The 57,671-nt window shown below is 72.8% G+C and carries 51 protein-coding genes and 1 riboswitch (2 of these 52 cut by a window edge); of the genes, 25 read left to right on the top strand and 26 right to left on the bottom strand.

Features of this window, described 5'->3' with window-relative positions:
• Positions 1-715 carry the 5' portion of a FecCD family ABC transporter permease gene (locus tag DP939_RS20540; protein WP_318656297.1) on the bottom strand. It extends 365 nt beyond the left edge of the window, so only the first 715 of its 1,080 coding nucleotides appear in the window; the start codon lies at positions 713-715; its stop codon lies beyond the left edge, outside the window.
• Positions 712-1,707: an ABC transporter substrate-binding protein gene (locus DP939_RS20535; RefSeq protein WP_113982347.1), complete on the bottom strand. Its 996-nt coding sequence runs from the start codon at positions 1,705-1,707 to the stop codon at positions 712-714. Before DP939_RS20535 ends, DP939_RS20540 begins: the two co-directional genes overlap by 4 nt.
• A 186-nt stretch (positions 1,708-1,893) precedes the next feature.
• A riboswitch (cobalamin riboswitch) is annotated at positions 1,894-2,095 on the bottom strand.
• Between the two features lie 60 nt (positions 2,096-2,155).
• Between DP939_RS20535 and DP939_RS20530 the strand changes: the two genes are divergently transcribed.
• Complete coding sequence (locus tag DP939_RS20530; RefSeq protein ID WP_113982346.1) at positions 2,156-3,952, top strand: alpha/beta fold hydrolase; 1,797 nt, start codon at positions 2,156-2,158, stop codon at positions 3,950-3,952.
• Positions 3,953-3,956: 4 nt separating this feature from the next.
• On the opposite strand, the gene DP939_RS20525 is transcribed toward DP939_RS20530, so the two are convergent.
• A complete protein-coding gene (locus DP939_RS20525; RefSeq protein WP_113982345.1) occupies positions 3,957-4,778 on the bottom strand; it encodes a class I SAM-dependent methyltransferase in 822 nt (273 codons plus the stop codon).
• Positions 4,779-4,837: 59 nt separating this feature from the next.
• On the bottom strand, positions 4,838-4,969 hold the full coding sequence (locus tag DP939_RS48750) for a hypothetical protein (RefSeq protein ID WP_263972334.1): 132 nt from the start codon (positions 4,967-4,969) through the stop codon (positions 4,838-4,840).
• A 42-nt stretch (positions 4,970-5,011) separates the two neighbouring features.
• Between DP939_RS48750 and DP939_RS20520 the strand changes: the two genes are divergently transcribed.
• The gene (locus DP939_RS20520) at positions 5,012-6,304 is read left to right on the top strand and encodes a DUF2252 domain-containing protein (protein WP_113982344.1); all 1,293 of its coding nucleotides are present in this window, start codon (positions 5,012-5,014) and stop codon (positions 6,302-6,304) included.
• A gap of 39 nt (positions 6,305-6,343) precedes the next feature.
• Here the strand turns inward: DP939_RS20520 and DP939_RS20515 are convergent, their stop codons facing one another.
• A complete protein-coding gene (locus DP939_RS20515) occupies positions 6,344-6,691 on the bottom strand; it encodes a DUF3040 domain-containing protein (RefSeq protein ID WP_158578629.1) in 348 nt (115 codons plus the stop codon).
• Between the two features lie 573 nt (positions 6,692-7,264).
• On the bottom strand, positions 7,265-7,732 hold the full coding sequence (locus DP939_RS20510; protein WP_225878393.1) for a MarR family winged helix-turn-helix transcriptional regulator: 468 nt from the start codon (positions 7,730-7,732) through the stop codon (positions 7,265-7,267).
• Positions 7,733-7,856: 124 nt separating this feature from the next.
• Here DP939_RS20510 and DP939_RS20505 point away from each other — a divergent pair, with 124 nt between their 5' ends.
• A complete protein-coding gene (locus DP939_RS20505; RefSeq protein ID WP_113982341.1) occupies positions 7,857-9,296 on the top strand; it encodes an MFS transporter in 1,440 nt (479 codons plus the stop codon).
• A complete protein-coding gene (locus DP939_RS20500; RefSeq protein ID WP_113982340.1) occupies positions 9,293-10,432 on the top strand; it encodes a cytochrome P450 family protein in 1,140 nt (379 codons plus the stop codon). The genes DP939_RS20505 and DP939_RS20500 overlap by 4 nt, the downstream gene beginning before the upstream one ends.
• A gap of 6 nt (positions 10,433-10,438) precedes the next feature.
• Here DP939_RS20500 and DP939_RS20495 read toward each other — a convergent pair whose 3' ends face one another.
• From DP939_RS20495 to DP939_RS20465, 7 genes are all read right to left on the bottom strand, one after another.
• The gene (locus DP939_RS20495; protein ID WP_199565292.1) at positions 10,439-11,419 is read right to left on the bottom strand and encodes an NAD(P)H-dependent flavin oxidoreductase; all 981 of its coding nucleotides are present in this window, start codon (positions 11,417-11,419) and stop codon (positions 10,439-10,441) included.
• Positions 11,416-13,071 carry an AMP-binding protein gene (locus DP939_RS20490; protein ID WP_113982339.1) on the bottom strand — a complete coding sequence of 552 codons (1,656 nt, stop codon included), beginning with the start codon at positions 13,069-13,071 and terminating at the stop codon, positions 11,416-11,418. Before DP939_RS20490 ends, DP939_RS20495 begins: the two co-directional genes overlap by 4 nt.
• A 2-nt stretch (positions 13,072-13,073) precedes the next feature.
• Complete coding sequence (locus tag DP939_RS20485; protein ID WP_225878392.1) at positions 13,074-13,931, bottom strand: enoyl-CoA hydratase/isomerase family protein; 858 nt, start codon at positions 13,929-13,931, stop codon at positions 13,074-13,076.
• Positions 13,931-15,118, bottom strand: coding sequence for a CaiB/BaiF CoA transferase family protein (locus DP939_RS20480; protein WP_113982338.1), 1,188 nt, complete (start codon positions 15,116-15,118; stop codon positions 13,931-13,933). The genes DP939_RS20485 and DP939_RS20480 overlap by 1 nt, the downstream gene beginning before the upstream one ends.
• Entirely contained in the window at positions 15,115-15,861 is a 747-nt protein-coding gene (locus DP939_RS20475) for an enoyl-CoA hydratase/isomerase family protein (RefSeq protein WP_113982337.1), read from the bottom strand. Before DP939_RS20475 ends, DP939_RS20480 begins: the two co-directional genes overlap by 4 nt.
• The gene (locus DP939_RS20470; RefSeq protein WP_113982336.1) at positions 15,854-16,801 is read right to left on the bottom strand and encodes a hydroxymethylglutaryl-CoA lyase; all 948 of its coding nucleotides are present in this window, start codon (positions 16,799-16,801) and stop codon (positions 15,854-15,856) included. The genes DP939_RS20475 and DP939_RS20470 overlap by 8 nt, the downstream gene beginning before the upstream one ends.
• Positions 16,802-16,913: 112 nt before the next feature.
• The gene (locus DP939_RS20465; protein ID WP_199565291.1) at positions 16,914-17,414 is read right to left on the bottom strand and encodes a MarR family winged helix-turn-helix transcriptional regulator; all 501 of its coding nucleotides are present in this window, start codon (positions 17,412-17,414) and stop codon (positions 16,914-16,916) included.
• 127 nt (positions 17,415-17,541) lie between these two features.
• On the opposite strand from DP939_RS20465, the gene DP939_RS20460 reads away from it, so the two are divergent.
• The 8 genes from DP939_RS20460 (at position 17,542) to DP939_RS20425 (ending at position 28,974) form a co-directional block, all read left to right on the top strand.
• The gene (locus DP939_RS20460) at positions 17,542-18,996 is read left to right on the top strand and encodes an NAD-dependent succinate-semialdehyde dehydrogenase (RefSeq protein ID WP_113982335.1); all 1,455 of its coding nucleotides are present in this window, start codon (positions 17,542-17,544) and stop codon (positions 18,994-18,996) included.
• Entirely contained in the window at positions 18,993-20,297 is a 1,305-nt protein-coding gene (locus tag DP939_RS20455; protein ID WP_225878391.1) for an aminotransferase family protein, read from the top strand. Before DP939_RS20460 ends, DP939_RS20455 begins: the two co-directional genes overlap by 4 nt.
• 74 nt (positions 20,298-20,371) lie before the next feature.
• A complete protein-coding gene (locus DP939_RS20450; protein ID WP_199565290.1) occupies positions 20,372-21,430 on the top strand; it encodes an ABC transporter substrate-binding protein in 1,059 nt (352 codons plus the stop codon).
• A gap of 10 nt (positions 21,431-21,440) precedes the next feature.
• The gene (locus DP939_RS20445) at positions 21,441-22,334 is read left to right on the top strand and encodes an ABC transporter permease (protein WP_113982333.1); all 894 of its coding nucleotides are present in this window, start codon (positions 21,441-21,443) and stop codon (positions 22,332-22,334) included.
• On the top strand, positions 22,327-23,142 hold the full coding sequence (locus DP939_RS20440) for an ABC transporter permease (protein WP_113982332.1): 816 nt from the start codon (positions 22,327-22,329) through the stop codon (positions 23,140-23,142). The genes DP939_RS20445 and DP939_RS20440 overlap by 8 nt, the downstream gene beginning before the upstream one ends.
• Positions 23,139-24,284: an ABC transporter ATP-binding protein gene (locus tag DP939_RS20435; protein WP_113982331.1), complete on the top strand. Its 1,146-nt coding sequence runs from the start codon at positions 23,139-23,141 to the stop codon at positions 24,282-24,284. The genes DP939_RS20440 and DP939_RS20435 overlap by 4 nt, the downstream gene beginning before the upstream one ends.
• A 26-nt stretch (positions 24,285-24,310) precedes the next feature.
• Positions 24,311-27,301 (top strand): aminotransferase class III-fold pyridoxal phosphate-dependent enzyme, encoded by a 2,991-nt coding sequence (locus DP939_RS20430; RefSeq protein ID WP_158578628.1) that lies wholly within the window; start codon positions 24,311-24,313, stop codon positions 27,299-27,301.
• 2 nt (positions 27,302-27,303) lie between these two features.
• Positions 27,304-28,974, top strand: coding sequence for an amidohydrolase (locus DP939_RS20425; protein WP_199565289.1), 1,671 nt, complete (start codon positions 27,304-27,306; stop codon positions 28,972-28,974).
• 51 nt (positions 28,975-29,025) lie between these two features.
• Here the strand turns inward: DP939_RS20425 and DP939_RS20420 are convergent, their stop codons facing one another.
• From DP939_RS20420 to DP939_RS20375, 10 genes are all read right to left on the bottom strand, one after another.
• Positions 29,026-30,579 (bottom strand): alpha/beta hydrolase, encoded by a 1,554-nt coding sequence (locus tag DP939_RS20420; RefSeq protein ID WP_199565288.1) that lies wholly within the window; start codon positions 30,577-30,579, stop codon positions 29,026-29,028.
• A gap of 67 nt (positions 30,580-30,646) precedes the next feature.
• Positions 30,647-32,053 carry a D-glycero-beta-D-manno-heptose 1-phosphate adenylyltransferase gene (gene rfaE2, locus DP939_RS20415; RefSeq protein WP_113982329.1) on the bottom strand — a complete coding sequence of 469 codons (1,407 nt, stop codon included), beginning with the start codon at positions 32,051-32,053 and terminating at the stop codon, positions 30,647-30,649.
• Positions 32,043-33,170: a glycosyltransferase family 9 protein gene (locus DP939_RS20410; RefSeq protein WP_113982328.1), complete on the bottom strand. Its 1,128-nt coding sequence runs from the start codon at positions 33,168-33,170 to the stop codon at positions 32,043-32,045. Before DP939_RS20410 ends, rfaE2 begins: the two co-directional genes overlap by 11 nt.
• 31 nt (positions 33,171-33,201) lie before the next feature.
• Positions 33,202-33,948 carry an ABC transporter ATP-binding protein gene (locus tag DP939_RS20405; protein WP_113982327.1) on the bottom strand — a complete coding sequence of 249 codons (747 nt, stop codon included), beginning with the start codon at positions 33,946-33,948 and terminating at the stop codon, positions 33,202-33,204.
• Positions 33,945-35,033, bottom strand: a complete 1,089-nt coding sequence (locus DP939_RS20400) for a FecCD family ABC transporter permease (RefSeq protein ID WP_199565287.1) — start codon at positions 35,031-35,033, stop codon at positions 33,945-33,947. Before DP939_RS20400 ends, DP939_RS20405 begins: the two co-directional genes overlap by 4 nt.
• Positions 35,030-35,989, bottom strand: coding sequence for an ABC transporter substrate-binding protein (locus DP939_RS20395; RefSeq protein WP_113982326.1), 960 nt, complete (start codon positions 35,987-35,989; stop codon positions 35,030-35,032). Before DP939_RS20395 ends, DP939_RS20400 begins: the two co-directional genes overlap by 4 nt.
• 19 nt (positions 35,990-36,008) lie before the next feature.
• Positions 36,009-37,220, bottom strand: coding sequence for a YcaO-like family protein (locus DP939_RS20390; RefSeq protein WP_113982325.1), 1,212 nt, complete (start codon positions 37,218-37,220; stop codon positions 36,009-36,011).
• Entirely contained in the window at positions 37,217-38,563 is a 1,347-nt protein-coding gene (locus DP939_RS20385) for a YcaO-like family protein (RefSeq protein WP_113982324.1), read from the bottom strand. The genes DP939_RS20390 and DP939_RS20385 overlap by 4 nt, the downstream gene beginning before the upstream one ends.
• Entirely contained in the window at positions 38,560-39,906 is a 1,347-nt protein-coding gene (locus DP939_RS20380; RefSeq protein WP_113982323.1) for a CocE/NonD family hydrolase, read from the bottom strand. The genes DP939_RS20385 and DP939_RS20380 overlap by 4 nt, the downstream gene beginning before the upstream one ends.
• Complete coding sequence (locus tag DP939_RS20375) at positions 39,903-40,796, bottom strand: hypothetical protein (RefSeq protein ID WP_113982322.1); 894 nt, start codon at positions 40,794-40,796, stop codon at positions 39,903-39,905. The genes DP939_RS20380 and DP939_RS20375 overlap by 4 nt, the downstream gene beginning before the upstream one ends.
• A gap of 338 nt (positions 40,797-41,134) precedes the next feature.
• Here DP939_RS20375 and DP939_RS20370 point away from each other — a divergent pair, with 338 nt between their 5' ends.
• On the top strand, positions 41,135-42,388 hold the full coding sequence (locus DP939_RS20370; protein WP_158578627.1) for an MFS transporter: 1,254 nt from the start codon (positions 41,135-41,137) through the stop codon (positions 42,386-42,388).
• A 113-nt stretch (positions 42,389-42,501) separates the two neighbouring features.
• Here the strand turns inward: DP939_RS20370 and DP939_RS20365 are convergent, their stop codons facing one another.
• On the bottom strand, positions 42,502-44,166 hold the full coding sequence (locus DP939_RS20365) for a fibronectin type III domain-containing protein (RefSeq protein WP_113982320.1): 1,665 nt from the start codon (positions 44,164-44,166) through the stop codon (positions 42,502-42,504).
• Positions 44,167-44,390: 224 nt separating this feature from the next.
• Between DP939_RS20365 and DP939_RS20360 the strand changes: the two genes are divergently transcribed.
• The 6 genes from DP939_RS20360 to DP939_RS20335 all read left to right on the top strand — a co-directional run bounded on the left by DP939_RS20360 (position 44,391) and on the right by DP939_RS20335 (position 48,362).
• Positions 44,391-45,542 carry a sensor histidine kinase gene (locus tag DP939_RS20360; protein WP_113982319.1) on the top strand — a complete coding sequence of 384 codons (1,152 nt, stop codon included), beginning with the start codon at positions 44,391-44,393 and terminating at the stop codon, positions 45,540-45,542.
• Positions 45,539-46,198: a response regulator gene (locus DP939_RS20355; protein ID WP_113982318.1), complete on the top strand. Its 660-nt coding sequence runs from the start codon at positions 45,539-45,541 to the stop codon at positions 46,196-46,198. Before DP939_RS20360 ends, DP939_RS20355 begins: the two co-directional genes overlap by 4 nt.
• A gap of 90 nt (positions 46,199-46,288) precedes the next feature.
• A complete protein-coding gene (locus tag DP939_RS20350) occupies positions 46,289-46,693 on the top strand; it encodes a hypothetical protein (RefSeq protein WP_147268055.1) in 405 nt (134 codons plus the stop codon).
• A gap of 3 nt (positions 46,694-46,696) precedes the next feature.
• The gene (locus DP939_RS20345; protein WP_113982316.1) at positions 46,697-46,933 is read left to right on the top strand and encodes a helix-turn-helix transcriptional regulator; all 237 of its coding nucleotides are present in this window, start codon (positions 46,697-46,699) and stop codon (positions 46,931-46,933) included.
• 20 nt (positions 46,934-46,953) lie between these two features.
• Positions 46,954-47,928 (top strand): NAD(P)-dependent alcohol dehydrogenase, encoded by a 975-nt coding sequence (locus DP939_RS20340; RefSeq protein ID WP_113982485.1) that lies wholly within the window; start codon positions 46,954-46,956, stop codon positions 47,926-47,928.
• Between the two features lie 41 nt (positions 47,929-47,969).
• Positions 47,970-48,362, top strand: coding sequence for an STAS domain-containing protein (locus DP939_RS20335; protein ID WP_113982315.1), 393 nt, complete (start codon positions 47,970-47,972; stop codon positions 48,360-48,362).
• A 4-nt stretch (positions 48,363-48,366) separates the two neighbouring features.
• Here DP939_RS20335 and DP939_RS20330 read toward each other — a convergent pair whose 3' ends face one another.
• Positions 48,367-49,473, bottom strand: a complete 1,107-nt coding sequence (locus DP939_RS20330; protein WP_225878390.1) for an FUSC family protein — start codon at positions 49,471-49,473, stop codon at positions 48,367-48,369.
• A 134-nt stretch (positions 49,474-49,607) separates the two neighbouring features.
• Between DP939_RS20330 and DP939_RS20325 the strand changes: the two genes are divergently transcribed.
• Together DP939_RS20325 and DP939_RS20320 are read left to right on the top strand one after the other, a co-directional pair.
• Complete coding sequence (locus DP939_RS20325; RefSeq protein ID WP_199565286.1) at positions 49,608-50,153, top strand: DUF1707 SHOCT-like domain-containing protein; 546 nt, start codon at positions 49,608-49,610, stop codon at positions 50,151-50,153.
• Between the two features lie 104 nt (positions 50,154-50,257).
• Positions 50,258-51,475, top strand: coding sequence for an acyltransferase family protein (locus DP939_RS20320; RefSeq protein WP_113982314.1), 1,218 nt, complete (start codon positions 50,258-50,260; stop codon positions 51,473-51,475).
• Here DP939_RS20320 and DP939_RS20315 read toward each other — a convergent pair.
• The gene (locus tag DP939_RS20315) at positions 51,469-51,918 is read right to left on the bottom strand and encodes a hypothetical protein (RefSeq protein ID WP_113982313.1); all 450 of its coding nucleotides are present in this window, start codon (positions 51,916-51,918) and stop codon (positions 51,469-51,471) included. The two genes, DP939_RS20320 and DP939_RS20315, sit on opposite strands and share 7 nt — an antisense overlap.
• A gap of 238 nt (positions 51,919-52,156) precedes the next feature.
• On the opposite strand from DP939_RS20315, the gene DP939_RS20310 reads away from it, so the two are divergent.
• From DP939_RS20310 to DP939_RS20295, 4 genes are all read left to right on the top strand, one after another.
• Positions 52,157-53,842: a purple acid phosphatase family protein gene (locus DP939_RS20310; protein WP_199565285.1), complete on the top strand. Its 1,686-nt coding sequence runs from the start codon at positions 52,157-52,159 to the stop codon at positions 53,840-53,842.
• 90 nt (positions 53,843-53,932) lie between these two features.
• Complete coding sequence (locus DP939_RS20305; protein ID WP_113982311.1) at positions 53,933-54,550, top strand: hypothetical protein; 618 nt, start codon at positions 53,933-53,935, stop codon at positions 54,548-54,550.
• Positions 54,547-55,317, top strand: a complete 771-nt coding sequence (locus DP939_RS20300; protein WP_113982310.1) for a HoxN/HupN/NixA family nickel/cobalt transporter — start codon at positions 54,547-54,549, stop codon at positions 55,315-55,317. The genes DP939_RS20305 and DP939_RS20300 overlap by 4 nt, the downstream gene beginning before the upstream one ends.
• Before the next feature lie 333 nt (positions 55,318-55,650).
• Positions 55,651-57,671: the 5' portion of a S8 family peptidase gene (locus DP939_RS20295; RefSeq protein WP_113982309.1), read on the top strand. 1,231 nt of this gene lie beyond the right edge of the window; 2,021 of the gene's 3,252 nt are visible here — the first part of the coding sequence; its start codon is at positions 55,651-55,653; its stop codon lies off the right edge, out of view.

Raw genomic sequence — 57,671 nt, 5'->3', positions numbered from 1 at the left:
CGAGCAGTACGGCGGTGCCCAGGACGACGGCCCCGGCCGGGACCCACACCACCGGCCAGGTCGTGCCCGCCAGCCCGCCCAGCATCCAGCGCAGCGCCGACTGCGTCTTGTGCGGGTCGCCGGAGGTCACCACCAGGAACCCGGCCACCGCCGACAGCACCTCGGCCGTGGCCACCCCCGCCAGCACCAGCCGTACCGTGGTCATCCGGCCGCCCGACCTGGCCAGCAGGTAGACCGCGACCAGCGCGGCCAGCGCCCCGGCGAACGCGGCCACCGGCAGCGAGAACGCCCCGAACACGGTCACGCCGAACACCACCACGCACACCGCCCCGACGGTCGCCCCCGAGGACACGCCGAGCAGCATCGGATCGGCCAGCGGGTTGCGGACCAGCGCCTGCAACGCCATCCCGCACACCGAAAGGCCCGCCCCGACCACCGCGCAGAGCAGCACCCGTGGCAGCCGTACGTCCATCACGATGGTCTCCCGGACGACCGGCCACGTCGGCTCGGCCAGCACGGGATGGATCCGGTGCGCCAGGATGCCCCACACCTGCCCGGGGGGCAGCGCGATCGACCCGGCCGCGATCCCGGCCGTCACCGCCGCGCACAGCAGCGCCGCCAGCAGCCCGATCACCAGCGGATACGGCAGCCCGGGGCGGCGTCCGAGCAGCGGTTTCGCCGCCGTCCGGCCGAGCAGCGCCACGCGGGGGCTCACCGGAACCGTTCGGGGTGGATCTGGCGGGCCAGCGACTCGACGGCGGCCGGCGCGCGCACCCCCAGCACCACCGACGACAGCGGCAGCACCGCGAACCGCCGCTCCTTGATCGCCGGGACGTCCGCAAGGGCCGGGTTCGACAGCAGGAACCGCTTCTTGTCGGCCACCGGCTGCGCGCCGTAGTCGTAGATCACGATCCAGTCCGGCGCGCGCTCGGCCACCTGCTCGAACGACACGTCGCCCCACGCCTTGGCGACGTCCGAGAACACGTTCTGGGCCCCGGCCAGCTTGACGATCTCGTTGCCGACCCCGCGCCCGCCCGCCGTGAACGCCGTCTTGTCGCCGCTGTCGTAGACGAACAGCCTGACCGGGGCGACCCCGGCCAGCCGGTCCCTCACCCCGCCGAGGGTCGCGTGCAGCCGGGTGAGCAGCGGCTCCGCGCGGCCGGGCACGCCGAAGATCCGGGCGACGTTGCGGATCTCCTGGTCCATCATGGCCATCGTCACCGGGCCGGTGGCGCACTCCTCGATGTTGAGATAGGTGTCGATCCCGGCCTTGCCCAGGGCGTCCCTGCTCCGGCCCTCCTTCGCGTCGAAGGTGCTGGCGAAGCCGCCGTACACGAAGTCGGGCTCCTCGGTCAGCAGCGCCTCGAAGGACGGGTACTTCTCCGACAGCACCTTCACGCCGTCGTACGCGGCCTGGTACTCGGGCAGCACCCGGTCGTCCAGGTAGCCGGTGCCGATCATGGACTGCGCGAGCCCGAGGGCCAGCAGCACCTCCGTGGCGTGCTGGTTCAGCGACACCGCCCGCCGGGGCGGGCGCTCGTAGGTCGTCCGCACGCCGCAGTTGTCGACGGTGATCGGGAATCCGGCCGGTACCGGGGCCCGCGCGGCCGCCCCGACGTCGGCGGGCGCGCCCCCACAGCCCGCCAGCAGCACGGCACAGGCGGCGAACAGGACGAACGGCAGGGACTTGGGGCGTCTGCCCGGCATGGAGGGTTCCTCTCCCGGAATCTGCACAGCGGGACGGAACCACCGGGATCAGAGAGACGACACGACGGACCACGCCGCTCGCCGCCGGGCGGACGCGGGCTCGCTAAGGACACGTCACCGCCACGCGGCGCGCCCACCGGCCCATCGGCCATCCGGCCACTCCTCTCCGGGGAGATCCGCCCCAGTTCATCGAGGAGGCGACCGCGTGAGTCTCCTGGCTCTCGGGTCGAGGCTCGTTCCCGCCTTCCCACCCCGGGCGGGGGCAGTGGCGTCATGGGAACTCGCTCGCCGATCACAGTGGCGGGACCGCGCCGGATTCGCACCGGCTTCCTCGTCCGCGCTCGCCTTTCCGGCATCATCCCACGAAACCGGTCATTCCACCACGCATCAGGCACCAGCGCGGCCTGAGCGTCGCCGTGCCGGGGGCTGATCGCTAGCCTGTGGCGTTGTGATCCCCCCACGGGCCCTGATCGCCGCCCTGCTCATGGCCGTCATGTTCCTCACCGCCGCGCCCGCGTCCGCCACAGCTCCTTCGCGAGCGATCGAGGACCGGGCGTGCCCGGTCCAGGTGCCCGCCGGTACGCGATGCGGCTTCCTGATCGTCCCCGAACGGCGGGACGTGCCCGGCAGCCGGACGATCAAGGTCGGTTTCGCGGTACACCGCTCGGCCGCCACCGACCGCAAGCCCGACCCTGTCGTCTACACCAGCGGCGGGCCCGGCTCTGGATCGATCCAGCTCACGGGCTACCTGTCGGAGATGATCCTCGGCCGCGACCGCGACGTGGTGACGATCGAGCAGCGCGGCAGCCGGTGGTCCGAGCCCGCGCTGGAGTGCCCGGAGATCGCAAGGGGCGTGCTCGACGGGCTGGCCCGCCCCGGACCGATGCGGAACGACACGGCCGGGATCGCCAGGGGCGCGACCGCCTGCCGGGACCGGCTGGCCCGCCAGGGCGTGGACCTGCGCGGCTACACCACGGCGGAGATCGCCGCCGACGTGGCCGACCTGCGCCGCGCGCTCGGCTACGCCAGGTGGAACCTGTTCGGGGTCAGCTACTCCACCCGTTCCATGCTGGCAGCGGCGGCGGCCGACCCCGGGGGCGTGCGCTCGGTGGTGCTGGACTCGTTCCTGCCCGCCGAGGTCGACTGGTACGGCGACGCCGAGGCCAACCTGGACGCCACCCTGCGCGGCCTCGGGTGGGCCGATCTGCCGGGGAGGTTCGCCGCGATGGTCGCCCGGTACGACGCGCGCCCCGCGAGCGTGACCACCACCGACCCGCTCACCGGCGGCCCGCTCACGGTACGGCTGACCGGCCAGGACCTCATGACCATCCTCGCCGAGGCGCTGCACGAGGTGGACTTCGTCCCGGTCGCGCCCACGATCATCGACGCCCTGGCGGGCGGCCGGGACGAACTGCTCGGCGCGCTGGCCGACGCCGCCGGACCGGCCCTCACCTCCCGGGCCCTCGGGCTCTACCACGCGGTGCAGTGCCAGGACGAGGTGGACCCGGCGGCCCGCGAACGGCCCGCGCGGCTGTTCACCACGGTCGTGGACCGGGCGGTGTGCGACGCGTGGCGGCTGCCGTACTCGGCGGGCAAGGCGGCGAGCACCGGCGCGCCCGTGCTGGTGGCCGGCGGGGCGCTGGACCCGACGACCCCGGGCCGTACGGCCCGCCCCGCGGCGGAGCGGCTGCCGCACGCCCGGTTCACCGAGTTCGCCGGGGTGGGGCACGCGGTGTTCCTGTCCAGCTTCTGCGGGCGGACGACGATCTCGGCGTTCGTGGCGGACCCGGCCTCGGCCGCCGTCCCGTGCGATCCGGGCGAGCCGCCGTACCGGATCGCCGCGCCGGGTGAGCTGCTGCCGACGGCGATGCCGTACCGGATGCTGGCCGGGGGCGAGTGGTGGTGGCTCGCGCTCCTGGCCGCCCTCGCGGTCGTGTCGCTGGTCCAGGTCGTGGCGGCGGTCCGGCGCTGGTCGGGGTGGCGCTCGGTCCGGCTGCTGCTCGCCGGGGTCGCCGGGCTCTCCTTCCTGGGCCTGCTGGGGTACGGCCTGTACGACGTGGTGGCGGCGAACGAGACCGTGCTCGCGGCGGGCGTGCCCGCGGGCATGGCCGGTTACGTCGTGCCGCTGTGCGCGGCGCTGCCGCTGAGCGCCCGGTGGTCGCGCGGGCAGCGCCTGTGGCCGAGCCTGGTGGCGGTCGCGGTGGTCGGCGCGACCCTGCTGTGGTGGTTCGTGGGAATCGCCTGAGCGGTCAGCCCGCCGGGCGGGCGAAGGTGAGCAGGGTGATGGACGGCCGGCGTTCGCGCAGCGGCGGCAGGTCCGCGAGGGCCTTCACGAAGCCGTACCGCCACAGCCCGCGCCCGGTGGGCAGCGGGACGTCGCGGGCCGCGGCCACGCCCGGGACCTCCCGCGGCAGCCGGAGCGCCTGGGAGACCGTCAGCGCGAACGGCATCGGCGGGGCCGTGTAGCGGGCGGTGAGGTGGAATCCGCGCAGCGTGCGGTCCCGGAACCACGGCGGGATCGAGTCGAAGAAGAAGGCGCCGCCGGGGAAGCGGGCGGCGCAGTCGGCGATCAGCGCCAGCGCCTCGACGGGTTCCAGGTACATCAGCAGGCCCTCGGCCGAGATGAACGGCTCGGCCCCGGCGGGCACCGCGTCCATCCAGCTCCGGTCCAGCACCGACGCCGGGACGCCGGTGATGTGCGGCCCGGCGGGCAGCAGCCGCTCGCGCAGCGCGATGACCGGCGGCAGATCGACCGACAGCCAGCCGGTCCGCGGTTCGCCGAGCCGCCAGTACGTGGTCTGCAGGCCCTCGCCCAGCGCGACCACCGGCGCGCCCGGATGGCGGTCCAGGTGGGAGCGGATCGCGAGGTCCAGCGCCATGGCCCGGAGCGGGTGCGACCGGCTGGGCCGCCCGAACTTCGCGTAGTCGTAGTCGATGGCCTGGTAGACCTCGACGGCCAGCGGATCGGAGAAGGGCGACTTCGGGCGTGCCGCCTCCAGGGCGCGGTTGCGCAACGTCCACAGTGCGGTCGCCGCCACGCTCTCCAGGGCCGAGCCGTCGACCTTCGTCATGACGCCCTCCGGAAACCTCGCTTTAAGTAAGGCGAGCCTAACCTAACTATGGCGTGACGTCACGGCCCTTCAGGGAAGTGGCAGGCCACCTCGTAGCCAGGGGCGGCGGAGGTCAGGGCGGTGGCCTCGGCCGCGCAGACGTCCTGCGCCTTCCATCTGCCGCATTGGCCGCTCAGATCACGACTGCGCAACCGGCGATCACCGCGGTCTCCCGCTGGGATAGCGTTCGTGCCATGGAGCGTTCCCGGCACATCCGCGATGTGCTCGCCACCGAGTTCGGGCCGTCCATTCAGCGCGACCCGGCCGCCTTCCGGCGCAAGTTCCGCAAGATGGCGGCCTCGCCGTTCGCCTTCTACCGGGGCAGCGCCTGCCTGTTCTACGCCGACATGACCGGGGCCTTCGCCGACGACGCCTACCTGGACGGCAAGACCTCGCGGGTGTGGATCCACGGCGACCTGCACGCCGAGAACTTCGGCACCTACATGAACTCCTCGGGCCTGCTGGTCTTCAATGTCAACGACTTCGACGAGGCGTACGTCGGGCCGTTCACCTGGGACCTCAAGCGGCTGGCGGCCAGCCTCGCGCTGATCGGGTACGCCAAGGCGCTGTCGGACGAGGCGATCACCGACCTGGTGGCCGGCTTCGCTGGGTCCTACCTCGCCGAGCTGACCGCCATCTGCGGGTCCGGTGACACCGCGCTCGGCTCGCTCACCCTGGACACCACGTCCGGCGCGCTGCACCGGGTGCTGCAGCGCGCCCGGCTCAACACCCGGGTGGCCCTGCTCGATGTGGAGACCACGATCGAGAACTACGACCGCCGCTTCGCCGTCATGGAGGGCCGCCGGGCGGTCGGGGAGGAGACCCGGCGCGCGGTGGAGGAGGCGTTCGCCGCGTACCTGACCACGATCCCGGAATCGACCGGCGTGGAGCACACCATCAAGGACGTCGCGGTGCGCACCGGCGTGGGCATCGGCTCGGCGGGCCTGCCCTCGTACAACCTGCTGCTGGAAGGGCACACCCAGGCCCTTGAGAACGACGTCATCCTCTACATGAAGCAGGCGCAGACCCCGGCCGTCGCCCGGCACATCGACGACGAGCGCGTCACCTCCTACTTCCGCCACCAGGGACACCGCACCGCCGAGTCCCAGCGGGCCCTCCAGGCGTACGCCGACCCCTGGCTCGGCTACACCGAGCTGAACGGCGTCGGCCAGATGGTCGCCGAGATCTCCCCCTACTCCGCCGACCTCGACTGGGACGAGGTCAACGAGCCCGAGGAGTTCGGCTCGGTCGTGCGCGACCTGGGCGTCGCGGTGGCCCGCATGCACGCCGTGGCCGACGACCACTCCGGCCACGACCTGGTCGCGTTCTCCACCGAGGAGGCCATCGTGGCGGCCATCGGCGACGACCGCGCCGAGTTCACCGCGCTGCTGGTGGACTTCGCCCACGCCTACGGAGTCCGCGCCCGCGAGGACCACCAGCTCTTCGTGGACCTGTTCCGCAACGGCAGGCTGCTGCCGCAGGGGTGAGGTGTTGACTTTCGTCAATGCCGCCCGTCGCGAAGGGGGTCAGCGGTGGCAGAGGCCGCCCATGGCGTAGCGGGGGGCGGGGGACTCGGCGGGCCGGGCCAGGGTGGCGCCCGAGGCGCCCGGCCCGCTGCGCGGCGGGATGCAGGAGGGGCGCGAGGCGTACACCGTGACGCCCGTCAGCAGCAGGACGAACGCCAGCATGGCCAGCGCCACCATCGTCAGCTCCCGGCCGGTCACGTCGTCACCGGCCTGGTCGCGGGCGATCTCGCCGGGCGGGCCCGCGCCGGACGGCAGGTCGGACATGGCGATGGCGAGGTCGGGGTCGGTGCGGTGGAACCAGCGCTCGATCTCCCGTAGCGCCCGCTGCTCGTATCTGGACAATCCCATGCCGATCACCTGCCAGTGCCGGCCGGTCCGGTTGCGGCCATCCGTCGTCCGCATGACCGCCGGACGCGCCCGGCGACGGCGCCGGCCATTCATCACGATTTCGCTTGTGTTCGCTCGTGCGGGACTCAATCACTTCGCTACCCGCGCGCGGTGACGGCGAATCGCACCCGGGCCGCCGCCGGGCCGGAGCCGGGAACCGGCAGCCCTGGCGCAGACCGATTTACCGCAGATCCTCCGCCATCTCCGGTCAATTCCCGGGAAAAGCGGCCAATTCCTGTAAATCTGGACGACAGGAATGCCCAATGAACCTTTTTCAACCGGTCGCCTGGACCAGGTCAGGGGTGCCTCCGCCGGGATCGGACCGGGGCTGGTGTCCTGGCAGGATGCCTGGTCACGCGGATACGGCATCTCGCTTACCGCCTCTGACCAGGGAATCTGAGGTTGAAAAAGGTTCAATGAGAGCGTCCAGAACGGAAAAGCCGCAGGCGCGGGCCGAGCCTGGCGCGACTGGACGCCAGGTCATGCGGATAGGGCGGCTCGCCTGCCGCCTCTGGAACCTGAGGTCGAAAAGGTTCACTTGAAGAGCTGGGCCTCGGCGGCGGTGTCGCGCTCGGCCGCCGCCATGAACCGCACGAGCGTGCGCAGCTCCTCGTCGGTGTACCCGGCCAGTTCCTCGCGGGTGCGGGCGACCAGCCCGGCGTAGGCGGTCGTGGCCCGGTCCCGGCCCTCCTGGGTGGGCTCGATGAGCACCCGCCTGCGGTCGGCGGGGTCGGGCACCCGGCGGACGCACCCGGCGGCCACCAGCCGGTCGATCATGCGCGAGGCCGATCCGGTGGTGAGGTTGACCCGCTTGGCCAGGACGCCGGGGGTGGCCGGGCCGTACCGGTCGAGCACGTGCAGGCACAGCACGTCGGTGTCGGTGACCCCCAGCCGGCTCGCGACGGCGCTGTTGAGCTGCACGACCGCGATCGCCCAGCCCGGTATGGAACGCGTGACCAGCTCGCCGAGCAGGGCCGCCCGGTCCTCGTTCGTCGCCGCCACGGTGCCGTCCCTCCAACCGATCGCTGCGTCGCGCAGCGAAATATCCGGTATAGTCGCTGCGTGACGCAGTAACTGTGTCGCGCAGCTAATTTTACCGCACCGATGCGAGGAGCGCACTCCAAGCATGACCACCACCACTGATACGAGCTCTCCGCCCCAGTTGACCGGGCGCGCGGCGGGCCTCGTGCTCGCCGCGGTCCTCCTCGCGTCCTTCATGGAACTCCTGGACGCCACCATCGTCAGCGTCGCGGCCCCCGCCATCGCCGCCGACCTGCGCGCCGGAGAGGCCGCGCTGCAATGGACGATCGCCGGATACCCGCTCGCCATCGGCGCGGGCCTGATCACCGGCGGCCGGATCGGCGACCAGTTCGGCCGGCGCCGGGTCTTCCTGCTCGGGCTGGCCGCGTTCGCGCTGGCCTCGGCGGGGTGCGGGCTGGCCACGTCGCCCGACCTGCTGATCGGCATGCGGATCGCCCAGGGGCTGGCCGGTGGGCTGATGATCCCGCAGGTGTTCGGCGTCATCCGGGCCTCTTTCGCGCCCGCCGCGCGGGCGCGGGCGCTCGGGGCCTACGGAGCCGTGCTGGGCCTGGCGTCGGTGGCCGGGCCGCTGCTCGGCGGCGTCCTGGTCGAGGCCGACCCGTTCGGACTGGGCTGGCGGGCGATCTTCTGGGTCAACCTGCCGATCGCGGTCCTCGCGCTGGCCGTCGGCGGCCGGTTCATGCCCGAGTCACGCGCGCCGGGCGGATCGCGGCTGGACCTGCCCGGCGCGGCGCTCGCCGCGCTCGCCGCCGTACTGCTGCTCCTGCCCCTGGTCCAGGGCCGCGACTGGGGCTGGCCATGGTGGGGGTTCGCCCTCCTGGCCTGCGCCGTCCCGGTCGGCGCGCTCTTCCTCGCCGTGGAACGGCGGCGCGCCGCGCGCGGCGGGCAGCCGATCTTCGACCCGGCGCTGCTGCGCGTCCGCGCCTTCAGTGCCGGGCTGGCGGTCTGCCTGCTGTTCTTCGGCGCGCTCGGGTCCTTCTTCCTGCTGCTGTCCCTCTACCTCCAGGCCGGTACGGGGCGCGGCGCGCTGGAGACCGGCCTGGTGATCCTGCCGTACGCGATCGGGTCCATCCTCACCTCGGGGGTGGGCGCGGCCCTCGCCGGTCGCGCGGGCCGCGCGCTGCCGGCCTCCGGGGCGCTGGTCCTGGCGGGGTCCCAGGTCGTCCTGCTGGTACTGGTACGCGGCGGCGAGCCGTCCTCGTGGGCCCTGGCCGTACCGCTGTTCCTGGGCGGCGCGGGCCTCGGGCTCACCGCGCCCTCCCTGATCAACGTCGTACTCGCCGGGGTGCCGGGAAAGGACGCCGGAGCCGCGGGCGGCGTGCTCAACACCGTCACCCAACTCGGCGGCGCACTCGGCGTCGCCGTACTCGGCGCGCTGTTCTTCGCCCGCCTGGACACCGCACCCCCCGGCCCGGCCGCCTACACCGACGCCCTCGCCACGATCCTGCCCTGGCAGATCGCCTGCTATTGCACCGCCGCCGCCCTGATGTCCCTGCTGCCCCGCCCAGAAAAGGAGACCCCATGACCACCGACCCGTTCGCCCCCGCCGTACGCGGCATTGACGAACCCCACCCCGCCCGCGCCGCGCTGCGCGCCGCCGGGCCGATCGTGCGGTTCGAGGCTCCCGCCGGGGGACCGGTGTGGATCATCACCGATGACGTCCTCGCCCGACAGGTGCTCGTCCACCCGCAGGTGGTCAAGGACCCCGCCCAGGCGCCGCCCGGCTGGGACCGGTGGACGGCGGGCCTGGAACCGGCCGCCGCCGATCAGGTCTCGCTCACCACGCTGGATGGCCCGGCCCACACCCGGCTGCGCCAGGCGCACGCGCCGCTGTTCACCGCCCGGCGGATGGGCGGCCACGCCGAGCGGTTCCGGCAGATCGCCCACGACCTGCTCACCGCGTGCGCCGACGCGGGCGAGATGACCGACCTGGTGGCCGACTTCACCATCCGGTACCCGCTGACGGTGGTGTGCGACGTGCTCGGCGTACCGCTGGACCGCGTCGATCAGGCCATCGCCGCGTGCCGGGGGATGTACGCCGACGATCCGGAGGAGATCGGGCGGGCGATGGCCGCGTTCGGCGAACTGGCCGCCGCCGCGCTGGAGGAGGGCGCGGAGGGCGTGGCCGCCGAACTGCGCGACCGGGTGCCCGGTGAGATCACCGAATCGGACCTGCACTACCTGATCTTCACGTTGATCTACGCGGGTCAGCTCACCACCGACCCGTCGCTCGGCTTCCTGATCGCCCGCCTGCTCGGCCGCGACGACGCGAGGCCGGACACGGCCGGACTGGACGCCCTCGTACGCGAAACCCTGCGCGAGCACTCCCCGGCGCCCTTCAGCCTGTGGCGGTTCACCAGCGCCGAGATCGAACTGGCCGGTGTACGCCTGCCCGCGCGGACACCCCTGCTCATCGACATCCAGGGCATCAACACCGCCCCGGACCGGACGATCGGCCCCGGCCTCGCGTTCGGCGCGGGCCCGCACTACTGCACCGGCGCCCACCTGGCCCTGGTGGAACTGCGAGCCGTCGCCGAAGTGCTACTGACCGACTTCCCTCACGCCCGCCTCGCCGTCCCGCACACCGACCTACGCCAATCCGGACTCGGCGGCATCCAGGGAACCCGCCTCACCACCCTCCCAGTCCACCTGCGCGGATGAGCCGAATCACGGGTGTTGCACGGGGGGCAGTCCGGCCACGGTGGCGGCGTACTCGGTGACCAGGCGGTGGACGATCTCGGCGGCGGGGAGGATGGAGTCGATCAGGCCCGCTGACTGGCCCGCCTCTACCTTGCCTGCGGCCACGTCGCCCTCCAGGGCGGCGGCGCGGAGGGTGGTGGAGGTGAAGTGGGCGCGGCGTTTGTCCATGTCGGCACCGCCGTGTTCGAGTTCGGCCATGCGGGCGGCGAAGTCGTTGGCGAGGACCCGGATCACGCCGAGGTCGCGGCCCACGGTGAGGGTGTCGCCGACGCCCGCGGCCACCACCGCGGTCTTGTAGGCCGGGTGCAGGCAGGACTCCGCGCTGGCCAGGAAGCGGGTGCCGAACTGCGCGGCGCCCGCCCCGAGGGCCAGGGCGGCGGCGAGGCCCGCGCCGTCGGCGAGGCCGCCGGAGGCGATGAGGGGGGTGCCGGGCGCGAACTTGGCCACGGCCCTGACCATGACGAGCGTGGACACCAGGGCGGCCGGGGGGTGGCCACCGGCCTCGCCGCCGACGACGACGAGTCCGTCCACCCCCGCGTCCAGTGCCTTGCGCGCGTGCTCCTCGCCCGCGACGACGTGCAGGCACAGCGTGCCGCGGTCCTTGAACCTGCTCAGGTACCGGCGCGGCCCGCCCTGGGAGGCGATCAGCACCGGGATGTCCATCCCGGCGAGGAGGTCCATGACCTCCTCGGCGCCCCGCCGGTACAGCGGGAGGTTCACCGCGAACGGCCGGTCGGTGCCCTCCCGGATCTGCTCGATCGCGCGGGTCAGGTCCGGCAGGCGCATCGGCCCGGCGGCGATCACGCCGAGGCCGCCCGCGTTGGACACCGCGATCGGGAGTTCGGCGCACGAGGAGGCCCACGACATGCCCGCCTGCACGATGGGCAGGTCGATGCCGAGCAGCCGGGTGACGGGGGTCTCGATCCGCGGCCCGCCGGACGGGCTCACCGGTCCTCACCGGCGAGCAGCCGCTCCGCGTACGCGGCGAGATGCCGCTTCTGCACCTTGGAGCTGGCGGTCATGCCGATCTGCTCGAAGCCGGAGATCACCCGCAGGTGCCGGGGGACCTTGAACCCGGCCAGCCGTTCGCGCAGCCAGTCCAGGATCTCCTCGGGCTCGGCCCGGCAGTCCTCCTTCAGCACCACGAACGCGAACGGCACCTCCATCAGCCGCGGGTCCGGCACGCCGACGACCGCCGCCAGCCGGATCTGCGGGTGGTGGTGCAGCACGTCCTCGACCTCGGCCGGGGCCACGTTCTCGCCGCCCACCCTGATCAGGTCCTTGGCCCGGCCGACGAACTCCAGCCGGCCGTCCGGGCCGAGCGTGCCGAGGTCGCCGGTGGACAGCCAGCCGTCCGCGGACAGCGCCGCCCGGGTCTCCTCGGGCATCTCGTAGTAGCCCCGCATCACGTTCCAGCCGCGCACCAGAATCTCGCCGGGGCGGCCGGGCGGGCAGTCCTCGCCGCTCTCCAGGTCCCTGATCCGTACCTCGACGCCCGGCTCCGGCAGCATCCGGCCGGAGACCCGCACCTCTTCGGGCTCCCACCAGGCCGACTGCGCGACGTTGGGCGACGCCTCGGACAGGCCGTAGCCGACGACGCACTCCGTCGCCCCGAGCTCGGCCACGATCCGGCGTACCACGGTGGGCGAGGCGGCGGCCCAGGCCCCGCGCAGCACCAGCCTGCGGCGCGGCCGGTCGGGGTGGTTGAGCAGCATCAGCGCGATGGTGTCGTTGCCGGCGAAGTGCGTGCAGCGCTCCGCCTCCATGATCCGCAGCGCCTCGCCGGGCTCGAACCGGTCCATGGTGACCAGCGTGGTCACGTGCTGGACGCTGGCCAGCACCGACAGCGTGCTGCCCGCCGCGTGGAAGAACGGCCGGGCGCTGTGGAAGCGGTCCCCGGCCCGCAGGCCGAGCCGCCCGCCGGAGAAGTACGCGTCCGCGCACATGTTGCGGTGGGTGAGCAGGACGCCCTTGGGATAGGACGTGGTGCCCGAGGTGTACTGGATGAGCAGTACGTCGTCCGGCTCGGAGGCGGGCGGCACCGGCCCGGTCGCACCGGCCAGGAAGTCGGCCCAGCGGGTCGCCGCGGCCGGTACGTCGTCGCCGATCACGACGACCGAGCTCAGGCCGGGCAGCGCGGGATCGGGCAGCGCGGAGTCCACGCCGGGACAGATCTCGCGCAGCATCCCGATGAAGTCGATCTTGAGGAACCGGTCGGCGACGAACAGCGTGCGGGCCCGCGACTGCCGCAGCACGTACGCCATCTCGTCGGCGCGCAGCCGGGTGTTGACCGGGACGGTGACCGCGCCCAGCGAGCCGATCGCGATGAACAGGGCCACCCAGCGCGGCCCGTTGCCGAGGCAGACGGCGACGTGGTCGCCCCGGCCGATCCCGGTGGCGGCGAGCGCGGCCCGGATGGCGGCCACCTCTTCGGCCAGTTCGCCGTAGGTGATCCGCTCCCGCGGCGTCACGACGGCCTCCACCTCGCCGCCGGTCACCGCGGCCCGGTGCAGCGCGGCGTCGGCGGTCAGCGGGCAGGCCGCGGCGAGGTCGGCGGGGGAGAGCACGCCGGTCACCGGCCCGGCGGCGGACTGCGTCATGGTCACTGGTCTCCTCCTCGGGCGCCGTCCAGGGAAGGCGTAGAAGGTCCCCTTTGTCCGGAATATAGTTGGTCGTTCGACGACTTCGCCGGGAGGCCCTGACCGGTGCGGACATCGGGCGGGCGGCGGTCCAGGGACGTACCGCCGTCGGCCAGGCAGCGCTCGATGGCGGCCATCTCGATCCGGATGCCGTTGCCGAGGTCGGTCTCCGAGCCCAGGTCCACCGCCTGCTTGGTCAGCCGGATCGACAGCGGGGGCGCGCTCGCGATCGTCTCGGCCGTCCGCGCGCCCTCGGCGAGCAGGTCATCGGCCGGTACGACCCGCGCCACCAGGCCGGTCGCCGCGGCCTCGCGCACGTCCATGACACGCGCGGTGAACAGCAGCTCCTTGGCCCGGCTGCGGCCGATCACCCGCTGCAACCGCTGCGTGGCCCCCACCGTGCCGCGGTGCGGCTCAGGGAACCGGAACGTGGTGTCGTCCCCGGCGATGATGAAGTCGCAGCTCATCGCGATCTCCCCGCCCGAGCCCACGACCGGCCCCCGGACCAGGGCGACCACCGGCTTGGCGCACCGCTCGATGGTCTCGTAGGCGGCGAAGGAGGCCAGCCGCCTGCGGCGCACCCACGCGGCGTCGTGGCCGTGGCGCTCCTTGAGGTCGGCCCCGGCGCAGAAGGCCGGGCCGTTCGCGCTCAGCAGCACCACGCGCACGTCCGGGTCGGAGTCCAGGTCCTCGAACACCTCGCGGAGCCGGTGGCACATCGCCAGGTTCAGCGCGTTGCGCGCGGCCGGGCGGTTCAGCACGACATGCGCCACGCTCCCGTCGTGGCGCACGAGCACCGGTCCGTCCACGATGTCGGCCACTAGATCGTTCCTTCCTCGCGCAGCCGGGCTATCTCCGCCGGATCCAGTCCGAGCGTCTCGCTGAGCACCGCGTCGGTGTCCGCGCCCAGCAGCGGCGGGGCGGCGAGCGGCGGCCGGTCCAGGCCGTCGATGCGTATCGGGGTGCGCAGCGCCGGGAACGTGCCCTCCACGGGATGCTCGATGTGGCCGACCATCTCGCGTGCGCCGATGTGCGGGTCCGACAGCACCTCGCGTACCGAGTTGACCTCACCGACCGGTACGTCGGCGGCGCGCAGCGCGTCGGCCAGCTCATCGCGACCGCGACCGGCGATGGCGCCCGAGAGCGCCTCCATCACCCTGGCCCGCTGGGCCACCCGGCCCGCGTTGGCGGCCAGGCCGGGATCGGCGGCGAGCTCGGGCAGGCCGAGCACGTCGCACAGCGGCTTCCAGTGCTGGTCGCTGCCGCTGATGTGCAGCCACCTGCCGTCCGCGCACTCGAACGCGGCCGACGGCACCCGCCCCGGATGCTCGGTGCCGGTACGCACCGGGTCCTCGTCCAGCGCGAACAGCCGGGCGGCGGCCAGTGCGAGCAGGCTGACCTGCACGTCCATCATAGCGAGGTCCACATGCGCGCCCCGGCCGGTGCGGCCCCGGCCGACCAGGCCGGTCAGCGCGGCGACCGCGATCCACAGCGCGGAGGTCATGTCCGAGATGGGGACCCCGGCCTTGGCGGGCGGGGTGCCGGGGTGCCCGGTGAGCGCCATGATCCCGGACAGCGCCTGGAAGATGGTGTCGTACCCCTTGCGGTGGGCGTACGGGCCGTCCTGGCCGAAGCCGGTGTTGGAGATGTACACCAGGCCGGGGTTGGCGGCCGAGAGGTCGCCGTACCCGAGCCCGAGCCGGTCCATCACGCCGGGCAGGAAGTTCTCCACCACGATGTCGGCGTTCTTGGCCAGCCCGCGGGCGATCTCCTGGCCGCGCGGGCTCTTCAGGTTGAGCGTCACCGAGCGCTTGCCGCGGTTGAAGGCGAAGAAGTACGCGCTCTCGCCGCCGGGCAGCCGCGGCTCGAAGCGCCGCGACTCGTCCCCGCCGCCGGCCCGCTCGATCTTGATCACCTCGGCGCCCAGCTCGGCGAGGATCTGCGTGGCCATCGGCCCGGCCAGCACCCGCGAGAAGTCCAGCACGGTGATCCCGGCGAGCGGGCTCATCCGCCCGCCCCCGCGAATCCGCGCATGATCGCGTTGATGTCGCCGCCGGTCCGCATCGCCTGGTCGAACGGCAGGTCGGCGACCCGGTAGAAGAGGTCCTTGGTGGCCGACATGGCGAGCGGGTTCACCTCGGCCCAGCGGGTGGCGATCTCCATGGCCGTGCCGAACGCCCGATCCACCGGCGTCACCCGGTTGGCCAGGCCGTTCTCGGCGAGTTCGGCGGCGGTGAGCCGGCGTCCGGTGCTGATCAGCTCGAAGGCGAGCTTGCGGCCGAGCTGGCGTTGCAGCCCGGTCATCACGATCGCGGGCACCAGCGAGTGCCGCAACTCCGGATAGCCGAAGGACGCGTTCTCGGCGGCGACCAGCATGTCGCAGCCGATGGCCAGGCCCGCGCCGCCGCCCAGGGCGTGGCCCTGCACGACCGACACGATGGGCTTGCGCATCCGTTGCAGCATGGCCTGGGTCTTCGTGGTCAGCTCCGCGCGCCGGATCACCGCCTGGTTGTCGGCGGGGGTGAGCCCGGCGAACTCGGCGGTGTCGGCTCCGGCGCAGAACGACCGGCCCTCCCCGGCGAGCACCACCGCGCGCACGTCGTCGTCCTCGTCGGCCCGCCGCAGTTCGTCGTGCAGGGCCTGCGTGAGCGCGGTGTTCAGCGCGTTCAGCTTGGCCGGCCGGTTCATTCGCAGCACCTGTACGGCGCCGTGCCGCTCACTGATCAGCACTTCGGCGTCGTCGTTAGGCATCCTGGCGTACCTCTCCGTGGGTCAGGCCGTAACCGGCGCGGGCCACCATGCTGTGCAATGTCCGGCCGAGCGCCTGTTCACACCGGCGCGAGGCGGCCATCAGCAGGTCGAGGTCGAGCCCGGTGGACACCCCCTCCGACTCCAGCAGGTTCACCAGGTCCTCGGTGCAGACGTTTCCGGTAATGCCGCCGCCGTACTGGATCTGGGCCGGATGCCCGCCGACGCCGCCGATCGCGGTGTCGAAGTCGCGGCAGCCCGCCTCCAGCGCGGCGACGCAGTTGGCGATCCCGGTGCCCCGGGTGTTGTGGAAGTGGGCCAGTATCGGCAGCCCCGGATGCGCCGCGATGGCGCGCCGGAAGGCCGCCGACACCGTCTTGGGCGTGGCCAGGCCGGTCGTGTCGCCGAGTGTCACCAGATCGACGCCCAGTTCGGCGAACCGGGCGACGTCCTCGGCGACGACCGCGGGATCCACCGCGCCCTCGAAGGGGCAGCCGAAGGCCACGGAGATCACGCCGACCAGCCGGAACCGGCCGATGGCCAGCCGTGCCATCTCGGCGACCTTGTCCCACTGCCGCTCCCGGGTGGTGCCGAGGTTGCGTTCGGTGTGCGACTCGGTGGCCGAGACCAGCAGGCTCAGCTCGGTCGCGCCGTGCCCGGCGTCCAGGTCGGCCAGGGCGCGCTGCACGGCGCGGGGGTTGGGACAGGTCGCCTTGTAGGCCACGCCGTCCGCGCGGGTCAGCCCGGCGAGTACCGCGCTCGCGTCGCGGAAGGCGGGAACCCGTTCTGGATGGCTGTAACTGGTCGCCTCGATCCTGGTGAAGCCGGCCTCGCGGAACGCGTCGATCAGCTCGATCTTGACGTCGGTGGGGACGAACGCCTCCTCGTGCTGGAGTCCGTCTCGGGCGAAGCACTCACAGATCGTGACGCGGTCGCCATGCACGTCCGCCTCCTCGGGGTTGGCACCGCATGGGTCGTAGCAGCAGATATATAGCTTGGTGTTGTCATCGTCAACACCGAGACCCGTGGCGGAGGAGGCGGCCGGTGGGCGGCGATCAGTGTTCGGAGCGTTCGAGAACCTTTGCCAACGTGGCCAATTTGGCCAGTGCCGAGTCGAGAACTTCCTGCTCAAGGGGGGTCAGGCAGACGAGGAAGGCGTCGTTGCGCTCGTTCGCCGCCCGGATCAGGCCGCGGTAGAGCACCCGCCCGCTTCGGGTCAGGGAGAGCTGCGTCGTACGGCCCGGCCCCGGCTCCCGCTCGATCAGGCCCCGCTCGGTGAGCTTGCCGGTCACCCGGCTCATCTGGGCCTTGTCCAGACCGGCCAGCCGGGCCAGCCGGTTGACGGTCAGCGGCTCGTCGGCGCCGAGCAGCGCGATGGTGCGCCACTCGTGCAGCGTCACGTCGAATTCCCGCCGGTAGCGCAGGGCGGCGCTGCGTGAGAGGGCATTGGCCACGCGGTGCAGCCGGTAGGAGAGCAGCTCTCTTATCGGCAGCATCGGGCGCTCTTCGGCGGCCTCGGCCGCGGTCGTGGATGAGCGCGTGGGGTGGGCGTTCATGCCCTCCACTGTAAGCCGGACGACGCCGCCAGGCCGCCGATTGGGTGTTGACAAAAACAACAGGGGGTGCCAACACTGCTGCATGCACCGACGGACACCGGCGAATCCCGAGCAAGGAGGCGGCGCCATGGCCGTTGACCCAGCCGACACTTCGGCCACCCTGCTGATCGACGGCGAATGGCGCTCCGGTGCCTCCGCCTTCGACGTGGTGGACCCCGCGACGCTGGAAGTCATCGCGAAAGTGGCCGACGGAGGCCCCGACGACGCGCTCGCGGCGCTCTCCGCGGCCGACGCGGCGTTCCGGATCTGGCGCGACGTGCCCAGCGAGGAGCGCGCGGCCACGCTGCGCAGGGCCGCCGACCGGATCAGGGCCGAGGCCGACCGGCTCGCCGCCGTACTCACGGCGGAGAACGGCAAGCCGATCGGCGAATCCCGCGGCGAGGTTCTGGGCAGCGCCCGGATGCTGGAGTGGGCCGCTGAGGAGGGCCGCAGGGCGTACGGCAGGGTGACCCCGTCGAACGCCGCGGGCCCCGGACTGGTGATGCGCGAGCCGGTGGGCCCCGCGCTGGCGATCAGCCCATGGAACTTCCCGGCCAGCATGCTGGTCCGCAAGCTCTCCCTGGCGCTCGCCGCGGGCTGCACAGTGATCGCCAAGCCGGCCGAGCAGACCCCGCTGATCGCCACCGAGCTGATCCGCATCATCGCCGACGCGGGCCTGCCCCCGGGCGCGCTCCAGTCGATCACCACGAGCCGTCCCGCCGAGGTGGCCGGGGCGCTGCTCGCCAACCCCCGGCTGCGCAAGGTGAGCTTCACCGGATCGACCGAGGTCGGGCTAAGCCTGATCCGATCGACCGAGAAGCACCTGCGCCGCACCTCGCTGGAACTGGGCGGGCACTCGCCCGCCATCGTGTTCGACGACGCCGACCTGGCCTCGGCCGCCGCCGGAGTCGTCGCCACCAAGTTCGCCAACGCGGGACAGAGCTGCATCTCGATCAACCGGCTGTTCGTGCAGCGGAACGTGCTCGAGGAGTTCCTGCCCCTCGTCCTGGAACGGGTGGCCGAGCTGCGCGTGGGCCACGGCACCACCACCGGCACCACGATCGGCCCGCTCATCGACTTCGCCGGCCTGGACAAGGTCGAGCGGCACGTCGCCGACGCGGTCAAGCGCGGCGCGACGGCGCTCACCGGCGGACGCCGCTGGGAGCCGGGCGACGCCAAGCTGACCGGCGCGTTCTACGAGCCGACCGTGCTGACCGGCGTGGACGACAGCATGCTGATCAGCAGCGAGGAGACGTTCGGCCCGGTACTGCCCATCTACGCCTTCGACGACGAGGACGAGGTGGTCGACCGCGCCAACGCCACCGACTACGGCCTGGCCGCCTACGTCTACTCCAACCGGCTGGACCGCGTCATGCGCATCGCCGACCGGCTGAGCTTCGGCCTGATCGGCGTCAACGACCCCTTCCCGGTGCGTCCGGAGCTGCCCTTCGGCGGCATCAGGAACAGCGGGCAGGAGCGCGAGGGCGGCAGCGAGGGCATCGACGCCTACCTGGAGACCAAGTCCGTGTCGGTGAAGCTGTGAACGAGATCGATCAGTCGGCGAAGGAGGAGGACGTGCCGACCCTCGCGGAGCTGGACACCTTCAGCATCATCCACCCGCACACCGTGATCGGCGCTCCCGCCGAGCCGATGATCCTGGACCGCGGCCAAGGCGCGCTGGTGTGGGACATCGAAGGCCGCGAGTACATCGACGGCACCTGCGGCCTGTGGCAGTGCCCGGTCGGGCACGGCCGGACCGAGCTGGCCGAGGCCGCCGCCGCCCAGATCGGCCGCCTGGAGTTCTACTCCTCCTTCGGCGACTACTCCAACGAGCCGTCGATCCGGCTGGCCGACCGGCTGCTGAGCCTGGCCCCGGCCGGCATCGAGAGGGTCTTCTTCACCAACGGCGGCTCGGAGGGCAACGAGACCGCCATCAAGCTGGCCCGGCTGGCCCACCGCAACAACGGCGAGCCGGAGCGCACCATCATCCTGGCCCGCGCGGGCGGCTATCACGGCATGGGCAGCGGTTCGCTGGCCGCGACCGGGATCGACCGGCTGCGGGAGGGCTACGGGCCGCTGATGCCCGGCATCGAGTTCCTGGGCAAGCCGCACGGCGTGGTCCACGGGCCCGAGGCCACCGACCTGCTGGTCGCCGAGCTGGAGGAGCGGATCGCGCAGATCGGCCCCGAGCGGATCGCCGCGTTCATCGGCGAGCCGGTGCTCGGCGTCGGCGGCATGGTGCCGCCGCCCGAGGGCTACTGGCCGCGGGTGCAGGAGGTACTGCGCAGGCACGGCATCCTGCTCATCCTCGACGAGATCGTCACGGCGTTCGGCCGGACCGGGCACTGGTTCGCCGCCGAACACTTCGGCGTCGAACCGGACATGATCGTCGTCGCCAAGGGGCTGTCCAGCGGATACATTCCAATGGGGGCGGTCCTCATCGGACGCAGGGTGCTCGACCTGGCCGACGGCGCCACCTTCCTGCACGGATTCACCTACAACGGGCATCCGGTGGGAGCGGCCGTCTCGCTGGCCAACATCGACATCCTCGAACGCGAGGGCCTCCTGGATCGCGCCAAGAAGCTGGGAGACCGGCTGCTCACCGCGCTGAAGCCGCTGGAGGAGCTGGATCACGTCCTTGAGGTGCGCGGCGTCGGGCTGATGCTCGGAGTGGAGTTCGCGTCCGGCGACGCCGCCGCGGTACAGAGCGGGGCGCGGATGGAAGGTGTCATCGTCCGCGCCTCGGGAGCCAACATCGTCCTGTCTCCTCCGCTGGTGATCAGCGAGGAGCAGGTGGACAAACTCGCCCAGGTTCTGATCCGCCAGGTCAGGGCAGCGGGCTAGATCCGGCCGGGAGCCGCCGGGGGCAGCGCCGAGCCGCATTCGACAAGCAGTTCCAGCAACACCGGAGGAAAGTCGTGCGTCGGAACATAGGCACCAAGGCCAAGGCCTTGGTCGGCGTGGGTCTCGCCGTGGCCCTGGCCGCGGGATGCAGTATCGGCGGCTCGCCCGGCGGCGAGGGCGAGAAGGCGCTCACGTTCGTGTCCACGGGCAACCCGTTCCAGGGTTACCAGAAGACCGCGTGGCAGGACCCGTTCACCAAGGAGACCGGGATCAAGGTCCGCAACGACGGTCCGGTGGACGAGGCCAAGCTGCGCAGCATGGTGGACGCGGGCAAGGTCACCTGGGACCTCGTGGACACCAGCGCCGCCGCCGCTGCCCAATACTGTGGCACCTACCTGGAGAAACTTGACTTCTCCGTGGTGGACAAGTCGATGTTCCCGCCGGACACGGTAGGAGAGTGCGGGGTTCCCGCCTTCTTCTACAACCTCATGTTCATGTACGACACCAAGAAGTACGCCTCCGATCCGCCGACCGCCCTGGCCGACTTCTTCGACGTGAAGAAGTACCCGGGCCGCCGGATCGTGCCCCCGGAGGTGGCCGTCGGCATCCTGGAGGCCGCGCTGCTCGCCGACGGCGTGGCCCCCGACAAGCTGTACCCGCTGGACATCGAGCGGGCACTGAAGAAAATGGAGCCGATCAAGCCGGTCACCACGTTCGCCAAGACCTACGGCCAGATGCAGCAGATGCTGGTGGACCGGCAGGTGGACATGGGGCTGGTGCTGACCGCCCGCGCCTACCAGGCGCTCAAGGCGGGCGCGCCGTTCAAGACCGTGTGGGACAAGACCATCGTCAACTGGGACGACCTGGTGATCCCCAAGGGCGCGCCGAACAAGGACGCGGCGATGAAGCTGATCGCCTTCGCGGCCAAGGACGGCCCGTCCGGGCACTTCTCGGAGCTGGCGTCCGTGCAACCGGTGAACGACAAGATCAAACCGAAGTTCGACGATATCCAGCAGCAGCTCAACGCCTTCACCGAGGAGCGCAAGGGCAGCGTGGTGCGGATGAGCGACGACTGGTGGGGCAAGAACTTCGACAAGGCCACTGAGCGCTACACCGCGTGGCTGGCCGGCTGAGGATCCTCCGATGACCACCGCCACGATCAAGTCCCGGCCCGGGGTCGGCCCCGCCCCTAGCGGCGCGCGGCCCCGGCGGCGGGCGGCCGGCTGGCTGATCCTGCCCGCGTCCGCGCTGCTGCTGGTGTTCTTCGTCTACCCGATCGCCACGATCGTCTGGCAGAGCTTCACCGACCCGGTCCCGGGCCTCGGCAATTACGTCGCCCTGCTGCACGACGGCATCTCGGTGACGGTGATCGTGCGGACGCTCGTCACCGCGCTCATCGTGGCCGGCTCCACGCTCATCGTCGCCTACCCCTACGCCTACGCGATGACCAAGGTCGGGCCGCGGGCGCGCGGGGTGATGACCGTGCTGGTGCTGCTGCCGTTCTGGACGTCGCTGATGGCCAGGAACTTCGCCTGGTACATGCTGGAACGGCGGGGCGGGCTGATCGACCGGATGCTCGGCCTGATCGCCGTGGACGGCGTCGTCCTGCTCGGCACGGTCGCCGGGGTGACGGTGGCCATGGTGCAGGTGATGCTGCCGTTCATGGTGCTGCCGCTGTACAGCGCCATGAAGCAGATCGATCCCCGGCTGCTGGACGCGGCCACCAGCCTGGGCGCCCCGCGCAGCCGCGCGTTCGCCAAGGTCTACCTGCCGCTCTCGGTGCCGGGGATGCTGTCCGGCTTCTCGCTGGTCTTCATCATGACGCTGGGCTTCTACATCACCCCCGCGCTGCTGGGTTCGCCACAGCAGTCACTGGTGCCCCAGGTGATCGGGCAGAAGGTCAGCGCGCTGCTGGACTTCGGCGGGGCGGGCGCGCTCGGCGCGGTGCTGCTGCTGATCACGTTGCTGGTGCTCTTCGTGGTGTCCCGGTTCACCCGGCCGTTCACCGCGCTCAGTGGGACGGTGGGCAATGAGTGACACGGTCAAGCCGGCGGTCGGCCGTGACCACGCCCTGGGCTGGGGCCTGAAGGCGGCGGTCGCCCTGGTCGGGCTGCTGCTGGCGGCCCCGACCGTGGTCGTGGTGCCGATGAGCTTCTCCGGCGCGGACACCTTCGAGTTCCCCCCGAAGAACTGGTCGGTGCGGTGGTACGAGGAGTTCTTCAACTCCGAGCGGTGGATGTTCTCGCTGCTCACCTCGGTGCAGATCGCGTTCCTGGTGGCGGTGACGGCCACCGTGCTCGGCGTCGGCGTGGCCTTCGGCCTGGACCGGGGCCGGTTCAGGGGCCGCAACGCGATCAGGTCGCTGATGATGGCACCGATGATCATGCCGGGAATCGTGGTGGCGGTGGCCATCTACGGCGTGTTCCTGCGCTGGCAGCTCAACGGCACCGCGACCGGCTTCGTGGCCGCGCACACCGTGCTGGCGCTGCCGTTCGTGGTGACCGTGGTGTCCACCAGCCTGGCCGGGTACGACCGGACGATGGACGTGGCCGCCGCCACGCTCGGCGCGACCGCCCTGACCACGTTCTTCCGCGTCACGGTGCCGCTGCTGGCGCCCGGCGTGCTGTCCGGCTTCGTGTTCGCCTTCGTCACCTCGCTGGACGAGGTGGTCATCGCGCTGTTCCTGCAGACGCCGGACATCCAGACCCTTCCGGTGCAGATGTACAACTCGATCACCCTGGAAATCGACCCCACGATCGCCGCGGCGTCCAGCCTGATGGTGGCGGCCACCACCATCGTCCTGCTGGTTCCGCTGCTCGTACGCCGCAAGCGGAGCACATCATGAGCCCAACTCCAAGCGACGGCAGCCACGGCATCCGGATCTCGCGGGTGTCCAAGGTCTACCCCGGGACCGCGCGGCCCGCCGTGGACGACGTCTCGCTCGACATCGCCCCCGGCGAGTTCATGACCCTGCTCGGGCCCTCCGGCTCGGGCAAGACCACCATGCTGTCGATGCTGGCCGGCTTCGTCGGCGTGTCGGCCGGGTCCATCGAGATCGACGGCCGGGACGTCTCCCGGCTCAAGCCGCACCGGCGCAACCTCGGCGTGGTCTTCCAGCAGTACGCGCTGTTCCCCCACATGAGCGTGGCCAAGAACGTGGCCTTCCCGCTCCAGCAGCGCCGGATGCCCAAGGCCACGATCGAGGCCAAGGTCGCCGAGGCGCTGAAGCTGGTCCACCTGGAGCCGTACGCCGACCGGCTGCCCACCCAGCTCTCCGGCGGCCAGCAGCAGCGGGTGGCCCTGGCCCGCGCGGTGGTCTACCAGCCGCGCGCGCTGCTGATGGACGAACCGCTCGGCGCGCTGGACCGGCGGCTGCGCGACCAGTTGCAGCGCGAGATCGCCCGCATGCACCGCGAACTCGGCATGACGTTCATCTTCGTCACGCACGACCAGCACGAGGCGCTGACCCTGTCCGACCGGATCGCGGTCTTCAACGAGGGCCGGATCGAGCAGGTCGGCACCCCCGCCGACCTGTACGAACGCCCCGAGACGCTGTTCGTCGCCCAGTTTCTCGGCGAGTCCACCTGCTTCCGGGGGACCGTGGACCGCCCGGCCGGGGTGCTGCGCTGCGAACGGTTCACGGTGCGGGTCCCCGAGGCCCCCGACACCGGCAGCGGCGTGGTCATCGTACGTCCCGAGCGCCTTGAACTGTGCGCGGAGGAGACCGAGGTCCCCGCGGGCCACAACCGCGTCGCGGCCACGGTGACCGACGTCGTGTACGTCGGCACCCACCACCAGGTGGGCCTGCGCTTCGCCGACGGCACCACCGGCATGGCGATGCGCCTGGTCGGGCCGCCGCTGCCGGCCGCGCCCGGCGACGACGTGACCGTTGCGTGGGACCCGGCGCACCAGGCCGTCGTGGCCGATCCCGCCGGGGCCGCCGTGTCAGTGCCGGAAGCCCGGTCCGCCACACCAGTACTGCCGTGAACCAGCCCGGGGAGGGGAGCCACCGCGTGGCCGCCAAGACCGACCACATCGACGAGCGCTTCGAGCGGATCACCGCGGGCGTGCCGGACCTGCCGGAGCCGCGCATCCGCGAGATCCTGCGCGACCGCTTCGGCGTGCGCGCCGCCGCCGCGCTGCGGCCGCTCGCCGGGGAGACCGACCGCAACCTGTACGTGCGCGACGAGGACGGCGCGGAGTTCGTCTTCAAGCTGACCGGCCGCGCCGACCTGCCCGCCGTCGAGTTCCAGTCGGCGCTGCTGCGCCACCTCGCCGACCGTGACCCGTCGCTGGCCGTGCCGAGGGTCGTGCCCGGCGTGGACGGCGAGACGGTCGCCATCGTCGAGGACGGCGGGCGCGAACTGGTCGCCCGGGTGCTGACCTGGGTTTCCGGCCGGCCGCTGGCCGAGGCGGGCCGCCGTTCGGCCGAGCTGATGGCCGACGTCGGCGCGGTCACCGGCCGGCTGACCGCCGCCACCGCCACCTTCGAGCACCCCGACCCGCCCGCGCCGCACTACTGGGAGTTCGGCCACATGGGGGCCGCCCTCGCGGGCGCGCTGCCGTACGTGACGGACGGGGAGCTGCGCGCGGCGCTGGAACGGGTGCGCGAGGCGTACGGGCCGGTGCTGGCCGAGCGGTTCGCCGAGCTGCCGGTCGCGGTCGTCCACCACGACCTGAACGCCTTCAACGTGCTGGTCACCCGCACCGGGCAGCGGACCCGGGTGTCCGGCCTGATCGACTTCGGCGACGCGCTGCCCACCGCGCGGATCGCCGACCTGGCCGTGCTCGCCGCGAGCGTGATGCGCGGGCAGCCCGACCCGCTCGGCGTCGCCCGCGCGCTCACCGCCTCCTACCACACCGCCTGCCCGCTCACCGAGGCCGAGGCCGACGCCCTGTTCCCGCTGATCGCGCTGCGCGCGGCCACGGTCGCCGGGACCGCCGCCCGGCTGAACGCCGAAGAGCGGCACGGCGACCCGCGGCATCGTTCGGCCGCCGCCGCGGACCTGGTCCGCACGCTGGCCGCGACCTCCCCCGAACTGGGCGTGGCCACCCTGCGCCAGGCGTGCGGCATGGCCGCGCACCCGGCCGCCGGCGCGGTGACGGCCTGGCTGGCCGGACACGCCGCGCCGCCCGCCAAACTGCTGGACGGGGCGCTGACGGCGGTCGATCTCAGCGTGACCGGCGACGCCTACGACGGCGCCGACCCGCGTGAGCCCGCCGAACTGCGCGCCGCCGCCCGCGCCGCCATCGAGGCCGTGCCGCACGGCGTACCGGTCGGCCGGTACGGCGAGCCGCGCTTCCTGGAGCCCGCGGACCCCGGCGAAGCGCTCGGCGTGGAACTGTTCGCCCCGCCCGGCACCCCCGTGTCCGCCCCGCTGGCCGGGCGGTTCGAGCACGTCGCGGGCGAGCCCGCGCTGTGCCACGAGCCCGCCCCCGGCGTGCGCTTCTGGACCCTGTACGGCGGGCTGGCCCCCGCCCTCGCCGACGGCGAGGACGTCCCGGCCGGTGGCCGGATCGGCGAGATCGCCCCTGGTGCCGATGACGACGGCCTGCCCGCGCGGCTGCGGCTGCGGGTCGCCGCCGTCCCGCTCACCGCCCCCGCCCCGCACCGGACCGGCCCCGCCGAGGCCGGGGCGTGGCGCGCGCTGCTGCCCGACCCCACGCCGCTGCTGGCCGGTTGCGTGGCCGGGCGCGCGGTCACGGCCTGGACCCCGGTCATCGACACCGCGCTGCGCGGACGCAAGGCCCACCTGCCGGAGACCCACCCCACGTACTTCCAGCAGCCGATCAACATGGTCCGCGCCAGGGACTGCCGGTTCTACGACGAGCACGGCCGGGGCTACCTGGACGCGCTGAACAACGTGACGCTCGTCGGTCACTGCCACCCCCGGCTGGTGGCCGCGGCCTCCCGCCAGCTCGGCCGGCTCAACACCAACAGCAGGTTCGTCTACGACCTGCTCAGCGAGTACGCCGAACGGCTGACCGCCACCCTTCCCGACGGGCTGGACGTCGTCTACTTCGTCAACTCCGGCAGCGAGGCCAACGACCTCGCGCTGCGGATCTCCCGCTACCTCACCAAGCGGGACGACGTGGTGATCATCGACGACGCCTACCACGGCTACACCACGGTGGTCGCCGACGTGAGCCCGTCGCGCTACCGGCACTACGGCAAGCCCGACACGACGCACCCGACGCCGGTGCCCGACCGCTACCGGGGCGCGTACGGCTACGACGACCCGCAGGCCGGGGCGAAGTACGCCGCGCACGTCATCGAGACCTTCGACAAGCTGGCCGCCGAGGGCCGCGCGCCCGCCGCGTACCTGTTCGAGGCGCTGCTCGCGGGCGGCGGCCAGGTCGTGCTCCCGCCCGGCTACCTGGCGCCCATCTTCGCCGCCGCGGCCGAGCGTGGCATCGTGACCATCGCCGACGAGGTACAGGTGGGGTTCGGCCGGCTGGGCGAGGCGTTCTGGGGCTTCCAGACGCAGGGTCCCGAGGTGGTGCCGGACATGGTGACCATGGGCAAGTCGATGGGCAACGGGTTCCCGGTGGCCGCGCTGGTCACCACCCGCGAGATCTCCCGGGCCTTCGACCCGACCGGACGGTTCTTCTCGACCTACGGCGGCAACCCGGTGGCCTGCGCGGTGGGGCTGGAGCTGCTCGACATCATGGAGGAGGAGGATCTTCAGCGCAACGCGCTGATCACCGGCGGGTACCTGCTGGAGCGGCTCGGCGGCCTGGCGGCCAAGCACGAGCTGATCGGCGACGTGCGCGGGCAGGGCTTCTACAGCGGCGTGGAGTTCGTCCGCGACCGCGAGACCAAGGAGCCCGCGTCCGAGGAGACCCTGATCATCTGCGAACGGCTCAAGGACGAGGGGGTGCTGGTGTACCCCACCGGCCCGCACTGGAACATCCTCAAACTCAAGCCGCCGCTGTCCTTCACCCCGGCGATGGCCGACGAGTTCGCCGCCGCGCTGGACCGCGTGCTGGAAGCGGGCTGGTGAGCATGGCCGCGCAAGCAGATCTCGTGCTGCACGGCGGCACGGTGCTGACCGTCGATGACGACTTCACCACCGCGCCCGCCATCGCCCTGGCCGGGGACCGGATCCTCGCGGTCGGCGGGGACGACGAATGCCGCGCGCTGGCCGGTCCGGGCGCGCGGGTCGTCGATCTGGGCGGGCGTACCGTACTGCCCGGCATCAACGACGCCCACCTGCACCTGGCCATGTTCGGCCTGTCCGGGCCGCCGTACTCGGTGGAGATGGGCGGCTTCCGGACGCTGGCCGAGCTGCGTGACGCGCTGGCCGCAGGGCCGCCCGGACCGGCGGGCAGCGCCTGGCTGGTGGGGGAGGGCTGGCGGGAGGCGAACATCCCCGAGTTCGACGGGGCGCCCGGCCCGCACCGCGATCTGATCGACCCGGTCACCGGCGACCGGCCCGCCATCCTGCACCATGCCTCACGGCACTCGGTGCTGGTCAACACCACCGCGCTGCGGCTGGCCGGGATCACCCGCGACACCCCGGACCCGGAGGGCGGCCAGATCGTCCGCGACGCGGCGGGCGAGCCGACCGGGCTGCTCCTGGAGTCGGCCAAGGGCCTGGTCACCGCGCATGTGCCGGAGCACACCGCCGACGAGCGGCGGGACGCCATCGCCGCGGCCATGCGCACGCTCAACTCCCTCGGCATCACCAGCGTCACCGACCCCATCGTCTGGCCCGAACTGCTGCGCGACTACACGGCCCTGCGCGTCGCGGACCGGATGACCGTGCGGGTCAACGCCCTGCTGCACTGGGACTGGCCCTCGCCGTCCAGCTCCGCCGACCGGCTCGCGACCGCGCTCGCGCACATGGGGGCCGCCACCGGGCTGGGCGACGAGTGGCTGCGGGTGGGCGGCTGCAAGCTGTTCGCCGACGGCGTGCCGACGCAGTGCACGGCCTGGGTGTACGAGGCGTACCCGGCGGGCGGGCACGGGCACCTGGTCACCCCCGGGGCCGACGACGAGGCCAGGTACGACGAGCTGATGCGGCAGATCGAGCTGGTCCACCGGCACCGGCTCCAGGCCCAGGTGCACGTCTGCGGCGACCGGGCGGCGGACGCGGCGGCCGACGGCATGATCCGCGCGCAGGCCGCCGACCCGTGGCCGATGGCCAGGCACGCGCTCATCCACGGCACGCTGCTGGACGAGAAGCTGTACGCCAGGCTGGCCGAACACGACATCGGCGTCATCACCAGCTCGCTGATGAAGACGCACAGCGGGGCCTCGATGACCCGGTCCATCGGCGCGGACCGCTGGTCGCGGGCCTTCCCCGCCGGGGCGCTGCTGGCCGCGGGCGTACTGGTGGCCGACAGCTCCGACGCGCCGGTGACCTTCCCCGACTGGCGGCGCGGCATCGCGACGTTCGTGGGGGCGGGCCCCCGGCCGTACGCCGAGGTGCCCGGCGACCTGCGGCTCACCCGCGAGCAGGCGATCCGGCTGTGGACGGCCGCCGGCGCCTACCTGGAGCACGCCGAGCACCGCAAGGGCACGCTGGCCCCCGGCCTGCTGGCCGACCTCGTGGTCATCGACGAGGACGTCATGTCGGTGGCCGACGAGGATCTCGCGGGCCTCACGCCCGCGCTCACGCTGGCCGGGGGCCGCCCGGTCTACGAGTCGGGAACGCTCCCGGCTCTGGCATAGCCCGCGGGGATCGGTCCCCGGGAGGCGGGGGACCGATCCCCGTGTGGGGGGTCAGGCGGGCCGCGAACCGCCCGCCTCGACCTCCGGGGACCCGGCCGCGCCCGAGGTGATCGGCCGGTGTCTCATATAGCTTGAGTCGGGTCGGCTCAATTCCCGTGAGTGGGGTGGGATCCGATTATTTTCTGCGGGGCAGTGCGCCCCCCAGCGGGGCAGGGCGAGCGAGATCAGGTAGCGGTCCACCGCCCCGGTGGCGCACTCGCCGCGCCCGTAGACGACGTGACCCCAGCCGTCGTAGGTGAGCAGCCGGGCCTCCCGGCCGATCTGGCGGGCGGTGCTGAGCGCCCACGGGTAGCCGGTCGCCGGGTCGTGCAGCGCGTTGACCAGCAGCAGCGGGGGAGTGCCGGACACGCGCAGCCGGTGCTGCGGGTTGGGGACCGGCATCGGCTGCCCGAGGCAGGCCACGATCAGGGAGACCGAGATGGGGGTCATCCGCATGTCCGGGGCGATGCGCGCCATCCGGCGCAGGTGCCGCTCGAAGTCGCGCTGGTCGCGGACGGGCAGCGCGTAGTCCTGGCAGATCACCTGCGTCGCGTCGTTGAACTCCTCCTCCGCCGCCGGAGCCTTGTCGCTCTTGTCGCCGTCGTCGCCCTCGTCCAGCGCCCGCAGGAACTCCGCCAAATGGGTCCAGTCGGGTCCGTAGAAGTCGGAGAAGGTCCGCAGCAGCAGCGGCAGCAGGGTCAGCCGCTCTTCCGGAGCGCCGGGGACGTGCAGCTCGCCGCGCTCGGCCCTGGCCCGCAGGTCCGCGAACAGCGCCCGCACGTCGCGCCCGTGCAGCGCGCACTCCTTCGCCGCCGCGCACCAGGCGGCGAACTCGTCGAAGGAGTCCTGGGTGGTCCAGGTGTCGGTGTCGAACATCGCGGTGGTGTCCAGGTCGTGGTCCATGTTGCTGTCCAGGGCCAGCGCGCGCACCCGGCCGGGGTAGCGCTCGGCGTAGAGCTGGCCGATCAGCGTGCCGTAGGAGACGCCGTAGTACGTCAGGCGTTCCTCGCCGAGCGCCGCGCGCAGGGCGTCGAGGTCGCGAACGACGCTGCCGGTGTCCACATGGTCGTACAGCGGGCCGGTACGGGCCCGGCAGTCGCGGGCGTACCGGGCATTGTGGGCCAGCCGGGCCTCGAAGTCGGCCTGGGTGCGCATCAGCGGGTCGGGGGCGCGCGCCGCGAGGTCGCGCGAGCAGAGCAGCGGGTGACTGCGGCCGACGCCGCGCGGGTCGAAGCCGACGAGGTCGAACCGGGAGCGCAGCAGCGGGGTGAAGCCCAGGCTGTTGCGCAGCACGGCGTCCACGCCCGAGCCGCCGGGCCCGCCGGGGTTGATCACCAGGGCGCCGATCCGCCTGGCCGGGTCGGTGGCCCGCCGCCTGGCCACCGCCAGGTCGAACGTCGGGCCGCGCGTGGCGTTCCAGGCGACGGGCAGGGTGAGGGTGGCGCACTCGGCCGAGGCGTCCTCGGGACAGGGCGACCAGGCCAGTGGCGAGGCCGCGGCGGGTAAGGGGCGCAGCGGGACGAGCATGGCCAGTACGACGGCCAGCGCCAGGACGATTCTTCGCACGTGACGTCCAATCGGTCGGGGGGTGATCCGATCATGACGTGTGATCGCGTACGAGCACAGAGGGTTTTCAGATCCCGGGGATCTCGCGCATCCGGGCGATGAGCGCCGTGGTGGACCGGTCCGGCAGGTAGTCCAGGATGCGCACCTCGCCGCCCAGCGCCCGCACCAGCGGTGCCTCCGGCACCATCTCCTCGGTGTAGTCGCCGCCCTTGACGTAGAGGTCGGGGCGGATCAGGCGGAGCAGCCGCTCGGGGGTGTTCTCCCGGAACGGCACCACATAGTCCACGTGGTCCAGCGCGGCGAGCACCGCCATCCGGTCGCGGCAGGGGTTGACCGGGCGGCCCGGCCCCTTCAGCCGGGCCACGCTCTCGTCGTCGTTGACCGCGACCACGAGCACGTCGCCGAGCCTGCGGGCCTGTTCCAGGTAGCCGACGTGGCCGCGGTGCAGCACGTCGAAGCAGCCGTTGGTGAACACCACGCGCTCGCCCGCGCGGCGGTGTTCGGCGACCCGCCGGGCCACCTCTTCGGCGGGGTCGCCGGAGTGCAGGGCCCGCAGCAGTTCCGCGCGGGCGCAGGTGGCCGTGCCGGGGCGGCGTACCACGACGGAGGCCGCGGCCTGCCCCGCCCGCGCGGCCTCCTCCGGCGTGGCCCCCTCCGCCAGCCACAGCGCGAAGGCCGCCGTGTACGTGTCGCCCGCGCCGGTGGCCATGTGCTCGGGCACCGGCTCGGCCAGGGTCCGGTACGGCTCGCGCCCGGCCCGGTGCAGCAGCGTGCCCTCGCCGTCGAGCGTGGTCACCACCAGTTCGGCGGCGGTCGCCGCGAGCAGCCGCCGGGAGCGGGAGGTCAGGAAGCCGATCCGGTCGCCGTCGGTGCCGTCCTCGCCGAGCAGTTCCAGCACCTCGGCGTAGCTGGGCAGCACCGCGTACGGCCGGCAGCCCCGCCAGGGCGCGACCCGGTGCGCGTCCACGACGAGCCGGGGCAGGCCGGTGAGCGCCCGGCGTACGCCCTCGGTGCACACCCCCGCCGCGTAGTCGCAGGCGATGACCACGTCCGCCCGGCGTACCAGGGCCGGGAGCAGACCCGCCAGCGCGTCCTCCACGACCGGCGGGATCGGGTCGCGGTCCTGCTCGTCGTAGCGGGCGACGAGCCGGCCGCGGCCGAGCAGCCGCCGCTTGTGGGTGGTCCTGCGGCCCGGCACGGGCAGCAGGGTGGCCCGTACGCCGTGCGCGCGCAGCGCCCCGGCCAGCGTGCCCGCGCGGTCGTCGTCGCCGACCACCGCGACCAGATGCACCCGCGCGCCCAGCGCCGCCAGGTTGGCCGCGGTGTTCCCGGCCCCGCCCGGCGCCTCGGCCACCGCCTCGACGCTGACCACGGGCACCGGCGCCTCCTGCGCGAGGCGGCTGACCTGGCCGTCCAGCCAGGAGTCGAGCATCACGTCCCCGACCACGACCGCGTCAACGGTTTCATCGGTCATGCCGCTCCGTTACCCGCGAGGCGGCGGTGAAGTCGGGGGGCCGCCCCTTGTTCTGGTCAAGGCGGGCACCCTGCCGGTCCAGCAGGTCGGCGGCCTGCTCGGCGACGGCGTCCACGGTCACTCCGGCCACCCAGGACGTCTCGTGCGGGCACAGCCCGGCCCGCGGGTCCATGCCGTCCGCCCCGCAGACCGGGCATCGGGTCAGCCAGGAGATCAGCACCCGGTGCGCGGTCCGGGTCAGGGGCCCGGCGTTGACGATGTTGCCGCACCAGTAGATCCCGACGGTGGGGGTGCCGACGGCGGCGGCCAGGTGGCGCGGGCCGGTGTCGTTGGCGATCAGCAGGTCACAGCGCCGGTACAGGGCGGCCAGCGCGCCGAGGCCGAGCCGCCCGGCGGCCACGGTCGCGGGGGCGCGCATGGCGGCGGCGACCCGGTCGGCGAGGTCCCGCTCGCGGGCGGTCCCGGTGACGACGACGGGACGGCCGAGCCGGTCGGCCACCGCGGCGAACCGCTCCGGCGGCCACCTGCGCCGGGGATCGTTGGCCCCGGGGTGGACCGCGACCAGGCCGGGCGGCGGGTCGCCGAGCACGGCGGCGAGTTCGGCGCGGTCGCGGTCGGTGACGGCCAGCGTGGGCTCCACGGCGGATGTGGACCCGCCGACCAGGGCGGCGACCTCCAGCAGCCGGAGCGTTTCGTGCTGGTGGTGGGTGTAGCGGACCCAGCGGTCCAGCGGCACGGCGTCGGGGCTGCGCAGCCCGGCGGTGAACCGCGCGCCGATGCCGCGGATGAACGGGTTGGAGTACAGTCCGCCGCCGTGCATCTGCAGCGCGAGGTCGAAGCCGTACCGGGCCAGCCGTTCGGGCAGGCCGGGCGGCACGGGGTGCCCGGGGTCGGTGGTGCCCACGCCGGAGATCGGCGGCAGCGCCACCACGTCGTCGATCGGCCCGGGACGGCCGCGCAGCAGCCCGGCGTGCCACTCGTGGCCGAGCAGGGTGAGCCGGGCGCCCGGGTAGGCCGCCCTGACGGCCGCGAGCGCGGGCAGCGCCAGCACGAGGTCGCCCAGCGCGTTGGCGCGCAGTACGGCGATCCGCCGCACCCCGTCGATCGTCATGCTCATCCGGCCCGTCGGCTGCCCGGCCCGGACGCCTTCAAACCGGCAGGAAGATCCTTGGCAGGTCGTCGGGGCCGGGGGTGACGTGGGCCTCGACGTGGTAGACCCGGCGCAGCAGGTCGTGGGTGACCACTTCCACGGCGGGGCCCTCGGCCACGACCCGTCCCTCGCTCAGCACCGCCAGCCGGTCGCAGGCGGCGGCGGCCAGTTGCAGGTCGTGCAGGGTGACCAGGACGGTGACCCCGATCGAGCGGGCCAGGCGCAGCACGTCCACCTGGTGGCGCAGGTCCAGGTGGTTGGTGGGCTCGTCCAGGATCAGCACCTTCGGTTCCTGGACCAGCGCGCGGGCCAGTTGCACCCGCTGGCGTTCGCCGCCGGACAGCGTCGCGTACGGCCGGCGGCGCAGCGGTCCCAGCTCCAGCCGTTCGATGGTGTCGGCGATCAGCGTCCGCTCGGCGGCGGACAACCGGCCGAGCGCGCCCAGGTAGGGGATGCGGCCCAGGCCGATGATCTGCTCCACCGAGTTGTTCAGGTCGGCCGGGGTGTCCTGGGCGAGCACCGCCACCATGCGGGCGACCTCGCGGGCCGGGGTCTGCCAGACGTCCATCCCGCCGACCGTGACCCGCCCGCCGTCCGGCCGGGTGCTGCGATAGACGCAGCGCAGCAGGCTGGTCTTGCCGCTGCCGTTGGGCCCGACCAGCCCGGCCACCTCGCCCGAGCGCACGGTGAGCGTGATCTCGTGGAGCACGTGCAGCCAGGAGACGTCGCGGATCTCGATGTTCAACGGTCCGCCCTGATCAGTAGGAAGAGGAAGAAGGGAGAGCCGAGCACAGCGGTGATCACTCCGATGGGGATCTCGTCGGGCTGGTTGAGCAGGCGTGCTCCGACGTCCACCCAGACCAGCAGGAGCGCCCCGGTGAGCGCGCTGAGCGGGACCAGGTGCCGGTTGTCGGGCCCGGCCGCCAGCCGTACGGCGTGCGGCACCATCAGCGCGACGAACCCGATGCCGCCGCTGACCGCGACCACCGTGCCGATCACCAGCGCGCTCACCGTGATCAGCCGCAGCCGCAGCCGGTCCACCTCGACCCCCAGGCCGGTGGCCCCCTCGTCGCCGAGCACCAGGGCGTTGAGCAGGGTGGCACGGGTGACGAACCACGCCGTCGCGGCAAGGACGATGACCGCGGGCACGCCGACGTCCCGCCACTGGGTGCCGGACAGGCCGCCGAGCGTCCAGAACAGCGCCGTCCGTACCTCCTTGTCCGGCGTGGTGAGCACGATGTAGCTGGTCACCGCCTCGGTGAGGGCGGCGACCGCGACCCCCGCCAGGATCAGCCGGGTGGGCGCGAGCTGCCCGCCGCGCCGGGAGATGCCGAGCACGAACGCGAACGCGGCCATCGCCCCGGCGAACGCGGACAGCGGCAGCGACAGCGGCCCGAAGGGCGAGACCCCCGCCAGGATCACCAGCACCGCGCCCAGCGAGGCCCCCGAGCTGGCGCCGATGATGTACGGGTCGGCGAGCGGGTTGCGCAGCACCCCCTGGAGCACCGCGCCCACGGCGGCCAGCCCGGCACCCACCACCGCGCCGAGCAGCACCCGGGGAAAGCGGATGTCCAGCACGATGACCGACTGCGGCCCGGCCGGGGCCTCGCTCACCAGCCAGGGCGCCAGCCGGTGGCCGAGCATCCGCGCGACGTCGCCGGCCGGGATCGACACCGGGCCGAGGCCCACGGCGACCACGAGCGAGACCAGCAGCACCGCGCCGAGCAGCAGGATCAGGCCCGCGAACCCGAGGCGGCCGGAGCGCGCGGCCGCGGCCGCGCGCTCCCGTGGCGGTGCGGAAGGCGCGGACGGTTCCGATACCCGGCTCACCGGGCGAGCCCGGCCACGAGGGTGCGCAGCGCCCGCCCGCTGCGCAGGCCGGGCTGGGTGTCGTTGACCGGGATGACGATGAACCGCTTCTCCCTGACCGCGGTGACGTTCTTGATCGGCTCGTAGGAGGTGAGGAACGCGATGGCCTTCGCCGCGGGCTCGAACGCCTGGTCCTCCACGACGATCGCGTCCGGGTCCCGCTTGACCAGCTCCTCCCAGGAGATCTGGGAGTAGGAGGTCACCTCGGGGAAGACGTTCTTGCCACCGGCCCGGCGGATCAGGTCGTCGAGCAGGCCGTTGGAGCCCGCGGTGGCGGCCTTCTCCATGCCGCTCGCGTAGTCGAAGACCGTCGGAGCGCCGCCGACCGGCTTGACGGCGTCCACCTCGGCCTTCAATTTCGCCACCAGTGTCTCGGCCTTGGCGGGCGCGCCCAGGAGGCGGCCGAGTTCGCGGATGTCGGTGTAACTGTCTTCGACGGTGGCCTTGTGGTCCGGGCAGTTGCCGGACAGCAGGTAGGAGTTGACGCCCTCCTGGCGCAGCCGCGCGCGGTCGCCCAGGGCCTTGGGGCCGAAATCGTCGGGGTAGCCGCTGACCACGAAGTCGGGGTTGGCGGCGAAGACCGTCTCCTTGGACGGCGGCGGGAAGGCCGACTCGGCGATGATGTTCACGCCCTTGAACGCCGCCGCCGCCTCGGGCAGCAGCTCGCCGGGGGCGACGGCCCCGACCAGCCGGTCCCGCGCGCCCAGGGCGAGCACCACCTCGGTGGCGATGGTGCTGGAGGCCACGATCCGCTTCGGCGGTGAGTCGAAACGGTACTCGGCCCCGCAGTTGGTCACCTCGATCGGGGCGGGCTGGTCCGCTCGCGCCGCCTGCCGGGCGGGCTCGCCGCCGCCACAGCCGGCGGTACCCGCCAGGGCGGCCAGCGCCATGGCCAGGGCGGCGATCGATCTGCGCATGGGGTCTCTCCTGAATTGATCACGCATGGGGTATCGGCAACAGGCAGGGGCGGCCGGGAAGGGGTTCCGCGCCGCCGCCGAGCATCGGGAAGGCCGCGGGGGTCGTGGCCCGCAGCCCGGGCACCACCACCCGCGCGACGGACATGCCGCACGCGGCCACGTCGGCGGTGGTCAGATCGACGGTGATCGGCGTCAGGCCGCGTGCCACCAGCGCGGCCTCCGGGTCGCACGGCGGCGCGGGGGTCCACCGCTCGGCGGGCGCGAACCGTTCGGCGATCCGGGCCGCGAACTCCGGGTCGGCGAGCAGTTGCAGGTGGCAGGTCACATCGACGGCGTCGGAGAAGTCCGGGCGATAAGCGGCCGCGTACGCCCGGCCGGGCCGGTGCCCGGCGAGCGGGCCGTGGGGGCGTTCCCACTCGGGCAGCCCGCCCGCGGCGATCCTGGCCGTGGTGTCCAGCGACTGGACCGCCTCGGCGGCGGCCTTCGCCAGCGACGTGGCGATCCGGCCGTCCGCGGCCAGGGCGCAGCCCACGCCGAGCAGCCCGGAGGCGTCCTCGGCCAGGCACAGCGCCACCGGGGCGTCGATCAGGTTCGGTACGGCGAAGCCGCGCAGCCGCAGTCCCGGCACCCGCGGTGACATGCTCGCGGGCAGTGCGGGGAAACGGCGTCCGGACAGCCAGGCGGTGGCCAGCGCGTGCCGTTCGACCACTTCGGCCAGCGCGGCGGCGCGTGCCGCAGCCGGGTCGGGGCCCGCCGCGATGCCCGCCGACACCGGGAGCACGGCCGGCCGCGCGCCCAGCGGGGCCAGCCACACCAGCTCGGCCGGCACCCATGCCGGCGTGCCGTCCGGCCGTGCGCCCCGCACCCATGGGATGCGGTCGTCGCGGGCGAGCCCGGTGAACGGGAAACCGGGCCGCCGGAGCTGGGCGGCGGAGTAGAGGGCGAGCCCGGCCGGGTCCACCGCGTCGGGGGCGAGGTCGTGCCAGGTGGCCTCGGCCAGCCGCGCGGCCGGGACCAGATGGCCGCAGTAGCGCTCGGCCGCCTCACCGAGGGCGCGCAGCCGGGCCTGGCCCGGATCGTGCCAGGAGGCCCCGCTGACCGTGGGGTTGCCGAGCGGCAGGCCGTGCCCGCCGGTATCGGCCAGGTCGGCGAAGGCCACATGCAGCGTCCCGTGCAGCGTGCCGGTCCGCAGCGCGGTGACCACGCCGAGGCGGGAGTCGACGCCGATCATGTGTGCGGGAGGGGGACGAGGTTGGCCACGGCGGCGGGCCGGTGGCCGAGCCGGACGGGATCGCCGCGCATCCGCTCGCCGCCCAGGCAGGTGAACGCGGCCGGGGTGTTGGCGTACGCGCCGGGCACGATCACCCGCGCCACCGCGATCCCGGCGGCGGCCACGTCGGGTGTGGTGAGGTCGGCCGCGTAGGCGCGCAGGCCATGGGCGGTGATCCGGCTGAGGTAGCCGTCCAGCGGGTCGCCGTCCACCCGGGGCAGCTCGCCGAGCGGGATCGCCTCCTGGCCGGAGATGATCGGGCCCAGGTGGGCGCGCATCCGCGGGTCCAGCCAGAGCTGGCTGTGGCAGCCGAGGTCCACCACGTCGCGGTAGTCGGGCCGGTAGGAGGAGGCATAGGCCCGGTCGGCGCGATGCGGCTTGAACACCCGGCGGTCGATCACCCCCGCGTCGGCGGCGGCCCAGATCTCGCCCTCGGGATCGAGCAGCCCGAGCGCGTAGCGGCGCAGCGTGACGGCTTCGGCCAGGGCCTTGGCCACGGCCTGCGCCGGGTCGGGCCTGGCCGCCACGCCGAAGGTGGCGATGCCGGACGCCCGGTCGTCGAGCAGCACCCCGAGTACCGCGACGTCGAAGACGGTCGGCACCGCCACGACCCGGTACCGCAGACCGGCGGCGTGGTACCAGCCGGGCTCGGGCAGCGGTGTGAGCGGAGCCACGGGATGGCCCGCCCCGGTGACGGGCGCGGCGGGCAGCGCGTTGGCCCACCAGATCATCGTGGCGTCCCGCTCGATGACCTCCTCCAGCGCGGCCGTACGCGCGGCGTCGGGGGACGGCCCGGCGGCGATGCCGGCGAGGTTGGCGTAGTTGGTGGCGGGCTCGTCGTCCCTGGGCGGGCTGAAGTAGTTCACGTACACCAGCGAGGCGGGCAGCCACACCGGCGTGCCGCCGATGAGGTCGGTCCCGGGGGTCCACAGCACCGGCAGGTCACGGGTGAAGCGGCGGAACGGGAAGCCCGGCGTGGCGTGCTGGGCGTCGGAGTACAGTGCCGCGCTCGCCGGGTCCATGGCGGGTTCGCGCAGGTCGCGGTATGCGGCGCGGCGCAGGCCCGCGGGCACGAAGTTGCCGCAGTAGCGCTCGGCGGCCTCGCCGATCGCGCTGCGCCTGGCCCGTTCCGGGTCGCCGAACGCCGTGCCGGTCGCCACCCGGTCGGCGGGCCAGGGCAGCAGGCGGTAGGGCGAGCCGACCTCCGCCGTGCAGATCGCCAGCCCGGCGGGCCACCACGGCTCCGGCTCCAGGAGGTCCACCCGCCGGATCAGGCCGGTGCGGTCGTCGATGAGCGTTCTCACGAGGCGGCTCCGGTTCCGGGGAACGCGCCGCCGCGCGGGCGGGGCAGGTGCAGGGCGAGGCCGGACAGCGTGATCTCGGCCGGTACGGCGGGCGCGCGGTGGCGGGGCGGGCGGCCCGCGGTCAGCTCCAGGTGCAGGCGGTGGCCGGGCGGCAGTTCGACCGCTCCCACGGTCAGCCGGATCTCGCACCCGGTGGTGCCCGGCCGCACCGGCGCGATGCCGTCGGCCAGCCGGGTCGCCACGCCACCGGGCCGTTCGTGGACGAGCGTGGCGACCAGTTCGGCCGGGACGTCCGTGGTCACCTCGGCGGTGACCCACGGCGTGCCGTGCCAGGGGGGCGGGTCCGCCACGCTCAGCCGTACGACGTCGGGGCGCTCCGCCAGCGGGGCCAGGTCCGCCGAGTGCGGCGCCGACGGGTAGGGCCGGGCGGGGTCGTGGCGCAGCCGGACCGGGCCGCTCCGCACCGCGGGCACGGCCCGGCCGGTACGGCGGGGCGGCAGCGGATCGGCGTCGGTCCAGCGTCCGCTGCCGAGCAGCAGGCACCGGCCCTGCCGCCGCCCGGCCAGCCAGCCCAGCGCCAGCTCGAAGGGATGCGGCTCGATCGGTACGTCCAGGGCGCACGTCTCCCGCAGGCGGTGGGTGAGCGGGCCGGCCCAACCGCCCATGACGACGTCGGCGCCGGGGGCCAGCGCGCCCTGCCGCACGGTGGTCTCCGCCGAGCGGCAGAGCCAGCTCCCCAGGTGCAGGCTGGGCGCGGTGATCTCGCGGGCGGCCCGGGTGACCCGGTCGATGGCCTCCCGGTGGCCGCCGGGCGCGGGCGGCCACGGGCCGATGTCCACCGGCAGACCGGTCACGTCCGGCTCCGGCCGCCCGGCTGCGATCTTTTCGAACAGCCCGGGGCGGGCCATCTCGGTCCGCCACCACAGTTCGTCGTCGAGCGCGGGCGCGTCGATCGGCGGCCACGGCTGGCGGCTGATGATCCCGCGCACCGCCGGGTGCCCGGCGGCGCACCAGGCGGTGTACGCCTCGTAGGCCACGCCGTACAGGAACACCGTGCCGTCGCACCACGGCTGTGCGGCCGCCCAGTCCAGGGTGGCGTGCCCGTCGGCGGTCTCGTCCCGGCCGATGGCGAAGGTCCCGGGGGACAGATGCCGTCCCCGCACGTCCTGTACCAGGCAGGCCAGTCCGGCGGCCGCGAAGGACCGCGCCTCCGGCAGGCACCCGTCGATGCCGTACGGCGTGCGGATCACCACGGCCGCCGCCGGGACCCGGCCGGGCAGCACCAGCTCGGCGGCCATCCCCGCCACCGCCGGCCCGGTTCGTGCCCGCGGCGCTCCGCTCATGCCGGGGTCTCGCGCATCAGGCCGCGCGGGACGGGGAGTACGGGGTGCCGCCGCAGGCGGCCCGAGTGGAGGTCGACGCCGACCTGGACACCGGCCCCCGGGGGCTCCTGGCCGGCCCGCCAGGCGCGGAGGTCCGCGGCGATGAGGGCGGCGGCCACCACGGCGCCGCGCAGGCCGGCGGGGGCGGCGGGGAGCCCGCCGCCGTCCAGGAAGGCCCAGTAGGCGGCCAGTTCCTCCGGCCACGGGCAGGCGGCCAACCGGCGCAGCCGTACGTCCTCGTATCCGGCCCCGCCGTGCGCGGGGGTGAACGGGCCGACGTACCAGCGGCGTCCTTCACTGTGCCCGCGGTGCCAGGGGACGCGTGCGTCCCTGCACAGCGCGTCCAGTTCGCGCCAGCGGGCGTCCGGCAACCGCTCGGCGCACGCGACCAGCACCGCCGCACCGGCGTCCGGCCCCGCGACCGTGTGGTCGCCGGGGAGGTGCCGTACGGCGAGGTCGCCGGCGGTGTGCCGGGCCGCGGAGGCGGCGAGGAACCGCCGTACCGCGCGGTCGTCCGGGAGGGGTCGCAGCGAGAAGCCGTCCGGGTGCGCGGTCAGTTCGGCGGTCAGCTCGTCGGCCAGGGGGCCCTCGCCCACGAGCAGCACCTCTGTCGCGGCCCCCGCCCGCGCCGGAGGCGGGGTCAGTTCGGCGAGCAGGTCGGCGGCCCCGGGGATGCGCTCGGCCGCGGTCGCGGCGTCGATGCGTCCGGCGATGAGGTCGGCGACCGCCCGCCGGTTCTCGGCGGGGACGTCCAGGACCATGAAATCCTCGTCGGGCCCGTGGACCAGCCAGCCCCCCTCGGTGGGCACGAACGTGGTCCCCGGCGGCCACTGCGCCGGACCCTCCACCATGGTTTTCCTCCAGGAGTAGCATCGTGGGCCCGGGTGCGGGCGTGGTTGGGTCATGCCCGCACCCGGGTTTCGCTCGGTCTAGCGCTCGGCCTAGCGCCAGGCCGTCTTGGCCGGCGCCACAGTGGCGTGGTTGGACGAGTGCACAGCCGCGTTACGCGCCTGGACCTTGAGCTTCTTGACCTTCATCCCGTGTCACCTCCCTCCCGACGCGGGGGCGAACTGCCCTATTTGGTCCGCATCTATGGGGCAGTAATTCACGGAATGAAAATCATTGTCAAGTCTTGATATATGGTCGGGCGGCAATGAGAATCATTCCCAATGACCACCGGGAGGGGCAAGTGGAACCGGCGCGGACACTTCGCGAGCTGCTGTCCGGCAATCGCGACCTCCGCAGGCTCTGGCTCGGCAACCTGGTCAGCGTCTGCGGCGGCTGGTTCTCCGCGGTCGCGGTGTTCGCGATGGTCTACGACCACTCCGGGGCCGGGATGGCGGCCGGGCTGACGCTGGCCGTCCGCTACCTGCCCGGCGCGCTGGCCGGGGTCTGGGGCGGCGTGCTCGCCGACCGCGCCGACCGGCGTACGGTCATGCTGGTCACCGACGTGGCGATGGCGGCGCTGGCCGCCGCGTTCCTGGTCGCCGACGAGCCCGGGCGGCTGTGGCTGGTCTACCCGCTGACCTTCGCCTCGGCGGCGGCCGGGTTCGTCTTCCAGGCCGCGCGCAACGCGTGGATGCCGAGCCTGGCCCGCCCCGAGGAGTACCCGCTGTACTCCGCCGCAGTCCAGGTCAACGGCCTGGCGTTGCAGGCGGTGGGCGGCGTCGCCGGGGGCGTGGTGGTGAGCGTGGTGGGCTGGCGCTGGGCGTTCGTCGTCAACGCCGTCTCGTTCCTGGGGTCGGCCTGGCTGACCTGGAGCGTCCGGGCCGGAGACCGGTACGCGGGCGGGCCGCGCACCGGCTGGTGGCGGTCGTTGCGCGCGGGCCTCGCGGTGGCGGGGCGCACCCGTGTGGTCGCGGCGCTGCTGCTGCTTGAGGCGTTCTTCTGCCTCGGGCTGGGCGGCACGATCACCGCCATGACCTACCTGGCGCTCAGTGTGCACGAGCTGGGCGACGGCGGCGCCGGGTGGTTCTACGCCGTGTCCGGCACGGTCGGCGGCGTGGTGCTCGTCGTGGCCGCCGCCCGGTTGCGGGCGCTGCCCGCGCGCGTCCACCTGCGGGTGATCGGGGTGTCCTGCCTGGCCGAGGGCCTGGTCACGATGCTGCTCGGGCTGCCGGTCGGCATCGCGGCGGCGCTGGCGCTGTGGGGGCTGGTCGCGGCGGCCGAGGTGGTGTACGGCCCGGCCGCGATGACCACCCTGCTCAACGCCACCGCCAACGACAACCGGGGCCGGGTGACCGCGCTGTGGAGCGCCACCGCCACCTTGGGCCTCGGTGTGTCGGCGGCGGTGACGGGCGGCCTCATCGACACGGCCGGGGTCGGGCCGGTGTTCGCCGGGCTCGGGCTGCTCATGGCGGTCCCGGGGGCGGTGTGGCTGGTCCTGGCCCCGCGCCTCGCCCTGCCGGCGCAAGGGCCGCCCGCCGCGGTGGCCCGGACGTGAACCGGCCGGTCGCCTGTGCGGCGACCGGCCGGTCCCGGGGGGTGCCGGAGAGGGCGCCGGCTCATGGCGGGCCCTCTCCGGGGCGGGTCTGGAAACCCGGTGGATCAGGTGGGTCAGAAGCCCGCGGTGATGCGGGTGAACTCCCACTCGCCCTGCGGGGCGCCGCCACCGTTGACGCGGTCGCGGTTCACGGCCCAGTAGGCGAGCCGGGTGAGGCCCTTGGACTTCGCCCAGTCGCGGATCTGGGTCCAGATCTGCGGGGTGGTCAGCTCACGCTGGTCGGAGTAGCCGTTCATGCCGGAGATGCCCATGTGGGCGTACGCCTCGGCGTCGCTCCAGCCGAACGCGCTCTTCAGCGAGTTCTTCAGGCCCTCGGAGGAGTTGACGGTGTCGGTGTACATGTTCGTGCCGCTGAAGTTGAACGGCATGATCGTGTAGTTGTCGATCGGCACGTTCAGCGCCTTGGCCTGGTTGACGAGACGGATGCCGTCGTTGCTCAGGCCGGTCTTGAAGGTCGGGATGGTGACGACGATCTTGACGTTGGGGTTGCGCTGCTTGACGATCTTCAGGGCGTTCAGGATGCGGTCCATCACGGTGTAGTTGCCGAACTCGTCGCTGTTCTCGATGTCGAAGTCGACCGCCGCCGGGGTCACCGCGTCGATCACCTTCTGCACCGCGTCGGCGTACGCCTGCGGGGTGGAGCAGTTCGGGCCGAGCTTGTTGCCGGACCAGCCGCCGAAGGAGATCTCGACGCTGCCGCCCTTGGACTCGATGGTGTTGATCGCGCGGGCGTCGGTGCCGCCGGTCAGCGGACGCTGGCCGTCCCAGGCCGGGTTACAGCCGTTCTGCGCGAGGATGAAGGCCATCGTGAAGGCCTTGACGCCGGTGGCGTCCATGACCGGGCCCGGGTCCGGGGGGTTGCCCCAGCCCATGTAGAGGTACGGGGCGCCGGGCAGCTTCTCGGGTCCGCCGGTGCAGCCGGTGGTCTTGGCGCTGACCTCGCGGCCCGCGGACTCGCCCACCGAGTTGTAGGCCTTGATGACGTAGGTGTGGTTCTCACACTTGGCGAGGCCGGAGATCGTGGTGCTGGTACCGGTCACCTCGGCCCGCTGGGCGGCGCCCTCGTAGACGCGGTAGCCGGTCACCGTGCCGCTGGAGGCGCCCCAGGTCAGCGAGATGCTGTTGTCCGTGGAAGTGGCGGTCGCCGCGCCGGGCTGGCCGGGGGTGCCGGTCCCGCCGGAGGTGCTGGCGGTCACCGGGGCGCTCGGCTCGGAGGTGTTGCCGGCCTGGTCCTTGGCGCGCACGGTGTAGGTGTAGCTGGTGGACGCGGTCAGGCCCGTGTCGGTGTAGGTGGTGCCGTTCGCGGTGCCCACGCGCTGCGTGCCGCGGTAGACGTCATAGCCCGTGACGCCCACGTTGTCCGTGGAGGCGTCCCAGGCCAGCGAGATGCTGTCGCTGGTCGCGCCGGTCGAGCGCAGGTTGCCCGGGGTGCTGGGCGCGGTGCGGTCGCCGCCGCCCTCGGCCCGCTTCCACAGGGCCGGTACGACGTTCGGCTCCCAGCCGGGCAGCGACGTGTGGCTCTGGACGCACTCGTAGTCCTGGCCGTTGTGCGAGACCACGGTGCCCGCCGTGTAGGCGGTGTAAGGCGCCCAGGCGGCCGCGGCCACCTGGGTGTGCGCTGCGACGCCGGAGGCGTCGAGTGGTGCGGCGGTCGCCGCCGCGGACGGGATCGTGGCGCCGGCCACGGCCAGCACCACGGCGATGAGCGTTCGTTTCATCTGGTTCGTCCTTTGGGGGGTTCAAGCCGGGGGGTCGCCTCAACATAAAGGAAAGTTTCCTAACAGTAAAGGGTCTCCGTCGTGTCCGGTCTGACGCCCGCTCGATGTCCCTGGTCAGGGCGCTCTGTTGACGGATTTCCCGCGCCGCCTACCGCGCGGGTGGTAGGCCCGGCTCCGACTTGGTGGGGAAGCGCCCGCGACCTGCCGGGTCATATCGTTGCCGGATGAACAACGCGCAGCTCGGGCGGCCCGCGGCGGTGGACTGGGCCCTCGCGGCGGTGGTGGCCGCGCTGCTCTTCGCCGTGGCGCTGGTCGCGCCGGGCACCGGGCCGGTGGGGTACGCCGCCGTGCTCGCCGGCTCGCTCGCGCTCGTCGCCCGGCGGTCCGCGCCCCGGGTCGTCCTGCTGGTCACGACCGCCGCGATGCTGGTCTACAGCATGGACGCCCATCCCGGCCCGAGCGCCGCCTTCCCGGTGCTGGTCGCGGTGTTCGGCGCGGTCCAGGCCGGGTACGTGGCGCTGCCCGCCGCGGCGGGCACGGTGTACCTGCTCACCGGCCTGGGGCTGACCCTGTCCGCGGACACCGGCGATCCGCCGCTGGAGACCGTCCAGGGAGCGGTGCTGCTGCTCGGCTGGTTCCTGGCCGCCGGGGTCGCGGCGACCATCACCAGGCACCGGCAGGCGTACCTCGAACAGGTCGAACGGCGGGCCGCCGAGGCCGAGCGGACCCGCGAGGAGGCCGCGCTGCGCCGGGCGGGCGAGGAGCGGCTGCGCATCGCCAGGGAGCTGCACGACTCGCTCACCCACAGCATCTCGGTCATCAAGGTGCAGGCGGGCGTGGCCGTCCATCTGGCCCGCAAACGCGGCGAGGAGGCGCCCGCCGCGCTGCTGGCCATCCAGGAGGCCAGTCGTGACGCCGTGCGCGAGCTGCGCGCCACGCTGGAGGTGCTGCGCGACCCCGCCGAGGGCGAGCCCGCCGTCAGCGGCCTGGACCGCCTGGAGGAGCTGGTCGAGCGCGCCCGCGCGAGCGGCGTGCCCGCCACCGTGACGGTCGAGGGCGTACAACGGGCGCTGCCGCCCGAGGTGGACCGGGCCGCCTACCGGATCGTCCAGGAGGCGCTGACCAACGTGTCCAGGCACGCGGGCGGGACCACCGCCTCCGTGCGGCTCGGCTACGACGACCGTGAGCTGGTCGTACGCGTGGACGACGAGGGCCGGGCGAGCCCGGACGTACCGCACGTACCCGGCGTCGGCCTGCTCGGCATGCGCGAGCGCGTCACCGCGCTGGGCGGCACGCTCGCCGCCGGGCCGCGCCCGGAGGGCGGCTTCAGCGTGCGGGCCGCGCTGCCCGCGCCCGAGCCTGAGGAGGCCCGATGATCCGCGTCCTGCTGGTGGACGACCAGGCGCTGATCCGCGGCGGCTTCCGCGCGCTGCTGTCGGCCGAGGACGACATCGAGGTCGTCGCCGAGGCCGCCGACGGCGAGCGGGCCATCGCCCTGGCCCTCGAACACCGCCCCGACGTCGCTCTGGTGGACGTGCAGATGCCGGTCATGGACGGCATCGAGGCGACCAGGCGGATCGCGGCCGACGAACGGCTGAGCGGGGTCCACGTGGTGATCCTGACCAACTACGGCCTGGACGAGTACGTCTTCAACGCGCTGCGCGCCGGGGCCTGCGGCTTCATGGTCAAGGACACCGAGCCGGACGACCTGTTGCAGGGCGTGCGGATCGCCGCCCGCGGCGACGCGCTGCTGTCCCCGGCGATCACCCGCAGGCTGATCGGCGAGTACGTCTCCCGCCGCCCCGAACCCGCCCCGGTCGGCCTGGACGCGCTCACCAACCGCGAGCGCGAGGTGACCGCGCTGGTCGCCCGCGGCCTGTCCAACGACGAGATCGCGGCGGGCATGTCGATCAGCCCGGCGACCGCGAAGACCCACGTCAGCCGGGCCATGACCAAGCTGCGCGCCCGTGACCGCGCCCAGCTCGTCGTGTTCGCCTACGAGGCGGGCCTGGTCGTGCCGCGCTCCCGCTGAGGTTAATGATTCTTGACATCGTGTCCGCGCCGCTTTACATTCACTGGTGTCGGGTTTTCTTTACATCAGGTCTTTCGCGCTGGGAGCGGCATGTCCTTTCAGGAGAAGCGGGCGTGGGTGTACGCGGTGGTCGCGCTGGTCGTGCCCGCGGTCTACTTCGCGACGGTGCTGGGGCAGGCGCCCCGGGTCGCGTACGCGGTGCCGATGCTCACCGCCATCGGCGTCGGCATCGGCGCCAACATCCTCGGCGCGATCGGTTCCGCGATCTTGGCGCCCGCGCAGGCGGGCATCAACGACGAACGTGACCGGAGCATCGATCAGTACGGCAAGCGGGCCGGTTATGTCGTCCTGGCCACCGGGGCGGTGGCGGCGCTCGCGCTGACCCTCGCCCGGTTCGAGTACTTCTGGATCGCCAACGCGCTCTACCTGGCCTTCGTCCTCGACGGGCTCACCACGTCGCTCGTCAAGATCGTCGCCTACCGCCGGGGTTTCTGAACATTGGTCAACTCACCCAAGCCCACCAAGGTCACCAACCAGATCCGCGCGCTGCGGTTCGCACACGGCGAGATGACCCAGTCCGAGATGGCCGACCGGCTCGGCGTCACCCGCCAGACCGTCATCGCCATCGAGAAGGGGCGCTACTCGCCCTCGCTGGAGATGGCCTTCCAGATCGCCCGCGTGTTCGGCGTCCCGCTGGAAGCGGTCTTCCAATACCCGGACACGGCAGACTCCTGAGAGGGAACGTAATGACCACCATGAAAGCGGTAGTCCGCACCGAATACTGCGCGCCCGAGGCATTACGCGTACACGAGGTCGAGCGGCCCGAGCCGGGGCCCGGCGACGTGCTCGTGCGGGTCCACGCGGCCGGGGTCGACCAGGGGGTCTGGCACACCATCACCGGCCTGCCGTACCTCGTGCGCCTGGTCGGCTTCGGCGTGCGCCGGCCGAAGAACCCGCTCGTCGGAATGGACGTCGCGGGCACCGTCGCGGCGGTCGGCCGGGACGTCTCCCGCTTCAAGCCCGGCGACGCCGTGTTCGGCGCGTGCGACGGTTCCTACGCCGAGTACGCGCTGGCCCGCCAGGACACGCTCGTGCCCCTCCCGGCCGGCACCACCTTCGAGCGGGCGGCGGCGGTGCCCGTGTCCGGGCTCGCGGCCCTCCAGGGGCTGCGCGACCGCGGCGAGCTGCGCGAGGGCGAGGAGGTATTGATCTTCGGCGCGGGCGGGGGCGTCGGGACGTTCGCGGTGCAGATCGCCAAGGCGCTCGGCGCGCGGGTGACCGGCGTGTGCAGCGGCGCGAAGACCGAACTGGTCCGCTCGATCGGAGCCGACCACGTCATCGACCGCACCAAGGAGGAGCCGACCACCGGATCCCGGCGCTATGACCTCATCCTGGACACCGGCGGTCAGCGCTCGCTGGCGTCGTTGCGGCGCATCCTGCGGCCCGGGGGCAGGCTCGTCCTCGTCGGCTCCGAGGTCGGCGGGCGCTGGACCGGCGGCGCGGGCAGGCAGATCCGGGCGATGTTGCTGTCCCCGTTCGTAGGCGCCAAGCTGCGCGGGCTGCTCAGCACGACCCGCGAGGCGGACCTCCGCCACCTCGCGGAGCTGATCGAGACCGGGGCGCTGACGCCGGTCGTAGAGCGTTCCTATCCGCTGGACGAGGTGCCCGCGGCCATCGCCCACCTGCGGGCGGGCCGGGCGGCCGGAAAGCTCGTCATCTCGGTCGCCTGATCGGCCTGTTCCGATGGGCCGGTGGGGTCTAATGTTCGGACATGGCAAGCGGGCGGCGGCGGCCGGACGTACCGCGTGGACCCCTGGCGCTGGCACACACGCACCTGCCCGCGGTGACGCTGATCGCGGTGGCGGGCGAGCTGGACTTCGCCACGGCGGGGGAGCTGGAGAGCTACATCGAACGCGCCCGCCGCGACCGCGACCGGGGCGAGCACGTGGTGTTCGACCTATCGGAGGTGCCGTTCATCGACAGCGCCGGGCTGCGGGTGCTGCTGCTGTGCGCGAGCGAGACGCGGCGGCACGGCGGGGAGGTCAGGCTGGCGGCGCTGCGGCACGCGCCCTCCCGCCTGCTGGCCGTGACGGGCGTACGCGCGCACGTCTGGGTGCACGACACCGTCCAGGACGCCATCGCCGCGGCCCTGGGGGCGCGCTGAGCCCTCAGCCCGCGCGCCGCCGCTGGTTCTCGGTCAGCGGGGTCAGCGCCGCGGTCGCCTCGTCGTGGCCCATGCCGGTGGCCTGGAGCAGGTCCACGGCGATCGAGCGGAGCTGGGCGAGGGTGACGTTGGCGGAGAAGCCGAGGTTCGCCGGGCGTTCCCTGGCGGCGACGGCCAGCAGCGCCTGCCGGGCCAGCATCGGCTCGCGCCCGGCGTTCAGTTCGAGCTGGAGCAGCAGCGCCGCCTCCGACACCTCGCGCATCGACTCGGCGAGCGCCCGCGGCGGCGGGCCGGGCTCGCCGAGCGCGGCCAGCGTGCGGCGGGCCAGCACCCGCGCGTTGCGCAGCGCAAGGTCCACGGGCAGCGCGGCCGTCTCGTACCGGGCCAGCCGGGCCCGGTGGTGCCTGCGCAGCGGCGAGATCATGGTGATCTCCTTGCTGTTCACCAGCGCCGCCGTGAACTCCTCCACCAGCGACTGCGTGGTGCGGCCCTTCTCCAGGGCCTCGGCCGCGAGGTCCGCGTCCCGCTGGTCGATCGCGTCCGCCGCCCGCTCCAGGACCGTGGACAGCGCGTCGAGCAACTGGGACAGGTGCCGCCCGGCGATGGCCACCGGGCTGGCCGGCAGCAGCGCGACCGCGATGAGGCCGACGACCCCGCCGGTCAGCGCGTCGGCCATCCGGTCGAGCCCGCCGACGTCCTCGCCGGGCACCAGCATGGCGACCAGCACCGCCGAGGACCCGACCTGGGTCACGAACAGCTCACCGCTGTTCAGCAGCCCGGCCACGCCCATGGCCAGCACGATGACCAGCGCCATCTGCCACGGTCCCGAGCCGATCCAGGACACCAGGAGGTCGCCGATGCCCACGCCCAGGGTCACGCCGACCACCAGCTCGGCGACCCTGCGCAGCCGGTTGCCCAGCCCCACGCCGACGCAGATCATCACCGAGATCGGGGCGAAGAGGGGATGGGCGTGGCCGAGCGCCTGGACCGCGACGATCCACGCCACCGCCGAGCCCACGGCACTCTGCACGATCGCGGGCACCTGGTGACCGAACGTGCCCAGCCGTGTCTTCACCTGATCGCTGAGCCACGTACGCACCCCTCCCAGCATGATGGATGTTTATGACATTGGGGTCACATATGCCCCATATGTCAGCAGTTGACATGACGTCATTCTGGCGTCACCATGGCATCATTATGGCTTTGTCGCCCATGCCCGATGCCGAAAGCGGCTCGCTTGCCGCCGTGTCATCCGATGCGCCGTCCGACTCGCTCATGCGCGTCACCAACGCCGAGCGCGACCAGGTCGTCGAGCTGTTGCAGCAGGCGTTCGCCGACGGCCGCCTGACCTCCCAGGAGATGGAGGAGCGGATCGCCCACGCCCTCGCCGCCCGCTCCCGCGGCGACCTCGCCGCGCTCACCGCCGACCTGGGCGGCGCCGTCGCCGAGCCGGAGAGGGTCGTCGAGCTGAAGGGCACCGGCGGGCGCATCACCCGCACCGGCGCCTGGCGCGTCCCGCGCGCCCTGCGGGTCGAGTCCGAGTACGGCGGAGTCGTCCTCGACCTGACCCACGCGGTCATCGAGCACCCCGTGGTCGAGATCGAGCTGTCGCTCGACTACGGCTCGGCCCTGCTCACCGTGCCCCACGACACCGAGGTCGACGTCGACCGCGTGGAGTGCCAGTGGGGCAGGGTCGTCTGCCGCGCCCCCAAGCGCCAGAAGCCCGGCGGCCCCCGCATCCGCCTCACCGGCAAGCTCGGCTACGGCCGCCTCAAGGTCCGCTTCCGCTGACCCGGCGTGCCGGCGGCGTCGCGCGTGATTACCGGCGAATGACCGCCTGACGCCGGCGCGTTTCCGATATTCACCGGGCCGCGTGCCGCGATTATTATCCGCAGATGGCGACCACCCAGGAGCAGGAGCGGAAACAGGAGTCGCGGGCGGGAAACGATCGGAGGCTGGGCTGGCTGGACGCGCTGCGCGGGATGGCGGCGTTGATGGTGGTCGCCGAGCACGCGCTGGCGCCGTTGTTTCCCGAGCACCGGTTGCCGATCAAGGTGATATTCGAGCCCGGCTGGTACGGCGTGCTGGTGTTCTTCTTGGTCAGCGGCTATATCGTGCCCGCGTCGCTGGAACGCCGGGGCAGTGTGCGGGGGTTTTGGATTTCCCGTTTCTTCCGGCTGTATCCGATGTTCGCCGTCAGTGTGGCGGGAATGGCGCTGCTCGCCGCGCTCGGCTGGGACGCACTCCACGACTGGTGGCAGACCCGGCCCGTGGCGCTCGGGCTCGGGCACCTGACGATGCTCCAGAACCTGTTCGCCATGCCCAACATCGTCAACGTGCTCTGGACGCTGTCCTATGAGATGGCCTTCTACCTCCTGCTCACCGCGATGTACGTGCTGGGCGTGCATCGGCGCAGCGGGATCACCGCGCTCGGGTTCATCGCCGTGGCCGCGCTGGGCGCGGGGGTGCTCCCGTCGGCGCTGCTATCGACCGGCGGGCGGGGACAGATGCTGGCGGTCGTCGTGGTCGTCGTCGTGCTGGCGGCGGCCGGGCTGGTGGCCGTGTTCAGGCCGTCGGGCGGCGTGCGGCGGGCGGGCGCGATCGTGATCGGGCTGACCGTGCTCACGCTGCTGGCGGTCAACCAGAATTACCCCGGCCCGTGGGAGGGGCTGTTCATTCTCGCCACCATGTTCGCGGGCACGGTTCTTTACCGGGCCGAGCGGGCGGAGATCTCCTGGAAACGCGCGTCCTGGGTGGCCCTGGTGCCGCTGCTCGGCATCTGGCTGGCCGGTGACCGGCCGGGATTGCAGGCGGCGATGGCGGCGGCCTGGCTCACTTTCCTCATCGGGATGGCGCTGCGAAACCGTAGGATGCCGGGTCCGCTCACCTGGCTCGGACTGGTCAGTTATTCGTTATACCTGCTCCATCCGCTGCTGCTGGAAAGCGTGCAACATCTCTGGCCGGATCCGCTCGGCCTCGCGATTCCCGTCAGGCTGGGCATTCTGGCGGCCGTGGTCGTGCTGTTGCTCGGCATTTCCGCACTGACCTGGCGCTTCGTCGAAGCCCCCGCGCAACGTCTCGGCAGACGCCTCATGGCCTCCGCCGGTCAGTAGCGGGGGAGCAGGGAGCCGGTCAGCGGGCCGTCGGTGCGGTAGGCGGCGCACATGATGTCGCGGTCGCCGCCCGCCCAGGTGGCCGCGGTCGGCAGCACCGGGTAGTACGCCAGGCCGCGGGCCCGGCCGTCCGGCCACTGGCGGGCGAAGCCGGTCCCGCAGACGCGCCAGGCGTGGGCGGCGAGAGCCGTACGGTCCCAGGGGCCGTCGGCCACCTGGACGAAGCCGTACGCCTGGTTGGCGGCCCCGCGCTCGTCGCACGGGATGTAACGGACGTGGCCGCCCGTCAGATCGGTGAAGCACTCGCCCGGCTCGATGGTCAGCACGCCGGGGGTCTGGGCGTCGAGGAAGGCATCGCCCTTGTCGGCACGGGGTTCGTGCGGAGGGACGAACAGGGTGCCGAGCGCGAGCACGCCGACGATCAGGGCGAGCGGTCGGGGCACCGGGCCTGCCTTTCGGTGATCTTTGGGGGCCAGCGTGGTTCACCTCATCGGGGCGGTGTGAACGGCGGGCGAACGCGGTGTGACCCCCGCCCGACATCTACCGGTTCGTACCGAAATGGATCTTGCGTTAACGCGCCGGACGGCCAATGGACATCCGGGTGTCGACCACCCATGGCTGAATGCCCATGCCCGCCGCACTCACGCCACGGGCGTCACATCCTTCACAGGAGCACCTTCAGTGAACCACCCGACCCTTCCCGAACCGGCCCGGCGCCGCCACGTGCGCCTCGCCGTGCTGGGCACGAGCGCGGTACTGCTAGGCGGCCTCGCCTTCGCCCCGGTCGCGTTCAGCTACGCCGCGCCGCCCAAGCATCCGGCCGCGGAGGTCCACAAGCCCTCCCCGGTGCCGGACCGCGTTATCCTCACCCCCACCACGACCCCCGCCACCAGCCAGAAGGTGACCTGGCGCGCGGAGGCGACCGCGGAGTTCGCGCAGGCGGAGATCCTGGCGGCGCCCCGGGCGCTCGGCCAGGTCGCCCCGCCCGCCGGGGCGGTGACCAAGGTGCAGGCCCAGGCCAGCACCCCGGTCAACACCACGCTCGGGTACGCCTCGACCTACCACACGGTGGAGTTCACCGGCCTCAAGCCCGCCACCCGCTACACCTACCGGGTCGGTGACGGCACGAACTGGAGCGAATGGCACGACTTCACCACTGCCGCGGGCAAGTTCGAGCCGTTCTCCTTCATCTACTACGGCGACGCGCAGAACTACATCGACTCGGCCGTGCCCCGGGTGTTCCGGAACGCCTTCGCCGACCGGCCGCAGGCCAAGATGATCGTCAATGCCGGTGACCTCATCAACTCCGCCAACAGCGAGGAGGAGTGGGGCCAGTGGTACAAGGCCGCCGGGTTCATCGACAGCCAGATCAACAACCTGTCCATCCCCGGCAACCATGAGTACAGCGGCGGCCTGTCGTCGTTCTGGCGGCCGCAGTTCCCCTATCCGGACAACGGGCCCGGCAACCCCGAACTCAAGCAGACCGTCTACTACATCGACTACCAGGGCGTTCGGTTCATCGGCCTGGACTCCAACCACCAGGGCAACGCCGCGCTGATGGCCGCGCAGACCGCCTGGCTGGAGAAGGTGCTCAAGGACAACCCGAACAAGTGGACCGTGGTGACCTTCCACCACCCCGTCTACTCGACCACGGGCACGCGCAACAACCCGCAGGTGCGCGACCAGTGGGGGCCGCTGCTGGAGAAGTACGGCGTGGACCTGGTGCTCCAGGGTCACGACCACTCCTACGGCCGGGGCAATCTGGTCTCGGCGCGCAAGTCCATCACCGTGCACAACGGCGTGGCGTACGTGGTGTCGGTCTCCGGCGGCAAGATGTACGCGCTGAACAACGGCGAGAACTGGACCGGCAACGGCGCCGAGGTGCGCAGCTCCAGCCAGAACACCCAGCTCTACCAGTTGATCGACGTCGCCGGCGACCAGATCAGGTTCGAGGCCCGCTACGCCAACGGCGAGCACCACGACGGGTTCCTGATCCGCAAGAACGCCCGCGGCGAGCGGACCGTCAACGAGCTGCGCACGCCGGAGAACACCGTCGGCGAGCAGGTCACGGTGGACAAGACCGAGGCGAGCCGGTGGGACAAGGTCACCGCGACCGCCTACGGCTACGACCCGGGCGAGCGCGTGCGCGTCCACCTGCGCGAGACGCGCGGCAAGGAGGCCGTGGCGCAGCACGGCGGTCACGGCCGCGACGGTGTGCCGCTGGGTGAGGCCAGGGCCGACGAACTCGGCCGGCTCTCCTACACCTTCCGGATGCCGCCGTGGGTGCGCCGGGGCAGCACCCACCTGGTCTACCTGTCCAGTGAGAACCAGAAGATCACCAGCCCGCTGATCACCGTCACCAGGTGAACCGGGGTGGCGCGGACGCCCGCCCGGCGTCCGCGCCACCGCGTTCTCGTTTCGTTCGTGGAGTCGTTCGTGCCTTTTCGCATACCATCCGTGGCCGCGCTGCTCGCGGCCCTGCTGCTGGGGTTCGCGGCCCCCGCCGCCGCGCATCCGTTCGGGCCGCCCTCGACGGCGAGCCTGCGCGCCGACGGCCCCCGCGTCGAGCTGGCCTGGCGGTCGGCCGAGGACGACTGGGTGGCGCTCGGCCAGTCGCTGGGCGCGTTCGAGGACCCGGCCTCGGGGCCGGTGTCGACCGAGCTGACCGGTGAGCAGAAGCTGGGGCGCTCGGCCGCCGTGCGGGCGTACCTGCTTGAGCGGGTACGGGTGGCGCAGCGCGGGCGCGCCTGCCCGGGGCGGCTGGCGGAGCTGCGCGACCTGCTCGCCGAGGGCGCCCGGTTCACCTTCGACTGCCCGGGGCCGGTGTCGGAGGTGGAACTGACGATGACGCCGCTGACCGACCTGAACCCGGCCTACCGGACGGTGGTGAGCGCGGCGTCGGGGAAGGTGATGTTCACCTCGTCGGCGGGCACCCAGCGGGTGCCGGTCGCGGGTACGTCGGGCGGCCCTCCGGCGGCGGCGTGGGCCCTCGGGGCCGGGACGCTGGCGATCGTGCTGGGCGCGGCCGGAGTACTGGTGCGGCGGCGGGCGCGGCGTGGGCGGGTGGCGGCGTGAACGGGCTGCTGGGGCCGGAGCAGCGGCTGATCGAGCTGTTCGACGGGAACGCGGCCTTCTGGGTGCTGCTGGCGGTGGCGTTCGGCGTGGGGGCGTTGCACGCGGTGGCGCCGGGGCACGGCAAGAGCGTGACCGCGGCCTATCTGGTGGGGGCGCGGGGGCGGTACCGGGACGCGGCGCGGCTGGGGGCCATCGTCGCGATCATGCACACCCTGTCGGTGCTGGTGCTCGCGGTGGTGTGGGTGTGGCTCAGCTCGGGGTTCGCCACGGAACGGGTGACGGCCTGGATGCAGGCGGGCGCGGGCGCGGTGGTGGCCGTCGTGGGCGCGCACCTGGCGTGGCGTCACCTGTCGGCCCGCCGCCAGGTCAATGGTCACGGTCACGGGCATGGGCACGGGCATGGTCACGGGCATGGGCATGGGCACGGGCATGGTGGGGACGCGGTCGATCCCTGGTCGCGGCGCGGGCTCTTGGCGCTGGCGCTGTCGGGCGGGTTGCTGCCGTCGCCGTCGGCGTTCATCGTGCTGGTCAGCGGCCTGCTGACGGGCCGGGCGGTGGGCGCGGTGGCGCTGGTGCTGGCGTTCGGGGCGGGCATGGCGCTCACGCTGACGGCCGTCGGGGTGGCGACCGTGCGCGGGTACGGCCTGCTGTCGGTCCACCCGCGCCTGAGCGTCGTGACGTCCTGGCTGCCGCCGCTCGCCGGGCTCGCCGTCTGCGCGGGCGGCTTGCTCTACATCGCCGCGGCCGCCACCGCCCTGACGGCGTGACCACCCGTACGACGCGGAGATCATGCGTTAAGAGGCGGCGATCCGGCAGGGGGCCGGTCGCCGCCGCCGGTGGGCCGGTCCGTCCGGCGAGTCTTCCCTGATCCGTCGCACGACGGCCGATCGACCGCCGCCCTGACCATGTGAATCACCGGAAGCCATTTCCGTTGCACGGCCGAATGATTTTCAGGTTAATAGTTGGGGACGCCTTTTTGTATTGCTACTACGCGGAAATCGCCGCCGCCTCACTGTGGGCCGTCTTGTGCCCGGTGTGAATCTCCCGCATCATTCTCCGGGCAAGGCAGAAATACCCTACTAAGTAAGGGAGTTTCTCCTATGAGGCGCTTTTCGGTAATCGCGGCGGTCGCCCTGACAGTGGCGTCCGCGGCGACCGGAGTGGCGGGCGCGAGCGGGCCCCCAGGTGTACCTGAGAGGCAGGACGGGCAGCTCAGGCCGGCCCACCCCGCTCCGCAGGACGACGCGAAGACCGTCACGCTCATCACCGGCGACAAGGTCACGATCTCGTCCTCCGGCCATTCGGTCCGGCCGGGCAAAGGCCGTAAGGTCAATTTCTCCACGCTGAAGTGGAAGGACCATCTGGTGGTCCTTCCCTCGGATGCGGCGCCATTGGTCGCGCGTGGACTGCTGGATGAGCGGCTGTTCGACGTCACGCAGCTCATCGAATGGAAATACGACGACGCGCACCGTGAGGACGTTCCGGTGATCGCGCGCACGACCGGTGCGGCGGCGTTCCGGATATCCGGCGTGCCGGCCCCGACCTGGCGCAGCGGGACGCTCGGGCTGGCGGCGGTCAAGGTCCCCAAGAGCGATGCGACGACGACCTGGCAGGCGCTGAGCGGCGGCGCGGGCGCGCGGTCGCTGGCCGGTGGGGTCGGACGGCTGTGGCTGGATGGCAAGCGGATGCCGTCGCTGGATGCGAGCGTGCCGCAGGTCGGCGCGCCGGAGGCGTGGAAGAGCGGGTACACCGGCAAGGGTGTGACCGTCGCCGTCCTGGACACCGGCTACGATCCGGCCCACCCCGATCTGAAGGGCGTGGTCACGCACGGCAAGAGCTTCAGCACCTACGAGCCGGACGTCAACGACCACGTTGGTCACGGCACCCACGTGGCCTCGACGATCGCGGGAACGGGAGCGGCCTCCGGCGGGAAGTACCGCGGTGTCGCGCCGGACGCGAAGATCGCGGTCGGCAAGGTGCTCAGCGAACTCGGCGGGTACGACTCCGAGATCGTCGCAGGCATGGAGTGGGCGGCGAACGAGGTCAAGGCCAAGGTCGTCAACATGAGCCTCGGCGGCAGAGACGACTGGAGGCTCGATCCCGTCGAAGAGGCGGTGAACGTCCTCAGCGAGCGGACGGGCGCGCTGTTCGTGGTCGCCGCTGGTAACGAGGGTCCGGGGGAGAGCACAGTGGGCAGCCCGGGGAGCGCGGATGCCGCGCTGACCGTGGGTGCGGTGGACAAGCAGGACCAGCTCGCGGGGTTCTCCAGCCGTGGCCCGCGGGTCGGTGACGGCGCGATCAAGCCGGAGATCACCGCGCCGGGGGTGGACATCACGGCGGCCGTGCCGGGCACGGCTGAGGGGTCCTACGGAGCCTACTCCGGGACCTCGATGGCGACGCCGCATGTCGCGGGTGCGGCGGCGATCCTGGCCCAGCGGCATCCGGACTGGCGGGGAGAGCGGCTGAAGTCCGCGCTGATCAGTAGCGCCACCCCGCATACGGACAGCAACGCGTTCGAGCAGGGTGCGGGACGCCTGGAGGCGGCCAAGGCGCTCACCCAGACCGTGGTCGCCATCCCGGGCAACGTGTCCTCGGTGCTCAGGTGGCCGCATGAGAAGGGACAGCAGACCACCAAGGCCATCACTTACACCAACACCGGCGACGCCGCCGTCACCTTCGACCTGGCCATCGCGCCGGTCGGCGGCGGCGCGCTTCCTGCGGGGGTGCTGAGCCTGTCGGCCGACCGGCTCACCGTACCCGCCAAGGGCGAGGCGACGGTCACCGTCACCGTGGCGGCGGACGGGATCACACCGGGCGCGTACGCGGGAGTGGTCACCGCGACCTCGGGCGACACGGTGGTGCGCACCCTCGCCGGTGCGTACGTCGAGCCGGAGTCCTATGACCTGACCGTCACCACCAAGGGCGGAGAGCCGGGCCAGACGGGCTGGGTCTTGGCCTACAACTTCGAGTTGCAGCAGCGGGAGTGGATCGAGGTTCGCGACGGCACGGGCTCGGTCCGGCTGCCGGCCGGTGAATGGTTTGTGGACGGCACGTTCGATGGAGAACAAGGCAAGGTCACGATGGCCTGGCTTCCGTCTGTCCGGCTCGGTGAACAGACCAG

This window comes from Spongiactinospora rosea, from assembly GCF_003315795.1.
Classification (GTDB): Bacteria; Actinomycetota; Actinomycetes; order Streptosporangiales; family Streptosporangiaceae; genus Spongiactinospora; species Spongiactinospora rosea.
The sequence above is the reverse complement of the archived record's forward strand: the minus strand, read 5'-3'. Positions and strand labels throughout refer to the sequence as shown.

Coding starts and splice junctions, on each gene's coding strand:
- DP939_RS20390 (WP_113982325.1), bottom strand. CDS start 37,220: ATGATCGGCGTCGACTCCCGCCTCGGCGTGGTCACCGCGCTGCGGACC.
- rfaE2 (WP_113982329.1), bottom strand. CDS start 32,053: ATGACCGATGAAACCGTTGACGCGGTCGTGGTCGGGGACGTGATGCTC.
- DP939_RS20515 (WP_158578629.1), bottom strand. CDS start 6,691: ATGGGATTGTCCAGATACGAGCAGCGGGCGCTACGGGAGATCGAGCGC.
- DP939_RS20320 (WP_113982314.1), top strand. CDS start 50,258: ATGGCGACCACCCAGGAGCAGGAGCGGAAACAGGAGTCGCGGGCGGGA.
- DP939_RS20375 (WP_113982322.1), bottom strand. CDS start 40,796: ATGGTGGAGGGTCCGGCGCAGTGGCCGCCGGGGACCACGTTCGTGCCC.
- DP939_RS20525 (WP_113982345.1), bottom strand. CDS start 4,778: ATGACGAAGGTCGACGGCTCGGCCCTGGAGAGCGTGGCGGCGACCGCA.
- DP939_RS20340 (WP_113982485.1), top strand. CDS start 46,954: ATGAAAGCGGTAGTCCGCACCGAATACTGCGCGCCCGAGGCATTACGC.
- DP939_RS20475 (WP_113982337.1), bottom strand. CDS start 15,861: ATGCCTAACGACGACGCCGAAGTGCTGATCAGTGAGCGGCACGGCGCC.
- DP939_RS20535 (WP_113982347.1), bottom strand. CDS start 1,707: ATGCCGGGCAGACGCCCCAAGTCCCTGCCGTTCGTCCTGTTCGCCGCC.
- DP939_RS20360 (WP_113982319.1), top strand. CDS start 44,391: ATGAACAACGCGCAGCTCGGGCGGCCCGCGGCGGTGGACTGGGCCCTC.
- DP939_RS20460 (WP_113982335.1), top strand. CDS start 17,542: ATGGCCGTTGACCCAGCCGACACTTCGGCCACCCTGCTGATCGACGGC.
- DP939_RS20350 (WP_147268055.1), top strand. CDS start 46,289: ATGTCCTTTCAGGAGAAGCGGGCGTGGGTGTACGCGGTGGTCGCGCTG.
- DP939_RS20445 (WP_113982333.1), top strand. CDS start 21,441: ATGACCACCGCCACGATCAAGTCCCGGCCCGGGGTCGGCCCCGCCCCT.
- DP939_RS20410 (WP_113982328.1), bottom strand. CDS start 33,170: ATGAGCATGACGATCGACGGGGTGCGGCGGATCGCCGTACTGCGCGCC.
- DP939_RS20425 (WP_199565289.1), top strand. CDS start 27,304: ATGGCCGCGCAAGCAGATCTCGTGCTGCACGGCGGCACGGTGCTGACC.
- DP939_RS20330 (WP_225878390.1), bottom strand. CDS start 49,473: ATGCTGGGAGGGGTGCGTACGTGGCTCAGCGATCAGGTGAAGACACGG.
- DP939_RS20490 (WP_113982339.1), bottom strand. CDS start 13,071: ATGACGCAGTCCGCCGCCGGGCCGGTGACCGGCGTGCTCTCCCCCGCC.
- DP939_RS20335 (WP_113982315.1), top strand. CDS start 47,970: ATGGCAAGCGGGCGGCGGCGGCCGGACGTACCGCGTGGACCCCTGGCG.
- DP939_RS20500 (WP_113982340.1), top strand. CDS start 9,293: ATGACCACCGACCCGTTCGCCCCCGCCGTACGCGGCATTGACGAACCC.
- DP939_RS20505 (WP_113982341.1), top strand. CDS start 7,857: ATGACCACCACCACTGATACGAGCTCTCCGCCCCAGTTGACCGGGCGC.
- DP939_RS20520 (WP_113982344.1), top strand. CDS start 5,012: ATGGAGCGTTCCCGGCACATCCGCGATGTGCTCGCCACCGAGTTCGGG.
- DP939_RS20380 (WP_113982323.1), bottom strand. CDS start 39,906: ATGAGCGGAGCGCCGCGGGCACGAACCGGGCCGGCGGTGGCGGGGATG.
- DP939_RS20440 (WP_113982332.1), top strand. CDS start 22,327: ATGAGTGACACGGTCAAGCCGGCGGTCGGCCGTGACCACGCCCTGGGC.
- DP939_RS20395 (WP_113982326.1), bottom strand. CDS start 35,989: ATGCGCAGATCGATCGCCGCCCTGGCCATGGCGCTGGCCGCCCTGGCG.
- DP939_RS20365 (WP_113982320.1), bottom strand. CDS start 44,166: ATGAAACGAACGCTCATCGCCGTGGTGCTGGCCGTGGCCGGCGCCACG.
- DP939_RS20355 (WP_113982318.1), top strand. CDS start 45,539: ATGATCCGCGTCCTGCTGGTGGACGACCAGGCGCTGATCCGCGGCGGC.
- DP939_RS20480 (WP_113982338.1), bottom strand. CDS start 15,118: ATGAGCCCGCTCGCCGGGATCACCGTGCTGGACTTCTCGCGGGTGCTG.
- DP939_RS20465 (WP_199565291.1), bottom strand. CDS start 17,414: ATGAACGCCCACCCCACGCGCTCATCCACGACCGCGGCCGAGGCCGCC.
- DP939_RS20435 (WP_113982331.1), top strand. CDS start 23,139: ATGAGCCCAACTCCAAGCGACGGCAGCCACGGCATCCGGATCTCGCGG.